General features: G+C 47.5%; 34 protein-coding genes, 1 tRNA gene and 2 pseudogenes. 12 read left to right on the forward strand and 25 right to left on the reverse strand.

Features of this window, described 5'->3' with window-relative positions:
- Nucleotides 1–72 precede the first annotated feature (72 nt).
- Nucleotides 73–442 (forward strand): annotated as a pseudogene (locus QT994_RS18375) (IS1 family transposase); the annotation flags it as partial.
- On the opposite strand, the gene QT994_RS18380 reads toward QT994_RS18375, so the two are convergent.
- The 4 genes and pseudogenes from QT994_RS18380 to QT994_RS18395 form a co-directional block, all read right to left on the reverse strand.
- On the reverse strand, nt 377–754 hold the full coding sequence (locus QT994_RS18380; protein ID WP_333176897.1) for a hypothetical protein: 378 nt from the start codon (nt 752–754) through the stop codon (nt 377–379). The pseudogene QT994_RS18375 and the gene QT994_RS18380 sit on opposite strands and share 66 nt — an antisense overlap.
- Before the next feature lie 534 nt (nt 755–1,288).
- Nucleotides 1,289–2,071, reverse strand: a complete 783-nt coding sequence (locus tag QT994_RS18385; RefSeq protein ID WP_333176821.1) for an RNA methyltransferase — start codon at nt 2,069–2,071, stop codon at nt 1,289–1,291.
- Between the two features lie 73 nt (nt 2,072–2,144).
- A tRNA-Leu gene (locus QT994_RS18390) sits at nt 2,145–2,226 on the reverse strand.
- A gap of 293 nt (nt 2,227–2,519) precedes the next feature.
- A pseudogene (locus tag QT994_RS18395) lies at nt 2,520–3,478 on the reverse strand (IS630 family transposase).
- A gap of 391 nt (nt 3,479–3,869) precedes the next feature.
- On the opposite strand from QT994_RS18395, the gene QT994_RS18400 reads away from it, so the two are divergent.
- On the forward strand, nt 3,870–5,003 hold the full coding sequence (locus QT994_RS18400; RefSeq protein ID WP_333176823.1) for a DNA cytosine methyltransferase: 1,134 nt from the start codon (nt 3,870–3,872) through the stop codon (nt 5,001–5,003).
- 80 nt (nt 5,004–5,083) lie between these two features.
- Nucleotides 5,084–5,731: a hypothetical protein gene (locus QT994_RS18405; RefSeq protein ID WP_333176827.1), complete on the forward strand. Its 648-nt coding sequence runs from the start codon at nt 5,084–5,086 to the stop codon at nt 5,729–5,731.
- 26 nt (nt 5,732–5,757) lie between these two features.
- On the opposite strand, the gene QT994_RS18410 is transcribed toward QT994_RS18405, so the two are convergent.
- On the reverse strand, nt 5,758–6,972 hold the full coding sequence (locus QT994_RS18410) for a class I SAM-dependent methyltransferase (RefSeq protein WP_333176830.1): 1,215 nt from the start codon (nt 6,970–6,972) through the stop codon (nt 5,758–5,760).
- A gap of 218 nt (nt 6,973–7,190) precedes the next feature.
- A complete protein-coding gene (locus tag QT994_RS18415) occupies nt 7,191–8,375 on the reverse strand; it encodes an NAD(P)H-quinone oxidoreductase subunit H (protein WP_333176833.1) in 1,185 nt (394 codons plus the stop codon).
- A gap of 57 nt (nt 8,376–8,432) precedes the next feature.
- Between QT994_RS18415 and rsmH the strand changes: the two genes are divergently transcribed.
- From rsmH to QT994_RS18430, 3 genes are all read left to right on the forward strand, one after another.
- The gene (rsmH, locus tag QT994_RS18420) at nt 8,433–9,335 is read left to right on the forward strand and encodes a 16S rRNA (cytosine(1402)-N(4))-methyltransferase RsmH (RefSeq protein WP_333176836.1); all 903 of its coding nucleotides are present in this window, start codon (nt 8,433–8,435) and stop codon (nt 9,333–9,335) included.
- 565 nt (nt 9,336–9,900) lie between these two features.
- Nucleotides 9,901–11,571 carry a SpoIIE family protein phosphatase gene (locus QT994_RS18425; protein WP_333176839.1) on the forward strand — a complete coding sequence of 557 codons (1,671 nt, stop codon included), beginning with the start codon at nt 9,901–9,903 and terminating at the stop codon, nt 11,569–11,571.
- Between the two features lie 500 nt (nt 11,572–12,071).
- Nucleotides 12,072–12,494 (forward strand): ATP-binding protein, encoded by a 423-nt coding sequence (locus QT994_RS18430; protein WP_006633914.1) that lies wholly within the window; start codon nt 12,072–12,074, stop codon nt 12,492–12,494.
- 346 nt (nt 12,495–12,840) lie between these two features.
- Here QT994_RS18430 and QT994_RS18435 read toward each other — a convergent pair whose 3' ends face one another.
- Entirely contained in the window at nt 12,841–13,275 is a 435-nt protein-coding gene (locus tag QT994_RS18435; RefSeq protein WP_333049584.1) for a nuclear transport factor 2 family protein, read from the reverse strand.
- Nucleotides 13,276–13,622: 347 nt separating this feature from the next.
- Complete coding sequence (locus QT994_RS18440) at nt 13,623–14,585, reverse strand: orange carotenoid protein N-terminal domain-containing protein (protein WP_333049582.1); 963 nt, start codon at nt 14,583–14,585, stop codon at nt 13,623–13,625.
- A gap of 209 nt (nt 14,586–14,794) precedes the next feature.
- Here QT994_RS18440 and queG point away from each other — a divergent pair, with 209 nt between their 5' ends.
- Together queG and QT994_RS18450 are read left to right on the forward strand one after the other, a co-directional pair.
- Nucleotides 14,795–15,730, forward strand: coding sequence for a tRNA epoxyqueuosine(34) reductase QueG (gene queG / locus QT994_RS18445; protein WP_333176841.1), 936 nt, complete (start codon nt 14,795–14,797; stop codon nt 15,728–15,730).
- A 179-nt stretch (nt 15,731–15,909) separates the two neighbouring features.
- Nucleotides 15,910–16,542, forward strand: a complete 633-nt coding sequence (locus QT994_RS18450) for an HAD-IA family hydrolase (protein WP_333176844.1) — start codon at nt 15,910–15,912, stop codon at nt 16,540–16,542.
- Between the two features lie 166 nt (nt 16,543–16,708).
- Here the strand turns inward: QT994_RS18450 and QT994_RS18455 are convergent, their stop codons facing one another.
- A complete protein-coding gene (locus QT994_RS18455; protein WP_333176847.1) occupies nt 16,709–17,536 on the reverse strand; it encodes an SWIM zinc finger family protein in 828 nt (275 codons plus the stop codon).
- Nucleotides 17,537–17,749: 213 nt separating this feature from the next.
- Nucleotides 17,750–22,495: an SNF2-related protein gene (locus QT994_RS18460; protein WP_333176849.1), complete on the reverse strand. Its 4,746-nt coding sequence runs from the start codon at nt 22,493–22,495 to the stop codon at nt 17,750–17,752.
- A 449-nt stretch (nt 22,496–22,944) separates the two neighbouring features.
- On the opposite strand from QT994_RS18460, the gene QT994_RS18465 reads away from it, so the two are divergent.
- Nucleotides 22,945–25,098 (forward strand): polyribonucleotide nucleotidyltransferase, encoded by a 2,154-nt coding sequence (locus QT994_RS18465; RefSeq protein ID WP_333176852.1) that lies wholly within the window; start codon nt 22,945–22,947, stop codon nt 25,096–25,098.
- 358 nt (nt 25,099–25,456) lie between these two features.
- On the opposite strand, the gene QT994_RS18470 is transcribed toward QT994_RS18465, so the two are convergent.
- From QT994_RS18470 to QT994_RS18500, 7 genes are all read right to left on the reverse strand, one after another.
- Nucleotides 25,457–26,767, reverse strand: a complete 1,311-nt coding sequence (locus tag QT994_RS18470; protein WP_333176854.1) for a Rid family detoxifying hydrolase — start codon at nt 26,765–26,767, stop codon at nt 25,457–25,459.
- Nucleotides 26,768–27,021: 254 nt separating this feature from the next.
- Complete coding sequence (locus QT994_RS18475) at nt 27,022–32,334, reverse strand: response regulator (RefSeq protein ID WP_445243922.1); 5,313 nt, start codon at nt 32,332–32,334, stop codon at nt 27,022–27,024.
- Between the two features lie 51 nt (nt 32,335–32,385).
- Complete coding sequence (locus QT994_RS18480; protein WP_333176860.1) at nt 32,386–33,204, reverse strand: HNH endonuclease; 819 nt, start codon at nt 33,202–33,204, stop codon at nt 32,386–32,388.
- Nucleotides 33,205–33,346: 142 nt separating this feature from the next.
- Nucleotides 33,347–36,442: a methyl-accepting chemotaxis protein gene (locus QT994_RS18485; protein ID WP_333176862.1), complete on the reverse strand. Its 3,096-nt coding sequence runs from the start codon at nt 36,440–36,442 to the stop codon at nt 33,347–33,349.
- A gap of 147 nt (nt 36,443–36,589) precedes the next feature.
- Entirely contained in the window at nt 36,590–37,123 is a 534-nt protein-coding gene (locus tag QT994_RS18490) for a chemotaxis protein CheW (RefSeq protein WP_190661936.1), read from the reverse strand.
- Between the two features lie 682 nt (nt 37,124–37,805).
- Nucleotides 37,806–39,044 (reverse strand): response regulator, encoded by a 1,239-nt coding sequence (locus QT994_RS18495; RefSeq protein ID WP_333176865.1) that lies wholly within the window; start codon nt 39,042–39,044, stop codon nt 37,806–37,808.
- 225 nt (nt 39,045–39,269) lie between these two features.
- A complete protein-coding gene (locus QT994_RS18500; RefSeq protein WP_333176867.1) occupies nt 39,270–39,689 on the reverse strand; it encodes a hypothetical protein in 420 nt (139 codons plus the stop codon).
- A 597-nt stretch (nt 39,690–40,286) separates the two neighbouring features.
- Between QT994_RS18500 and hmpF the strand changes: the two genes are divergently transcribed.
- On the forward strand, nt 40,287–42,032 hold the full coding sequence (gene hmpF / locus QT994_RS18505; protein WP_333176870.1) for a pilus motility taxis protein HmpF: 1,746 nt from the start codon (nt 40,287–40,289) through the stop codon (nt 42,030–42,032).
- Here the strand turns inward: hmpF and tilS are convergent.
- The 6 genes from tilS to QT994_RS18535 form a co-directional block, all read right to left on the reverse strand.
- The gene (gene tilS, locus QT994_RS18510) at nt 42,029–43,174 is read right to left on the reverse strand and encodes a tRNA lysidine(34) synthetase TilS (RefSeq protein WP_333176873.1); all 1,146 of its coding nucleotides are present in this window, start codon (nt 43,172–43,174) and stop codon (nt 42,029–42,031) included. The genes hmpF and tilS overlap by 4 nt on opposite strands.
- Nucleotides 43,175–43,301: 127 nt before the next feature.
- Complete coding sequence (locus QT994_RS18515; RefSeq protein ID WP_333049381.1) at nt 43,302–43,727, reverse strand: KGK domain-containing protein; 426 nt, start codon at nt 43,725–43,727, stop codon at nt 43,302–43,304.
- Nucleotides 43,728–43,936: 209 nt separating this feature from the next.
- Nucleotides 43,937–45,007 (reverse strand): c-type cytochrome biogenesis protein CcsB, encoded by a 1,071-nt coding sequence (gene ccsB / locus QT994_RS18520; RefSeq protein ID WP_333176876.1) that lies wholly within the window; start codon nt 45,005–45,007, stop codon nt 43,937–43,939.
- Nucleotides 45,008–45,151: 144 nt separating this feature from the next.
- On the reverse strand, nt 45,152–49,369 hold the full coding sequence (locus tag QT994_RS18525; protein WP_333176879.1) for a CHAT domain-containing protein: 4,218 nt from the start codon (nt 49,367–49,369) through the stop codon (nt 45,152–45,154).
- 839 nt (nt 49,370–50,208) lie between these two features.
- Complete coding sequence (locus tag QT994_RS18530; protein ID WP_333176882.1) at nt 50,209–51,978, reverse strand: DUF3352 domain-containing protein; 1,770 nt, start codon at nt 51,976–51,978, stop codon at nt 50,209–50,211.
- A gap of 292 nt (nt 51,979–52,270) precedes the next feature.
- Complete coding sequence (locus QT994_RS18535) at nt 52,271–53,362, reverse strand: hypothetical protein (protein WP_333176884.1); 1,092 nt, start codon at nt 53,360–53,362, stop codon at nt 52,271–52,273.
- Nucleotides 53,363–53,625: 263 nt separating this feature from the next.
- Between QT994_RS18535 and QT994_RS18540 the strand changes: the two genes are divergently transcribed.
- Together QT994_RS18540 and QT994_RS18545 are read left to right on the forward strand one after the other, a co-directional pair.
- Nucleotides 53,626–54,864 carry an LL-diaminopimelate aminotransferase gene (locus QT994_RS18540; protein WP_333176887.1) on the forward strand — a complete coding sequence of 413 codons (1,239 nt, stop codon included), beginning with the start codon at nt 53,626–53,628 and terminating at the stop codon, nt 54,862–54,864.
- Between the two features lie 304 nt (nt 54,865–55,168).
- The gene (locus tag QT994_RS18545) at nt 55,169–55,510 is read left to right on the forward strand and encodes a hypothetical protein (protein ID WP_333176888.1); all 342 of its coding nucleotides are present in this window, start codon (nt 55,169–55,171) and stop codon (nt 55,508–55,510) included.
- A 36-nt stretch (nt 55,511–55,546) separates the two neighbouring features.
- Here the strand turns inward: QT994_RS18545 and QT994_RS18550 are convergent, their stop codons facing one another.
- Together QT994_RS18550 and QT994_RS18555 are read right to left on the reverse strand one after the other, a co-directional pair.
- A complete protein-coding gene (locus QT994_RS18550; RefSeq protein ID WP_333176891.1) occupies nt 55,547–55,969 on the reverse strand; it encodes a transposase in 423 nt (140 codons plus the stop codon).
- Nucleotides 55,953–56,297, reverse strand: a complete 345-nt coding sequence (locus tag QT994_RS18555) for a hypothetical protein (RefSeq protein ID WP_333176894.1) — start codon at nt 56,295–56,297, stop codon at nt 55,953–55,955. The genes QT994_RS18550 and QT994_RS18555 overlap by 17 nt, the downstream gene beginning before the upstream one ends.
- Between the last annotated feature and the right edge of the window lie 73 nt (nt 56,298–56,370).

Consider the following 56,370-nt stretch of genomic DNA (forward strand, 5'->3'; position numbering starts at 1 on the left):
AATAGCATCTATAACTGGATGGGATTACATTTTGTCAGCCCTAGCTACTGTTGCATGATTTTTGAAAATTGGTATAAACAATGGGTATGGTTGTTAGCAATGGATAGAGAGACCCGAGAGATTATTGGTGTTTATATTGGCGCTCTTCGCGCATTCCTGAGCAAGACAATTATGGAATTCTCTACCTCCTGTATATCGACAATGCGCTGTTTGCTATACAGATTTTTGGCAGGCTTATGCTTGTATTTTTCCCAGCAAACGCCATAAGCCAGTTGGCAAAGATAGTGGAAAAAATAATCATAGTGAAAGATTTAATAATACTTGGCGCCAACGTGTTTCTCGTCTCGTAAGAAAGACTCTCTCATTTTATAAAAAGTTAGAAAACCCTATTGGTGCTATTTGGTATTGTGTCCATCATTACCACTATACTGTGAGGCAATAAATATTCAATCACTACATATTTACTACTACCCAAAAAATAAGCTGCTCGATTCCGCAATATTGACCACAAAGCCTTACTATAGCCCCAAGTTGTGACAAAGGGCGCAACTGTTTCTTCTTTATTCACAACTACAGCACTGCAAATGGTCATAAACGGAATCCCCAGGAAATCTGCCACCGTCTCTGCGCCTAGTGAAACTTGGTCTATCAGCAAGGGTTCTATGCCAGTGGCTTTGAATGCTTGTGGAAGTTCTCGCAGAAAAAAATCCCCTGTTTTTCCTATACAGTTAATGGTATATCGTAATGCTGTCATTCCACTCAGTTTCTCTAGTTGGGTAAGCAATTGCACTATTTTGCCAGCGGGATATTCAGATTAACCAATTGCGTGAAATTCCAATCCTGCGACTAGTGTGTTGGCTTGAGCATCGAGTATCCCGAATAGGGTGACGCGATGACCGCGCCGTTGCAGTTCTTTCCCCAAGGGCAATATAGTGTTAAGATGACCAGTTGAGGCGGGACAAATCAGACCAAAATGAGTCATAAAGAAAAGCCAGATGCGAGAAAATCCGTGGCTTTAGCGCTGAGAGGAAAGCAAATGAGCGGTTTTAACCCGAGTGAGTATTGATTTACTACAGGGGGGTTACTTGGTTGAGTGCGCTTTTATCATAGACTTTCAAGGGGACAATTACTGCGTTAAACATTTCGCCCTGTACGTATCGTATTTTTTGGGGCTTGCGCCCCTCCTTTTCGGGGGAGTAATGTTAGCTTCGCGAATGTTTTTTGAGCTGGCGCCAGTCAGCAGCACTTGGTTAGTTCAATGTCCCAGATTCCTGACGGCGAGTAAATCTCAAATAGACTGAGTTCTTTGCCGTTGAGCTTCGTACACAATGAGGGCTGTGGCGATCGACACATTTAAAGATTCTACGCCACGACTCAGGGGAATTTGGATTTGTCGATCGGCCAAACTCCTCAATTCTTCCGACAAACCAGAGCCTTCGTTGCCCAAAACTATCAGAGTCGGCACTCGCAAATCTACTTCCCAATAACTTAAACTGGCCCCGGCGACAGTTGCTAAAATTTGCATTCCTCGATTTTTATAGGCGGAGACTTCGGCGGTTAAATCTGGACTGACTGCCATTGGTAGCTTAAACCAAGCTCCTGCTGAGGCGCGCAGCACTTTTGGATGGTCTAAATCGGCGCTGTCTGCGCTCAGCAGCAAACCGTCGGCATTAGCAGCTGCAGCCGTGCGAACAATCGCCCCCAAGTTGCCGGGATCTTGGATTGTTTCTAAGGCTATTCCTAAAGTTGACAATTTTGCGGGCTCTGTTGCGGTGCGGGGTGCGGTGGCGACAATGCCGTCGGGTTGGACTGTAGTGGCGATCGACTCTAACACTTTTGCACTTACTAATTCTGTGCGATCGGCTAAACTACCAACTTGCTCCCAAAGTTCCCCGTGCTCCTCCAGCCATTCGGGAGTGCAGCAAACGGTTGCTAGCGGGTATTTAGCCGCGCAAGCTTCCTCCAGCAAGTGCGTCCCTTCGAGTAAAAATAATTGTTGTTCCCTGCGTCCCTTCGGGCTGTGCAGCTTGCGAATTTCTTTAACTAGGGGGTTTTGAATACTTGTCAGCATTGTTTAATTCAGCAGAGCGAATGGGGTTATTGCCTGTATCGGGTTAACCCCAAACTTCCTTCTGCCTTGGGAATGCGGAACCCGGGACTTGAACCCGGAAGGCTTGCACCACATGAACCTGAATCATGCGCGTCTACCAATTCCGCCAGTTCCGCATCGGTCACGAATTACTACTATGCCATATGTTTACCGATATGTCAAGTGTTTTGGGGAATTTATTTTTTTGTGGGCTGCGAGTAATAGGGAGAACTTTGAGATCCCCCCTATCCACCCTGCTTAAATAAGGGGGGCTAGGGGAATCTCCAAATTAATATTACACCTTTTTTGCCGCCCTTGTCTTCCACCACAAACCCATTCCAGCAGCCACACACGTACCAACAGCAGTCATGGGTTCCTGTACAGGTTCCTACTCATAAATTGCACTAACTGTAGTGTTATATAGCCTTTCTCAAAAAGATGAGGTACAATAACAGCAGTGTGTAAACCAGTTAAAAATATTTGACGATGTAACGCAGACCCAAACGCAAAGTCTATGGCTTTTCCTAACTCTTGATAATTAGTAGTATTGATAGAACGGAGAATAATTTTAAGTTTTGACCACAGATTTTCAATGGGTGAAAAATCTGGTGAATAAGGTGATAAGTATATTAATTTTGCCCCTTTTTTTTCGAGCGCTTTTTTCACTTTTTCTCCCAGGTGAATGGGACAATTATCCATCACTACACAAACACCTTTCCATAGTTATGGCACGATTTTTCTGGCAATAAAAGGTTCAAATGTAATTGCATCAGTTCCCCCTATTAGATTAACCGATGTCAAAATTTCCTTGACTGACATTGCTCCAATTATTGAAACATTTTTGCCACGCTTAGTTGGTTTTGGCCCCTTGGGTCTTTCACCTTTTTGCATACCTAGCATATAACCTAACCATTGCCAAATTAACTCCCGATTCGTCAATAAATATTAAGTCTTTCAAACTAATCTCTTTAATTGTTTTCCAGAACTCACATCGCAGGATTTGAACTCGCTCCGTGCCTTTGCCTGAAGGAAAGAGACTTTTTTTTTGACAGTAATGTTTAAGAGTTTTATCATTCTTCCTATTGTCGCTCTACTCACGGAAAATCCAATTTTCCCATAAAGTAAATAACGGAGTTCTTCAATAGTTGCATCATCCGAACCTTCAATCAATTCCGCCAAGATGAGTAGTTGCTCCGCATTTAGTTTGCCTTTGACTCCACATCGGTCTGTTCTCCGAGTAATATTTTTTGTTTCACGATATTGTTTAAGCAATTTTTGTACAAAGCTCAAGGCTACAGAAAAACGCTTAGCTATTGCTTTTTGTGAAATGGGTTCAGCATGATAAGTATCAAGGATTTTTTGCCTAAAATCAATCGAATAAGCTTTCATTTTTATTTAACAATGTGTGAAGTTTGGTACAAGTAAACCTGTTGTGAGTTAAGCATCGTGTGCTGTCAAAAAAATGCTATTATGTGTGGTATCGCTTTCGCGTGGCTTTACTGAACCATGTAATTATAGTTCATTTGATCATATCTTCTCTGTTTGACCCTCACGAGTGAGTGTCAGTAACATGATACCTCATCTTTCTGAGAAAGGCTATAGAGCCGATCGCGAAAGACTCCGCGCTGAAAGATTGGCAGAAAAACTGCGTCAAGCGGGGATCGAGTTAGACGAACAAGAATAAAATATCAATTGATTCGTCGCATACGATCGTGTTTTGGTATGATGACATTCTTGTGGTACGGTCATCCAGCCCGTCCTTGGCTAACTTGGCACTCATATGTTAATCGAACGTCTCCAGCCGATCGCCTGGACAAAAAAACCGCGACTCATATCCTTATTTTCTGGTTGCGGCGGCATGGACTTGCCATTCCACCAAGTCGGCTTTGAGGTAGTTTGGGCGATCGACTCCAATCAATACGCCTGCAAAACTTTCAGCAGAAACATTGCTGATGTCATCATCAACGACAGCATAGAAAATATAGACCTTGCACAAGTTCCCGAAGCGGAAATATGTATAGGAGGATTCCCCTGTCAAGATTTCTCCCTGATTTGGAAGCGGCCCGGACTTGAAGGAACCAGAGGCAACTTATATACATACTTCCTCGATTTTGTCAATAAAAAAAAGCCAAAAGCTTTTGTAGCAGAAAATGTCAAAGGCTTATTAAGTGCAAATAATTATCAAGCAATAAAACAAATAATTTCTGACTTTGAAAGTATAGCACCAGGCTACTTAGTTAAACCTAAACTCTACAACTTTGCTGATTACGGAGTTCCGCAATTTCGCCAAAGAGTGTTATTAGTTGGCATTCGGATGGATACAGGATTTAACTTTGTGCATCCTCAGCCAGAATACGGTCAAAATCGCAAAAAACCTTATCGAACTGCGGGCGAAGCACTCAAAAATGTGGAAGCAGTTCTGGACAATAACAAACATCATAAAATTCAGACCCGCACCGTTGAAATTTTAAATCGAATTCAACCGGGAGGGAATTTTTCGGATATTCCCAAGGATAGTCCATACTATGTCAAAGGCATGATCAGTCACGTTTATCGGCGAATTCATCCAGATAAACCCTCATCAACAATTATTGCGGGTGGAGGTGGCGGGACTTGGGGTTATCATTATTTAGAACCGCGTTCTTTGACAAATCGTGAAAGGGCAAGATTGCAAACATTCCCCGATGATTTTATTTTTGAAGGTTCTACGACTGAAGTGCGGCGGCAGATTGGCAATGCAGTGCCGCCGCAGGGAATCGCTGCTGTTGTTGAGGCTTTAATTCCGCTATTTAAGGGGGATTATCCCCAAGTTGATTTATATGAAATGAGTAAAAAGTTGCAGAGGATGTCAATTCAACAACGATTAAAATGGGCTGAATCCGAGGGATTCGAGCCGAGTTTGCAGTTAATTTGAAATGGGGCGGTAGATAGGAATCTTAAAATTAGCTTGATCTTGGTTGACGATCCAGGAAAATACATAAGGAGGGAAAGTCAATGATAAAGTTTGATCGAGGTCACTACACCGATTTTAAATTGCCCAGCAACTCAACTATTCCAGAGCAATTACAGCACACACTTCAGACGGTTTGGGACAGAAAATATGACGATTTATACGAACGAGGTGGAAAGTGCAATGTAGAAGAAGCTTTTGTAGAAGTAATGACAGCCTTTGGAATGCCTAATGATGCAATATCCCATCAGCGATACGTCTATATGGCTTATGGAATAGCATTAGCAGCCAAACCGACCATTAAACATTACTTTCCTGAAGAACACAAGGCTGATATCGTTCAAGGAATTGTATCTTGTTGGCTGAAGGATAGCTGTGAAATCCCAGAAACTTGGGCTGATACCTTGTTTCCTAACATCAACAAAATCGGAAAATATCAAGCTACTGACGAAGCTTACAATATCTTTTACGGCTTGCTGCAAACACTCAATACGAAAACAGCTTATAATGCGATCTTAGATATTCTGTATGATGCGATTACTGGTGATCCCATTTCTGGTTTTACTGAAGCCAGACGAGATATGTTTAATTGGTGGCTGATCGAAGTAATTCCTGCTGCTTATTGTTTAAAGCTGCCATCTACTTTATATTCGGGAAAATGGGAATTTCCGCCGTTGAGTAAGCTTGCGTAATCGATATAAGCAAATCCATCGAATAACTAATCCGGCACTCTCAAACCCTTCAAGATTCTCCCCTTTTCCTCCTCCCTCAACCCCTTCGACTGCACCAACACCCCAAAACCGCCCAAACCCATCGGATCGATCAACTGATGCAAAGCCTCCCGTCGGCGCAAAAACGTTGCCAAATCCAATGCTTCCGCATCATTTGTAGACAGAGAAGCAATACGATCGCCCAAACCCAACGCCATCAAAAACAAAGCCTGCTGAGTAAACCCTACCACATCCAAACCGCACAATTCACCCTGCCTTTCCAGCGCCGTAAAATTAACATGAGCCGTTAAATCCTGCCGCCCCACATTAATATAAGGATTATTGTGATATCGGTGCAGATAATAACACTGTAGCGTCCCCTCCCTGCGCCTCGGATTGTAATAGCGGTGCGCCGGATAACCGTAATCAATAGTTAACAAATATCCCCGCTGCAACTTTTGAGCAACTGTACTCATCCAGTCCAAAGCCGCCAAATTCACCTCACTCCGATAACCATCCCCGTAAACACTTGCCGACAAATCGATGCTTACCAAATCCAAATATTCGGCAATTTTTGGCGTGGAAACTTCGCCAATTACTTCAACAAATTTTATCTCTTCTTGTTCATTTCTTGGGGTTTCTGCGGCAACGTAAATCTCCCTAACTTTCCCTGATTCCAGAATGAATTGATGCACTGGCAAAGCATCCACTAACTCGTTAGAAAAAAAACAACCGACAATTGAATTATTAACTATCTCATCCCAATTGCACCACTTAACGCACTTGATATCACTTAATATTTGGCGTTGTTCCGCTTGAAGTCTTGGCGAATTTTCAACAATTATGTATGTTAAAGTTTTAAATAAGTCGGGATGTTGCCGTTGCAGATATTGCAGCACATTAGCTGCAAAAGTTCCCCGCCCAGCGCCCATTTCTACGATCGCGAAATTGAAAGGACGATCGAGCAATTCCCACATTTCCACAAACTGCTCTGCCAAAACCTCCGCAAAATCAGCACCCCAATGAGACGACGTGATAAAATCGCCTTGTTTGCCGATCGACGGGCGATCGCTATTGTAATAACCGTGCTGCGGATGATATAATGCCAAATTCATATATTCAGCAAAAGTAATACGCCCCTGCGGACTGGCGGCAATTCTTTCGCAGATTAAAGCGCAGAGTTCCGGGTTACTATCATTAATATCTGATTGCTGAACTTTCATAATTTATCGAATCAAAGTTGATGTTATTTCCTTTGTGAAGGAGAGATTTTTTTTTATTAACCGCAGAGGGCGCAGAGGGCACAGAGGAAGAGAGAAGAGAGAAATAAGGTACATTTTAGCGACGTTCCGCGTTTATCCGCGTTCATCTGCAGTTGAAAAAAATTAACCCGGTTCCACAAAAAAACCGGGTTAAATTATCAGATAAAAACCGACCAAACCTACCTATCAACCGAGCCCATAATAATGTCGATGCTCCCCAAAATCGCCACCAAATCAGCAATTTTCACGCCGCGAACAATGTGAGGCAAAATCTGCAAATTATTAAAATCCCCAGTCCGAATCTTCCAGCGCCAAGGAAACACATTATCATCCCCGATAATATAAATCCCCAACTCACCCTTGCCACTTTCAACGCGGACATAATGTTCGCCCTTGGGAATCTTAAAAGTCGGCGCAACTTTTTTGCCAATAAACTGATAGTCAAAACCATTCCATTCAGATTTGGGTCCGCTTTCGAGTCGCTTGGCTTCCAAATTCTCGTAAGAGCCACCGGGGAGTCCTTTCAAGGCTTGATAGAGAATCTTAACCGACTCGCGCATCTCCCGAACCCGCACCAAATACCGGGCCAAACAATCGCCAGCAGCTTCGGTACAAACTTCCCAGTCGAAGTCGTCGTAACATTCGTAATGGTCAACTTTCCGCAAATCCCACTTAACGCCGGAAGCGCGCAACATGGGACCGGAAAGTCCCCAGTTAATCGCTTCTTCGCGAGAAATAGTACCCAGGCCTTCTATCCGGCGGCGGAAGATTGGATTGTTGGTAATTAAACGTTCGTACTCGTCTATTTTGGGAACGAAATAATCGCAGAAATCTTGGCACTTATCTACCCAACCGTAAGGCAAATCTGCGGCGACTCCGCCAATGCGGAAATAGTTATTATTCACCATGCGATAACCTGTAGCGGCTTCCCACAAGTCGAGAATTGGTTCGCGATCGCGCATAGTATAGAAAAAAGGAGTTTGCGCCCCCACGTCTGCCAAAAACGGCCCCAACCACAACAAATGGTTAGCAATCCGGTTCAACTCCAGCATGATTACCCGAATGTAACTCGCCCGTTTGGGGACAGCAATATTCGCCAACTTTTCCGGCGCATTGACTGTCACCGCTTCGTTGAACATCCCCTCCGCATAGTCCCAGCGGCTCACGTAGGGCACGTACATCACGTTGGTGCGATTTTCGGCAATTTTTTCCATCCCGCGGTGGAGATAGCCCAAAACCGGCTCGCAGTCAACTACGTCTTCCCCGTCTAGGGTGACGATTAACCGGAGTACCCCGTGCATGGATGGGTGGTGCGGCCCCATGTTGAGCACCATCGGTTCGGTTCTAGTCTCAATTCTTGACATAATTAAATGAATTAATGATTACTAGCTATTGTTGATTTTTGTTTGGCTTTTATGATTATGAAGGATATCGAGCTCTCTGAGAAGGAGACCCTTGGATCAGATGTCAGTATTGACACCTATCACGTTCCAGTTTTGGGTCAAGAGTTAATTGCGGGTTTGGCTGTGCGTCCCGGCGGCCGCTATTTGGACGCGACGCTTGGGGGCGGCGGACACACGAGTTTGATTTTAGCGGCGGCGGCCGATGTTAGAGTGGTGGCGATCGACCGCGACGAACAAGCCATCCGTTTTTGCCAATCCCGATTTGCCAACTCGCCCGTCGAGTTTTGGCACGGCAATTTTGCGGAATATCAGTCCCCAGAGGCCGAATTTGATGGTATCGTAGCAGACTTGGGCGTCAGCTCTGCTCAGTTCGATACACCGGAACGAGGATTTAGTTTTCGCCACCCAGCTCAACTAGATATGCGTATGAACCAGCAGCAATCTTTGACGGCAGAAGAGATTATCAACCACTGGGAAGAAGTTAAACTAGCAGATATTATTTACAAATACGGCGAGGAGCGACTGTCGCGACGCATCGCGAGGCGGATTGTGCAAAGCCGTCCTTTTCAAACTACAACAGAACTTGCTGGGGCCATCGCCAGCAGCTTCCCCCCCAAGCAGCGCAACGGCAGAATCCATCCGGCCACCCGCACTTTCCAAGCTTTAAGGATAGCTGTCAACTCCGAACTAGCTTCTTTAGAAACTTTCCTAAACCTTGCCCCAAGGTGGTTAAAACCCGGTGGGAGAATCGGAATCATTACATTTCACAGCCTGGAAGACCGACCCGTCAAGCACCAACTCAGAGGAACACCCAGTTTACAGGTACTGACAAAAAAGCCGATCGTGCCACAATCCGAAGAAGTAGCTAGAAATCCCCGCTCTCGTTCTGCTAAGCTCAGACTGGCAGAAAGAATAACTTGATTCGGCAGTAGTAATATGCTTGCTGCAAAAAGTTCAGAGATTAGGGGGACTTGAATGCAGCAATCAAGTACGATGCGCCAAAGATGTAGGGAATAGCGCCAACCACCCACCACTAACCCTCCGGGTACAGTGGGGCTTGAAATACAGCCGGTGTTGACCAGACTTAGGTAGCAATACCTGCGTTAGTAGTAAGTGTTAAAATTCACACCGAGGACAGTGCCCAGCTAGTTAAGAGCTCTGCAAGCAGAGCATTAAGTAGCCGTTTTGAATGCTGGTGTGTTTAGAAAAGTACCGACTGCTAACAAGGTGATTGCTCGTATCACAGCGTGAAAGCTGACTCGGGAATTTTCCCTATTGAAGCGGCCTACCGAGGCGGGTTACAGTATCGAAAGCCTCTCATCTGTTGTGCGAACAGATGGTGCGAAAGGAATGCTCACCTTAAGGTAAAACGGGTTTCTTTAACTCAACTTGACGTAACTGATATGTTGCATATATCCAGCCCCCCTTTTCCTCCCGCCACCTTGCTGAATACAGCTATGGTGGGGGTTTTCAAGGGGGAAGAAAGATGAGTAGGGGAGATGGAAGCAAGCTGAAACTGATGGTAGTCGATGACGAACCCGATAACTTGGATTTATTGTACCGGACGTTTCGACGCGACTTTCAGGTTTACAAAGCAGATAGCGCCCTCAGCGCCCTGGAAGTTCTAGACGAACAGGGCGAGATGGCGGTGATTATATCTGACCAGCGGATGCCAGAAATGAATGGCACCGAGTTTTTGGGCAAAACAGTCGAGCGATTTCCAGATACGATTCGGATTCTGCTAACGGGATACACCGATGTTGAAGATTTGGTTGAGGCCATCAACTCAGGTCAAGTTTTCAAATACATCACCAAACCCTGGAATCCAGAAGAACTCAAATTGGTGATCAATCAAGCCTCAGACACTTACAAATACTACAAGCAGCGCAGCGTTGCATTGCGCCGCGCTTTACGCAAGGAATCTCTGTTCAATGAGGTAATGAGCGTGATTCGTGGGTCGCTAGATTACTCTAGTATGGTACAAACTATTGTTCAAACCGTAGGTCAAACTTTTGAGGCCAACTATTGTATGCTGCGGCCGGTAGAAGCCGATCGACTATTGCCGAGTACCTTCCCCTACCAAGCCCAAACCGACGAGGCCATTCACTTTTCTTTTGATGAAAATTTGCTGGTTCAAGCCGTAGCCAGCCGCCAAACTCAAGTGAACCCAAACAGCGGGGAGGACGGTAAATCGGTTGAGATTGCCGTGCCCCTGACTTACCAGCAAGAATTGCTGGCGGTACTGGCTTTGTCCCAGATTGGCGGCACTAACCCTTGGTCAGCAGAAGATATAGAGTTAATAGAAGGTGTAGCAGCTCAAGCTGCTCTCGCCCTGTCTCAAGCTAAGCTCTACCAGCGCACTCTGGATTTAGCCAAGCAGATGCAAAACGAGTTGGAAGTGGCTCGCCAAATCCAAACAAACTTGTTGCGCCAAAGTTGGCCGGATTTTGAAACTGTCAGGGTGCAAGCTTGCTGCTATCCCGCGCGGGAAGTTGGTGGCGACTTTTTTGAAGTCTACGTCCACTCCCAAGGGGATATTTGGATAGCGGTGGGAGATGTTTCGGGTAAGGGAGTTCCGGCTGCTCTATTTATGGCGAGCGCGATTTCGGTGATGCGACGGGAACTTTCCCAAGAAGTTTCTCCAGAGCCCGATCGAGTGATGCAGAATATGAACAGCAGTATGGCTGACGACCTGATCGGCAACAACCATTTTATTACAATGGTTGTAGCTCGTTACACTCCGTCAACGGGACACCTCGCGTTTGCTAATGCCGGTCACATTTACCCGATTGTTTGGTCTCACTCGGAGGTGAAAGCTCAAGCCGCTAGCGGTAAAACGCCAGTCGAGCCGAATTTCCTGAAAGCTCGTGGCATTCCCTTGGGGATACTACCAGTTTGGAGAGGCAAAGCAGGTGCGATCGAATTAAAGTCAGGAGATGTATTTCTGCTGACGAGTGACGGAATTACTGAAGCTAGCGTGACCACTGAAGTCGCTGGGGGTGTACCAACCCGTTCTATGCTACAACAAGAAGGGCTTTGGCAACTCTTGATTCAGGAACCTGGTTCTTTCAACTTGGACAATTTGTTGGCTTACATCCGAGCAGACAATCCCGTTCAAGAAGACGACCAAACCATACTCTCTCTGGAGGTTCTTTGAATTTGTTAGCGACTCCCGACGCATAGTCGGGGGTGAGGTGAAAGTCGAAAAAACTTAAGCCCTGCTTGTTGACGACCCATAGAGTAGTCCTGCAAAGGACGGCGTTATCGTCAACAGTAAAAAACCTAGCCGGCGATGGCGCAGCTAGTTTTCTGAATCGCTTTCCTGGGGGATTAACGCCTGTAAAAGGTTAACGTAGAAGGCATTCGTGAGAAAAAACCAACGCTTAAAAGCTAGAGATTGAAACAAAGATTTTTTATACCTCCCTGCTTGCAGTCTCGGTATAATTATCCATGTTAATGGGCTTTAGACCCATAACTAAAGTTTTCAACTATACTCGTTAACTTCTGCCTTCTACCCAATGACGAATGCCTGATTTTTAAACAAAAAAGGCTAGTATCCCCCGATTAGCGACAAGTATTGAGGCCGAATCCATTCGGCGCATCGTGTTTCATACCTGGTGTGAAGACACAGGGTTTTCAAACTTACGGGATTTTTTTATGAATACTGAGCTTCATGTGCCAAGCGACTTGCGGTTTTTAACAATTGTTGAAAATTGGTTGCTGAGCAGTTTAGAAGTAGAGCTAGGAGAGCACGTCGATTGGCCGCGTCAGTCGAATCGTTTGCGCTTGGTGTTAGCAGAAGCCTATTCTAACGTGATCCGCCATGCTCACAAAGATCAACCCAATTTGCCCGTGTTAATTCGCTTGAATTTAAAAAATAGGGATATTGGTTTAGAAATTTGGGATTACGGTAAAGGTTACGAAATGGATACTTACAATCCCCCGAGGCCGGAAGCTAAACAGGAAAGCGGCTACGGCTGGCTGATTATGAGCAGACTTATGGATCGGGTGGACTACACTTTGCAAATAGACGGTCGCAACTGTCTAAAGTTGGAAGCGAGTTTGCCGGAAAAATCTTAATTAGTCGTTAGTCGTTAGTCATAAGTGATTAGTGATTGACAATGCACTTTTAGACTCGCTTTGGCTGTCTGTCGCACGCTGCGGTGACAGCCACTTTTTCGTGCCGTAGCGTCAGTCCAACGCGAGACTGTAAGATTGTAGGGGTAAAGTCCCGATCGCACAAATAGCCAAGAAACCGATTTTTTATACCGTTAGTGGCACTTCACCCGAAATAGGGATAAAAAATCCCGTTTCTGCCTCATTCTGGCGATAAAAAGCCGATTGACCTGTCGATCGCACGTAACAGCTAAAGTCGTGCGATCGACAGGTCAAACCAAAATAGACAATTTAAATGTGAAACAGATTATCAAACATCAAATTTCGTCTGCGACCGCAGATTTAGCAATTCTTGGGGAGAAGCTAACAGTTTGACCGTGACAGAAAGGATTTTTTGGTCAGAATTGAGCAAGAACAGCCATCCGACATTAACACCAAATGCGGAAGTTTGCACCCGACCGCTGACCTGAACTTCTACTTTGCCATCTTCTAAAATTTGGCTGACACCTTTCTGGGGTTCTAGCTGCATTCCTCGTGCTTCTTTTTTTAGATAAGTGGCGATCGCAATCCTGCCGATGATTGGCTCTTCAAACGGCGCGTGCAGAACCCCGTCATCCGCAAACAAATTAGCGGTCGCTTCAAAATCCCCCGCGTTTAAAGTTTCAAAATATTGCAGTATCCCTGGCATGGTGATGCCTGCAATCTTTATAGAGTTAGTTAAAATAGGTTGAGTTGTGGCGGTCATAAAAGAAGTGATTTCAAATGAATGAGTATACTGTAATCATTCTCTTTGTCGCAGCAAATCCCTCAAAAGATATAAGTAGGGGTAGGAAAATAATTCTCCGAAAAAAGGAGGAATCGGGAACCGGAAAGCGTCGAGCACAGCTTTCAGAGCGATCGACCAAGATCCATCCTACTTTCAAAAAATACAAGTGTAGCCAAGCTGTAAACCCTGATACCATCAGTCATTTTCCATCCTTCAATTATTGAATCTAAAATTTAAAATCTAAAACCTAAAATGATAGAAACCCAGACACCTGAAGGCATCTGGGTTTCTGGCCAAGTCTGTTTGACTGACCGAACCAGAATATTCTATTTACGCATCAAATTGAGCAATTCTTTAGGAGAGGCCAACAAGTCGATCGCCACAAAGAAAATTTGACCTTGAGGATCGAGCATAAACCGCCAGGCGATGTTCATACCCACATTCGCCCCAAACCAAGGAGTTTCGACAGTGCCGGTGACTTTAACTTGGCGGTAGCCGTCTTCTGCGGGTTCCGATACGCCTTGCTTAGGCATCATTTTCAGTCCGATGCACTCTTCGCGCATATAGTTGAGGATAGCTTCGCGACCGACGATCGGCTTTTGGAAAGGCGGTTGCAGGGCACCTTCTTCGGCAAATAAACCGACGGCTGGGGTGAAGTCGAAAGCGTTCATGTAGTCGATGTAGTTGAGGACAGTCTGCTCGCTAATACCCTCAATTTTGGTTTTCACCCGCTCTTCTGGAGCGGTGGGAGTGCTGCGGGGGGCAGAGCGTTTGCCGTACTCTTGGCTGAAATCGGGGTCGTAGCCCATGTGAACTACGGTATTCCGAAGTACGGTAATTTGCTGGCCCGGATCTAGTTTTTTGATGGTTTCAAGGACTTGGGTGGCTTCGGGAGACATTTGATAGCCAGCGGGAACCGGAGCGACAAGGCCCTGTTTCATCAACTGTCCCAACTCGTACCAGAAACCAAGTTTGGTGTTGACGCGCAAGGAAGTGTAAATCCGCCCGATCGTAGTGTCGGCGTTGCTGGCTAGGTCAAACATGGTTTTGCTTTGAGCAGCAGGCGACATTTGCTTGATTTCGCTCAGGATGCCTTCAACAAGCGCCATGCTGGCTACTCCCGGAGCTGCTGCGGTGATGGAAACGCCCATTTCGGTGTAGGCATACCAGAGCAGTGCTAGTTGGTCTTCAACGCTGAGTTTATAGAATGCTTCCGTGGTAGCGGGAACAACGCTCGCAATCTCGGTGTTTGAGAAAATAGATTGAGCTGATTGAATGCTAACTGCCATATGTATGCTGTGGGATTCGCTGTCGGTTTTACTTGCGTACTTGAATTAGCGAATCGAATTCTCCCTAAATTAAATTATGTAACATTTTTGACATTTTGGAGTTCAAATTTATAAATATAAAGATTGTGAAATTATTATCAATTCTGTCCCACACTTAATCTTAAGATTAGTAGACTTATGGCACAATTTGTGCTGTGGTTCCTTACCAGATGAAAAAATCAATTAATAGCGATCGCATTAAGCAAAAAGCCCTTGAGTTGGGATTTCACAAAGTCGGGATAGCCTCAGCAGACGCGGATTTGGATCGAGAAAAACAACGATTGCAGGCTTGGCTGGACAAGGGTTATCAGGCGGATATGGCATGGATGGCAAACCCGAAACGGCAGGATATTCAATTAGTAATGCCAGAGGTGCAGTCATTGATATGTGTTGCCATCAACTACTACACGCCTCACCAACGCCCGGGCGGTTCCGAATATGCCCAAATCTCTCGCTACGGCTGGGGGCGGGATTACCACAGAATTTTGCACAAAAAACTGAAGGTTTTGGCAAATTGGGTGCGATCGCAAGGCGAGGGAATTGAAGCGCGGTATTATGCTGATACCGGGCCAATTCAGGATAAAATGTGGGCGCAGCGTGCCGGGATTGGTTGGATTGCTAAAAATGGTAATGTAATTTCGCGCGAATACGGTTCTTGGGTATTTTTGGGCGAAATCTTGACTAATTTGGAGTTAGCGTCGGATGATTCTCATACAGAACATTGCGGTACTTGTACTCGCTGTATCGAGGCGTGTCCGACAGGAGCAATTACTGAGCCTTTTGTGGTGAATGCCGATCAATGTATAGCCTATCACACGATCGAGAATCGAGCCGAAAAATTGCCCGACGAAATTGCATCTAATTTACAAGGTTGGGTAGCAGGTTGCGACATTTGTCAGGATGTTTGTCCTTGGAATCAGCGATTTGCTAAACCAACTGATGTTGCAGAGTTTGAGCCTTATCCTGAAAATATAGCGCCGACACTTGCAGAATTAGCCGACATTTCCGACGAGGAATGGAACCGCAGATTTACAGCTTCGGCACTGCGGCGCATTAAACCAGAAATGCTGCGGCGAAATGCGAAAGCAAATCAAATTAACCCTTAAAAGTTGAGATGTTCCCGCTCAGGGTGCTTATGCGGCACCTTACCCTATAGATAATAACCCTAGGGTATGTACGGTTCGCCAAGAGCCAATACATTATGCAGTAAGTCATTCCCCATCTAAAATCTACAATCTAAAATCTAAAATTGTATGATTCCCCGTTCCTTATTTGCTATTGTCCAATGACCAAAGTAATTATTTTTGATTTTGACGGTACTTTAGCAGATACAATCGATATTCTTCTGAGCATCACCAACCGTTTGTCAGCAGAATTCGGCTTTAAGTCTGCGACAAAAGAGGAACTCGCTCAACTGAGCAACTTAACTTCTTGGGAACTTCTTAAGTATTCGGGGATTTCTATCTTCAAATTCCCCCTTTTGATTAGAAAGTTGAAAGCAGAGTTGCGGAGTGAAATTCCCACAATTGAATTATTTCCGGGAATTAAAGAAGTTTTGCTAGAGTTAAAAAAACTGGGATTTCAACTGGGCATTATCACATCCAATTCTCGAGAAAACGTCTTGGCATCGCTGGAAAATAAGGGTTTGCAAGACACTTTCACGTTTATTTACTCGGGTTCAACTTTTGGGAAACATAAAGTTATTAATAAATGGCTAAAAAAAGAACATATAAATGCTGAAGAAGTCGTTTATGTGGGAGATGAGATCCGAGATATAGACGCAGCTAGAAAAACTGGAATTAAGGTAGTTGCTGTAGGTTGGGGCTTTAATTCTCAGGAGGCTTTGGCTGCACACAGTCCCGATTTTTTGATTACACGCCCGCAGGAACTGATAGAGGTTATGAGTAATTTGGGGTAACTGTAAACTGGGGTAAACTAAAATTGCCCAAATAAGACTCGGCGCTTGACACCAATCGTAAACAAACTATCCTCTCAGCAGAGAGGGACTAAAGAATACAAGGGGTATTAAAGGCTGATTTGGTATCAGCCATACTCCCTAGTATCATCTCTGCAAGTAAATTATGTTACTCTCCTTCGCTGCGTTTCAGTGCTGCTAAAACTGCTTGCTGGCTAACTGCTTGGTAGATTTTGCTAAAATGCTGCTTGAGGGCGTCTGATGCAGGGGAGGATTTGCTAGCGGTTCCTTTTCCGTCGGTTGCGAGGGGAATTGGGCCTAAGATATCTAATACTGTTTCGCTGCTGGGCGGCGGTACAATGACTACTAGAGATGATTCTAGCTGCTGGTTGTATTCCCAAAAGCGATCGACCTTTGGCAATTTAGCATTCGCAGTGGGGAAATTTTCGCCGGAGTTGAGTTGGGAATTTTCCTCTCCTTGCGTACCTCGTCTTTGACGAAGTGCTGTCAAGATTTGCTCTTTGGTTCGGCCCCGCAATTGAAAGAGTACGAAGGGGTCTTCACTGAAGCGATCGCCCAATAAGTAGTATACTGCACTGATGTGTTTGCAAGGGTTTTTGGGGTCAGGACAGCTACAGCGCGATCGAATATCAGATAAACTTAACGGAAATAGCGTTTTGCCGGCGGCCGCAAATACATCCTCAATATTGTGTGGCATTTCTCCTGCTAGTAATTTAGCTGAAAAAACGGCTCTTTGCGACATATTTTCAATCACATAATCCCAATCTTCATCGCTCAATGTGTCGAGTCCTAAAGAAACTTGATAGGGTTTTGGATCGGTTCCTTGAACTATGGCGATTACTTCTTGATTGGGAAATTTAATGCTGAGAACTTTACCTTCGCGCGCGTATTGCCAGCCACGTTCTAAGCGCTTTTTGAAGCGATAGGTATTTATTAAATCTAACCACTGTTGTGTCCACCATTCTCTGTCAATCATAAGCCGAAGGAAGAAGGAAGAAGGAAGAAGGAAGAAGGAAGAAGGAAGAAAGCTTTACTTATCTAGGAGAGTCAGAAACCGAGTCTTTTACCAAAAAACTGGACTATAACCTTTAATCCTGGTAAAAAACCCGGTTTCTGTGGTCAGAGTGCGTCATTCCTCGGATTTTTTAGAACTAAAGTCCTCACGAAAAACCGAAGCAAATTAAACACATTATTCTTCTTCCGTTTCTATAATAGCATTGCGATCGAGGATTAGTAAATTCCGAAGTTGGTCTGTATCGAGTTCGGTAAGCCAGTTTTCGCCGGCGCTGACTACTTGTTCGGCTAGAGCTTTCTTACTTTCGATCATATCGTGTATTTTCTCCTCTAACGTACCAGTGCAGACAAATTTGTGAACTTGCACATTACGAGTTTGACCGATGCGAAATACGCGGTCAGTTGCTTGATTTTCAACTGCGGGATTCCACCATCTGTCATAGTGGAAAACGTGGGTTGCTCTGGTTAAGTTCAAACCTGTGCCGCCTGCTTTTAAAGATAAAATCATAATCGGCGGGCCTTGGGGGTCGTGCTGGAAGCGATCGATCATTTCTTCCCGCTGCTGCTGCTTAACTCCGCCGTACAAGAACAAAACTTCTCGCCCTAAATGCTTTTCTAGATGCGGTTTCAGGAGTTTTCCCCATTCGGCAAATTGAGTAAAAATTAAAGCCCGATCGCCCTCAGCGAGCACCTCCTCTAACATTTCCACCAACCGCTGCAATTTCCCCGATTCCTGGCTCTTAATTTCCAATTCTTTCGGCTTAGCTTCTGCTTTCACAAGAGCCGGATGGTTGCAAAGTTGCTTGAGTTTTACCAGCAAAGCCAGAATCATTCCCCGGCGCTGAATACCTTCTGCTGATTCTAATTCCGCTATTGACTCTTCGACTATTTTCTGATATAATACCGCCTGTTGAGTCGCGAGTCCACAAAATACAGTCATCTCCTGTTTTTCGGGCAAATCTTGGATGATTTCTTTGTCGGTTTTCAGGCGGCGGAGGATGAAAGGCCGAACGAGCGATCGCAAAGTCTGCAAAGATTCTCGATCGCCGTATTTCTCGATCGGAATTGCAAATCGGCGCTGAAAGAAATTGCGCGGTCCCAAATAGCCTGGATTGAGAAACTCCAAAATAGACCACAATTCTTGGAGTCTATTTTCCACCGGAGTTCCCGTCAGCGCAATTTTAAAAGATGCCTCAATTTGCCGCACCGCTTGCGACTGCTTCGCCTCGGAATTTTTAATATTTTGCGCTTCATCTAAAACCAATCCTTGCCACTTAATGCCTTGAAATTCCTTCGCATCGCGAAACACCAGGGCGTAACTGGTAATTATTAAATCCTTTCCCTTAATTTCAGCCGCAAATGCTTTGCCTTTAGCGCGTTTGTCTCCGTGGTGAACTAATACTTTCAGCGTCGGGCCAAATTTCTTGACTTCGCGCTCCCAATTGCCCAATACCGATGTCGGACAAACCAGTAATGTTGGCGCTTCTAGGGCATCTTGTTCTTGTAAATGCAGGAGAAAAGTAATTAGCTGAATAGTATTGTGGCACAAGATATTATTGGCAACAAAATTGTGATGCTTGCTCACCTCAAAATCATAAACCCACCCGCTGTACTCAAAATCCTCAATTTCCTCTATTCGGCAATAAAATACTTCGCGATCGAGTATAAGTTGCAAATTTTCTCGGACACTATCTAGCTGCGCTACATTGAGATTTGCATAAGCCTGTAGGGTTTGATTCGTCCATTTAGAAGGCTTTAGCTGGCGGTACTCCTGTTCTGCGGAACCACCAAGCACATTTTCCATACCTGCTACCACCTTTCCTAGGCTGATGCGGGAAAACTGCTGGGAACCGTTAATATAAACAGGATTGTGCATTCCGAAATGCCGTAGCGGCAGTTTGGTCATCTCCACTGCATCGGCAACAATATCCGAAACCGGAATTCCTTCGACATTTGTATTGGCAGTAACTTCGCAAATTTTCTCTAAATTTTGCTGTTTTTCGGGATAACCGAAGCCAATTTCCTGCAAAAATATGCGCGCTGAGTTACCGCCGAAAGTGCCAATATAATAGGTGCGAAAAATGCCGCTGCCATTGGTGGCGCATTTCTGTCTGGTGGCGATTCGCAGCCAAATTCCAAAGCGCCGCAGCAATGTAGAAAGTTGTTGGATGATTAAAGGCGAAGCGGTGCTAATTTCGATAGTCCGCGTGTTAAGGAAGACAGAACCTTCAGCATCAAAGTAGTTTTTGAGGAAAATCCGTATGCTGTCCAGATTGGCTTGCATGATAAATTGCGGGAAGCTTTTCTCGGCTGACAGCTTTCCCCACTCGTAGCCTTTAGCCTCAAGAAAGCTTTGGTACGATCGACTACACACAGCTAAATATGCTGCTCTTTGCTGACCGGGAGTACGAACAGCAGGATTATTTATTTCTATCCCATACTTTTTGCTTAAATGGTGAAGTGTGAAACGCAATTCTTCAAGAACTGCCACATCTTTCTGCGTTATTGTGAGTATTGCCCGATCGCGCTGCTCATATCCCTCAGCTATCTGCCAAGCCAGAAGCTTGACCAAATCGGGATCTTCCGGCTTTCCTTCCCAATACAATTTAGCAGGAACGCAAACATAATCTCCAACCTTGAGGTCATTTGTCCAGCCATCGCGTCCTAACAATTTGTGGCGGCGGGTAATTGTGATGGTGCTACCGTCTTGCAGTTTGATTGTTCGCAACTTTTCTTGCACTTGCTGGCGATAAAGTCGTCGAACAGTCGCCTGTACAATTTTGCCTGTTTCCTGATTTATGGAATTTACCAGTAATTGCTCGTTAGGTTCAGACCAAAAGCCCTCACCGTCGAATTCTGTTTTTCCGGCATATGCTTCCCATATTTTTTCAGCTTTTTGTAAAAAACCATTAACAAAAAGCAAAGAATGTGGTAAAATGCACTTTCCTAATCCCATATCGTCCGCGAGACAAGCACCCAAACCCCAGCGTTCTAAAAATGCTAACCAGCCTGCTCCTAGCGCTTGATAAGGCCGCAATTGTCCTCGGAAACTAGCCGGAGTTGCGATCGCACTTACCGCTTGATTATCGCTCAAAGTATTCAACAACTCTTGAAGTTGACCCGTGGCCTCAAAATTCACCACAGGCAATTTCTCGATCGTCTGAGAATCGCCCGACGCCAAACGCAAAGCATCCTCCAAAGAAAGAGTCATTTGCTCTTTGCGGCTGGCAAAAAAAGTTTGAGCCGCTTTCACATCCGGCGCGCGCAACTCCACCCACTCACCGTTAATTTCCACCAAAGGCGAATTCAACGCAATCAATCTGTCAAACTCTGCCTTAGAAAGGCGCTGTCCGCCGATCGTCAATTCCCACTTAAAATTTAGCAGACTTTGCAATCCCAGCCCACCTTTCGCCGGATTCACTTTCGGAGTTTCCGCTTGAATGCTCAAACCCAAACGACTCGCCCAACCATCTGTCTTTGTCAAACTCGGTGGCAAAACTACGCCCAACCCGCTATCAGCAAACCGCCAAGCTACAGACTTAATAAACTCGTAAGCTTGCAGCGGATTTAATTGACAAGATTGAGGCCGCTGTGCTTGCAAACTCGGTTCAATTAACGGATAAAGTTTCGAGGCTAAACCCAAGCCGCTGAGCAAAGTTTCTTGAGGCAATTCTATTGTCCGCCCCGCATAAGCCAAACGCTCAACTGAGTTGTTCCAAACAGTTGTCGCATCTACCAAAAATTCGTTTTCATCTGCTGCTTGCAAGCAATAATTTAAATTCCAGTTGGCTTTACCGGGCGCTGGTGGTATCAGTTGAAAACAAGTGCGAAATTGACTTTGTTGAGATAGTTGGTTTTGCAGCGGTGCAGTCCAAGCACTCAGCTTGGTCGCCAAGTTTTCTAATGCTGCTGTTTCTACTTGAACTATCCCAGATTCCTGCTGCAAAGCTTGCAGCCACTCGCGCACCGGAGAAACTGCTTTGATGTCTAAAGTAGAGCTACCAGCCGATCGCACTTGACTATCTACAATACTACTCAAAAAGCCTAACACCAATTCCTCGGCCCCCGCCGGCAAATCCACCGCTAAAGGCAATTGACTGGATTCTTCTTCCTTTTTCCCTCTTCCTTCTTCCTTCTTCCTGACATCCGTTACATCCGTTACATCCGTTACAGAATCCGTTGCCGAACTTCCTTCTTCCTTCTTCTGATATGTTCGACAAGCAGTTGGCATTTGCTTGACAAAAGTGCCGAGGCGGAGTGTATCTGTAGAACTATCTAACAGCGGTTGCCATTTGGCAATAGCAGAACCGTCGGACTGTTTCTCCAATCCAGGCAAAAATTTGCATCTTGCCAACAAATCCAAACTCCACCTAGCAATATGAGACCAAAAACGCAAATCTGAGCCGACAAAAGAGTCTGGTTCTGTGCTGTTAAGCGGTAGTGATTGCAAGAAAACAAAAGCTGCTTGAGGGTTGAGACAAAAACCCTCGACTTGCCAGGGATAAAGGTAAATATCCTCGGTTTTAGCGGGTTCCTCAAGTGCTGCTGCTGAGTGCTGCGGCATCAGATTTGCGTTCGATTCTGAGATTTGGGTGGGAAGTGCGATCGCCCGAATTTCTCTTTGAATTGAGGAGTCTTGGGCGGTAATTTCTGCGTTTTGAGTTTTGGGAGATCGCCTAGTTTTTTTGCTTTTTTCCGGTGGACTTTCTGCGGTTTCCGGTAATTGCCAGTTGAGTTTTCCCGACTGCTGCAAGGAATTTAGGAAACTCTTAAATTCAGATTCTGTCATTGCTAAGGGATGCGGTAAATTCCTCCCAGATTCTATGGTGTCAATTGCCCCCAATTTTCGCCAAGTTTCTCCCCAAATAAATAAGCAACTTTTTTCATTCTCTAGGAGCCAACTGCCGTGTAAAATAGCCATATTTTTTTTACCCTGATATTTGTATTTAAGTGCGAGGTTGACTACAGCATTTATATGGATTTATGAAAATTTTATTTAAAACAAACCGAGGAATTTTTGAGCCAGATAGGAATTAGGTAGAACCTGGATATTTAGGTACTTATGGCACACCTTACCGCTTATTCCCTGACCTAGATAACTAAATCCCTCTTCCTTCTTCCTTTAACGTCCCAATTCCCAAACGAAAATTCATCGTACCATCTATGGAAGGCGTTTAGCGGACGATCGACCGGAGAATCGACCCCAGACAGCAAAAAATGGTTATCGAGTATAAATGCTTATAAGCCAGACGCAGACAGTCGATCGCGAGGCGATTATCCCTGTCTTTTGACCTCGGACTCTCAAACATCCTGTGGTAATGTTACGATCCCGACAGAGAAAGAATGTGGTAGATAAGGAAGCAGTGCTACATGGTAGAGATAGACAAGTCAATATCCTTCGATGGACGGGATATTAGACTGAAGATTGGTTTACTAGCGCCTCAAGCAGGCGGTGCAGTTTTGATTCAGTCCGGTGACACGGCGGTTTTAGTGACAGCGACTCGATCGCAGGGGAGAGAAGGAATTGATTTCCTGCCCCTGTTGGTCGATTACGAAGAGAGACTCTACGCTGGCGGTAAAATTCCCGGTGGATTTTTGCGAAGGGAAGGGCGTCCCCCGGAAAAAGTGACTTTGACTGGCCGTTTGATCGATCGACCGCTGCGTCCGCTATTTCCAAGCTGGCTGCGAGATGACATCCAAGTTGTAGCCACAACGGTTTCGATGGACGAACAAGTGCCACCAGACGTTTTGGCGGTGACTGGCGCTTCGGTAGCGATTCTGCTGGCGAAAATGCCGTTTTACGGGCCGATGGCGGCAGTGCGAGTCGGTTTGGTAGGGGACGATTTCATCATCAACCCAACCTACAGCGAAATCAGAGAAGGCGAGTTGGATCTCGTGGTAGCTGGTTCTCCTGACGGAGTAATCATGGTAGAAGCCGGCGCCAACCAGTTGCCCGAACAGGATATCATCGAGGCGATCGACTTCGGCTATGAAGCAGCCTGTGACTTGATTCAAGCCCAGCGCGAAATTATGGCGGAATTGGGGATCGATTTGGTGGTAGAGGAACGGCCATCGCAAGATTCGGCCCTGGAAACCTTCATTCGCGATCGCGCCCAAGAACCCATCCGCATCATTTTGTCAAGATTTGAAAAAGACAAAACAATACGGAATGCAGCTTTGGACGAAGTTAAGGCAAATGCAGTCGAATCTGCGATCGCCGAACTCCCGGAAGAGGACCCGGTAAAAGTAGCAGCCACCGCCAACAGCAAGGCGATCGGCAACGTTTTCAAAGACGTTACCAAAAAAATGATGCGGAAGCAGATCCTCGAAGATGGCATCCGCGTAGACGGCCGCAAGCTAGACGAGGTGCGACCCGTTTCTTGTCGCGTAGGCGTGCTGCCGTCGCGAGTACACGGCTGTGCGTTGTTTAATCGGGGGTTAACCCAAGTCTTGTCCGCAGCTACCCTGGGAACCCCAGGCGACGCCCAAGACTTAGGAGACGACTTGCACCCGCAGCAAGACAAACGCTACCTCCACCACTACAATTTCCCGCCGTTTTCGGTAGGAGAAACCAAGCCGATGCGATCGCCCGGACGCCGAGAAATCGGTCACGGAGCTCTCGCAGAACGCGCTTTACTGCCCGTTTTGCCATCCAAAGAAGATTTCCCCTACGTAATTCGCGTAGTTTCAGAAATCCTTTCTTCCGACGGTTCCACCTCAATGGGTTCAGTTTGCGCCTCAACGCTAGCATTAATGGATGCAGGCGTTCCCCTTTCGCAACCCGTCAGTGGCGCGGCAATGGGCTTAATTAAAGAAGGCGATGAAGTCCGAATTTTGACTGACATTCAGGCAATTGAAGACTTCTTAGGCGACATGGACTTCAAAGTAGCCGGTACCGACACCGGGATTACTGCTTTGCAGATGGACATGAAAATCAAAGGTTTGCCTTTAGATGTGATAGCCACAGCCATCCGCCAAGCCAAACCGGCCAGACTGCACATTTTAGAAAGAATGCTGGCAACCATCGACACTCCCCGCAAGGAAATGTCGCCGTTTGCACCGCGTTTGCTAACCCTGAAAATCGATCCAGAATTTATCGGTTTGGTAATTGGGCCTGGTGGCAAAACGATCAAAGCCATCACCGAAGAAACCGGTGTCAAAATTGACATCGAAGACGACGGAACCGTAACAATTGCTGGCAACGACAGCGAAAAAGCTCAGCGGGCTTACAACATTGTCCAAGGAATGACGCGCAAGTTGAATGCAGGAGATGTGTATGTCGGCAAAGTAACTCGAATTATTCCGATCGGCGCTTTTGTCGAAATTTTGCCCGGAAAAGAAGGAATGATTCACATTTCCCAGTTAGCGGACTACCGCGTTGGGAAAGTGGAAGACGAGTTAGCTGTGAACGATGAAGTGATTGTCAAAGTGCGAGAAATTGACAATAAAGGTCGAATTAATTTGACCCGCTTGAATATTCATCCCGACGAAGCGGTAGCCGCCCGCGAAGCGCTGAATAAATAGTTTACGGTTGGTAATTGGTAATTACTTATAGAGTAATTGCTAATTGCTAATTGGTAACTGGTGATTAGTAATTGCTAATTGCTAGTTGAGATTAAATCTGATTGTTTCAGATTGATTTGAGAGTAGGTGCGCGACAGCGACAGATCGACAATAGTGCGATCGGCTGTGGAAGTTAATACAGTCGCGCACTTTACCCTCGGCGGTTGCTATAAATAAACTTGGAAATTATTCATCTCTCTCCCCTCTTCCTCAGCGCCCTCAGCGCCTTCTGCGTTTAAATCGCTCATAAATATTAAAAAAAATATAATATCCAGATGCCCGACTTCTTGAAAAAGTCTGGCATCTAAAAGAAGATAAATCAAATAACCGCAATACAGTCAATTTCAACTAACACATCTTTCGGCAAACGCGAAACCTCCACACAAGCGCGCGCCGGTGCAGTTTCCGCATCAAAATATTTCGCATAAACCGCATTCACGGCGGCAAAATCATTCATATCTTTGAGGAAAACCGTAGTTTTTACCACATCCAACCAAGTAGCGCCGGCTTCTGTGAGAATGGCTTCGAGATTTGCCATAACTTGTTCGGTTTGTTTTGCCACATCGTCAGTGTAGACAATATCGTTTAGTCTAATGTCGATCGCAATTTGGCCAGCTACAAACAGCATAGTGCCCGTAGCGGCGATCGCTTGATTGTATGGGCCCACGGGTGCCGGTGCTTTGTCAGTACGAATAATTTTGCGCGTCATAGATGCCACTTTTTGGGATAATTTTTCCGAAGTTTCTTGATTGTAGATTTCTCCGTCAGAGGTTTCTGGCTGGTAGAGTTCTCCATCCGGCATTGTAGCACCAGTGAAGTCTGCATTTTCGATATTCCAGCCATAGGTTATTGCTCCTGTCAAGTCAGATCTTCTCAAATTTGCTTCATTTAGATTTGCCCTGCTCAAATTTGCCCATCTGAAATTTACTTTCTCTAGGTTTGCGCCTTGAAGACAGGCTTTGTTTAGCTTTGCACTTTGAAGACACGCTTCTTTAATATCTACGTCAGCCAAATTTATGCCTGACAAATTAACTTTATACAGATTGGCTTTCTGGAGTTTAGAGCCTTGAAACTTTGCATTTTGGAGTGTTGCGTCTGTCAGATTTGCCAGAGTCAAGTCTGCTTCAACCAAGTATGCTTCATCCATGTTAGCCTTGCTCAGATTGGCTCTATTTAGGCTTGCCCGATGTAAAGAAGCTACACTCATATCTGTGCTACTCAAATTTGCCCCACTCAAGTTTGCATTGTCTAGTCTGGTATAAATCAATTTAGCGCTAGTTAAGTTTGCTCCTGTTAAATTTGCTTTCTCTAGGTTGGCATTACTCAATATCGCATTACTAAAATTCGAGCGACTCAAATCAGAACCTTTTAAATCAGCCCAGTTGAGATTCGCTGAGGCAGCAACTGCGCCACTTAAATTAGCACCTCTCAGCGATGCTTTAGTGAGGTTTGTACTTTGAAGGTATGCACCTGTGAGAATTGCTTCACTCAAATCTGCACCTGAAAGATTTGCATTGTCTAAGTTGATGCCACTCAAATCAGCACCTTTAAGGTTTTCTTCACTTAACTGTGCACTCTTAAAGGCACGTTCGCCTTTAGCGTATCTTTCTAAAAGTTCTTCAGCTTTCATAAATAACCGATCGCCCTTCCGCTACACCCCACATTCCCAGCCTACCACCAAACCCCAACACGCGCTCTAAATCTGGGTCAATCCATTTTCATCTGCGGTTAAGAAATTCCGTTTGTTAACCGCAGATATAGGCAGATAAACACAGATTAACGCAGATAAATTAGAAATTATCTGCGTTAATCTGTGTCAATCCATTTTCATCTGCGGTTAAGAAATTTGCATTTTTCAACGGCAGATAAAAGCCGATTTACAAATTAGACACCAACCGGAGCACCAACAACCTCACCTTTCAACATCCGAGAAGCAGCATCAAGCAATTGCTCCTCCAAATAAGGCTTAGTGAAATAACCTTTCGCGCCCAAACTGTAAGCCATTTGGCGGTGTCTGTCAGCACCGCGAGAAGTCAACATCGCGATCGGCAATTCACACAAAACCGCATCCTTCTGCATCCGAGAAAGTAGTTCCAAACCGTCCATTCTCGGCATTTCAATATCGCAGAAAACGATATCGCAAGGCAAACCAGATTTCATCTTTTCCCAAGCTTCCTTACCGTCGCGAGCTTCTTCTACACGATAGCCAGACTTCTCGAAAGTAATCGACAATAGCGATCGCACCGTAATCGAGTCATCCACAATCAGCACAGTCGGCTCAGTCTTCTCGATTTCCGCCTCCTTAGTAGCCCTCTCGGTCTCATCCCAAAGCGTACCGCCAGTGTCCTTCCGCAGCCTTCCCGTAGCCAAATCGATCAGTTCCAGAACGTCTGCAATCGCCACGATCCGACCGTCCCCGAGCACTGTGGCCCCAGCAATCCCGATCGGCTTCGGCACCGGCCCCTCCAACGGCTTGATCACAATTTCCTGTTCCGTCGAAACCTGATCCACCTGCACCGCCAAGAAATTGCCCGCAGACCGCAGCACGATCACCGAAATCATGTCATCGTCAGTATTAAACCCGTAAACACTGCCTCGGCCCAAATGGCGGTTGTAAGCCAGCAAATCCCGCAGCGGCCGGAACGGCAAGCTTTGACCCCGCCACTCAATGCAAGGCAAACCGTCCGCCCCCGTCGTCACCTGATCGCGAGGGACATCGATCATATCCTCGACCCCATCCATCGGGAAAGCAATGCGAGCTCGATCGCTAATGCAAGTCAGAGCCTTAGAAATGCTCAACACCAGAGGTAAACGGATCGTAAACACAGTCCCTTTGCCGATCGTTGAATCGATCGACACAGTACCTCGAATCTCCTGCAAGGAAGTCTGCACCACATTCATACCGACCCCCCGGCCGGCATACTCCGTCGCCTGTTCCTGAGTGCTGAAACCCGGCATAAACAGCAAATCGTAAACTTCCGAGCGAGACATCCTCTGAGCCTGAGCCGCCGTCAGCATACCCTGCTTAATCGCCTTCGCCTTCACCCTTTGCGGGTCAATTCCCGCCCCGTCGTCAGAAACCGAAACCACGGTTTGGTTCCCTTGGTGGAAAGCGCGAATCGTAATCCTGCCGACAGCAGGCTTCCCAGCCGCCAGACGCACCTCCGGCGGTTCGATCCCGTGAGTAATCGCATTGTTCACCAAATGAGTCATCGGGTCATACAGTTGATCCACAATCATCTTGTCGATCAAAATATCCTTACCCTCAACCTGCAACTGAGCCTGCTTCCCGCACTTAATCGCAATTTCCCGCACCGCCCGGAACAGCCTGTCCGTCGTCTCCGCAAACGGCTTCATCCGGGCGCGAGTCAAACCTTCTTGCAGTTGAGTCGTAACTTGCCGCAGTTGGCGAGTCACCTGATCCGCCTCATCCACCAAAAACTCAATGTCCGCCGCCGACTCCCGCACCCGCACGATCAGCTCGATAATCTCCTGAGCCAAACTGTGGAAAGGAGTAAACCTGTCCATTTCCTCTGGTCTCCAGGCACTTTCCCGGGTGTGGGCGGAATCCTCGGAGCGCCAGGCCGATCGATGTCCCTGACGGTTTGCCAGCAAAGCAATCTCCAAAAGACTCCGCTCGTAGAAATCCTGAGTCCGCTGGCTCACATCGCTCAGCAGCGCTACCTGGTGCAGCAAATTGTCCAAAAACTGTCGCATCCGTTCTTGGTCTTGCTCCAAACTGTTGCGGTTTACCACCAGTTCCCCCATCAAATTGCTGAGGTTATCCAGTTGCTTGATCGGTACCCGCATCGTTTGGTCGCCGAACCCGCCCGCGCGGGCATTGCGCCTGGGTCTGTTGATCGCCGACGGCCCGATATTGCCTTCCCCTTGGCGGCCGCTGTCTTTGGGATCTTCCAGCAGTTTTTCCAAATCGCCAAATTCGTCGTCGCTCTCCTCGGAGGCAGTGCGCGGAGCTTTACTAGCAGTTGTCGTCGGTGCAGGAATTTCCGGCATAGTTGCGCTCTCGCTGAGTAGCTCTTCGAGATCCGAGAAAACTTCTGTATTTACCGGACTCTGATTTGTACTTCCAGAAGCTGCTATGACAGCTCCAGCACCCCCTGCAATTAACAGTGCTTCTAAATCGTCAAAATTACCTTCGGCATCCTCATCGCCTGATTCGCCCTCGGCAAAAAAGTCTGCCAGCGACCCCTCTTCCAACTCCGAGGAATCGGCCTGGGCCGACTCGTCCTCAGCGTCCCAAAAGCCCGTCGTCAGTTCCGAAGTCACCAGAACCTCAGCATCGATCGAATCCAACAAATCGTCAAAACCCTCTAACTCTTCGTTGTTGAGAGTAGCCCCGGTTTCCATCGCCGAGAGCAAGTCAGCATCGCCCTCAAACATACCATCGAGAGATTCTGTCGGCAGCGCCTCTAAATCCGCACTCGAAAAATCTGTTTCTAGGGCATCAAACAAATCATCTTCGCCCTCCGACTCCCCGGCGCCATCTGTTGCGGCTCGATCGAACAAATCCGCACCCACCTCATCGAACAAACTTTCGGGAGGCTGGGCTGACAATTCTTTCTCATCATCAGCCGCGCCCTCATCTCCCGCCGCTACAGCATCGGGCTGCTGCACCATGCCTTCGGCAAACATATCCTCCAAAAAGTCGAAAACTGCGCCCTCATCAGACTCGACACTTGAAATTTCCGAATCAGGACGATCATCGGACACAGCCGCAAGTTCAACCTCTGCCGAATTTGCCCAGCCGTTGTCGGAAACAGCCTCCGCATTGTTCTCGAACAAACTCCCCAAGTCGCCCTCCTCCAATCCCACACCCGCACTCAGCAATTCTGAATCCCCATCATTGGGCCAACCCCCACGGGCTTGCCCCGAAGCTTGCCCATCATACTCAGTACCCGTAGGTACAGAACCGAACAGCTCAGTCAAATCAGCGGCTTCTCGGGAAGTAGCCACTCCTTGGCGATCCCGCACAGTCTGCTCATCCTCAGAAATCGAACCCGAAGTCATATCCCCAAACAGGGCATCTAAATCGGTATCGTCCAGCTCTAGGTTGACCGATTGCACAGACTCGTCTTCCAGGCCGAAAGCATCTTCTAGCCAGTTTCCATCCGCAGAGAGATCTAAATCAGAATTTGATGTCATGTTAAAAACGCTGCCCATTTCCTCATTTTGTGCGATGCCCGCAGCTATATCTTGATCGCCCCCGTTCTCCCCGCCTTCGTCTTCTGAAGAAAGGAAACTAGAAGTAATCCCCAACAGCTCGCTCAAATCCGAGTCCTCGCCAACCTCAGAGAACAACTCGAAATCATCCATTTCAGGGAGAGCATGCGCTTCGGCATCCCCTGAATCATTATTGCCCCCCCCTGCTGCCAGCTCCTTCGATTCTCCGTCGAAAGCCTCCGACTTCAGGGAATACTCCGAAGACAGTGCCGGCACATCCGCTGCCTCTGATAAGCCTAAATCGCCGAACAAGTTATCGAAATCACTATCGTCCGTACCACCAGCAGAAGTTTGGGCAGCCACTTCGTCCAAAAGCGTACCGAGAGCATCTTCGTCCGCTTGTCCCCTAGCTGGGGTCACCGTGCCCTCACGCCGCTCCAAGCCGCCCCTACCGTTACCCGTTTTAAGCTGTTTGCGAGTTAACCGCTGGCTCGAACCCCCATTTTTCTGACCGGCAGCTACTGCCGAGCCCTCTGCCTCCTCTCCAAACAACAAATCCTCCCCAAACAAACTCGTCAGATCATCAATCGGAGGCTTCGTGTTCGTTTCGGAACTTTCGGCATCGTATTCGTCAAACAACAAATCAGTAAAATCGCCGGAATTGTCATCATCGTCTGATCCCAGCATTCCCGCCGATATCCCAGAAGACTGTGCATAGTCGAGTTCTTCTTCTTCTTCCCAAGCACCGTCGAGATCCGGGGACTCGCCGTCAAACAAGTCAGCTAAAGTGTTGAGTTCTGCCGCGCCCACTTCCGGGCCGGTGCGGGTTGAGCCTCTAAAAGCACCCGTCTCCATATCCGATTCTGCGAAGGCGGAATCCTCGTCGAACTGGGCGGATCGAAGGCCACTGTCATCGTTGCTGTCGCCGCTGTCGAGTTGGTCGAACAGCTCGTCTATACTCATTCCAGAAATAGTCGGCAGCAACTTGTTCAATCCATCCGGGGTATCGCCCGAACCCACCAGATCCCAGGCCTCATCCTCAACAGAAACCACCTTTGTCCCGGATTTACTCGGTTGAGCGAAGGCCAGCAAATCTTCAAAATCCGTTTCTGGAACCAGAACAGCCGGCAGCAGCGCCAGAAGTTTTGCGCTTGGTGCGATCGACGATTCTAGACCAGAAATTACCAGTTCTTGCGCTTGTTTGATGTCTTTGATCACCGTTGGGGCTAAGGTACGGTAAGTATTTTCTGGGTTGGCGATCGCCTTGGATACAGCTTTGATCAATTCTATCCAGCAGGGCAGTTCAAATTCTTCCCCTGCCCTGAGCAAGTTCCGACAAATGTTCTTGAGTTGCCGCCTGCTTTCTGGCCCCTCTGGCTGTTTGAACTCTTGCAGGAGTTCCCGCATCCTCGCCGGCACGTCTGAGTCAAATACTAGCAGCAGCGCGCTGTCTTCTGTGGCTCTGGCATCAGGTGCGTAAACTGACCGCGAATCGGGAAAACTCCTTGATGAGGCAAACGCCCCGACTCCCATCCCCGCCATAACTGGTTCGGGTACTGGCATCGCGTAGCTCTCGTCTGCATGGTGTTCTCCGTATCCGACGAGTCCCCCCAAGTGCCCGTTGAGTTCTTCAAATACTGGTTCTAATTCTCGAACCATCTGTTCTCCCAATTCTTCTGTCAGTCCAAAAGGCCCCGACAGTTGCTCTAACAGCCCTTGCAATGTGTCAAATATTCGCAGAAAAAGGGACTCTAGCTGTTGGTCTACTTTAACGCTGCACTCTTTTAAAACTTTAAAACTATCTTCTAGTCGGTGAGCTGTTTGCTGAATGCTGGTCAGTCCCAGCATTGCTGCTCCTCCTTTGACAGAGTGAGCGGCCCTAAATACTTCGTTGACCAGTTCTGGGTCTTCGATCGTGGTTTGCAGATTCAGCAAGCCTTGTTCGATCGTATTGAGGTGGTCTTTTGCCTCCTCAATAAAGTAGCCCATTATCCTTTGTTGTTGCTCCGGCAGCATAGTTTTATTCCTGATTTTAAGCGTTATTGTATTGGGTCTATGTTAGTAGTTCTAGAGAAGCTCTTTGTAGATCTCGCCCCTTGCCAAGAGAATAATCTGACTGCGAGATATCGCAAATATCCTGGCTATTTTTGTTTTCGATATGCCCTCACTTAAAAGATAGCGAATCTCCCGCACTTGTTCGGGTTTGAGTTTGCGGTTAGGACATATCTTACCTGGAACGAAAGGAAAGCGGTTTTTCTCTATGGCATCGCGAGAGTTATCTGCGGGAGTTCCTTCCCACAAATGGTCAGGATTGACACAACCGCGATCGTCGCAACTGTGGCACGCAAAATAACCGGGTTTAACAGGCCTTCCCAGTTTGTGTTCCAGTACCAGTCTGTGGGGATAGAAACTTTGATTTTTCCCGTTAATCTTGATAGTTTTCACCGAGTAACCATCACTTCTTTTAGCCAAGGTACAAATCATGCAGCCGTTCGACTGTATTTGGGCCAGAATACCGGGAATTATTTCTATGCCTCGCAGTTGTTTTTGAGGTGTCGGCGCCGATGTACTTCCGACATCTTTAATACGTCCTTTTTTAAACCTATCTTGAGAATTTTCCAGCCGAGAACCTTCCCACAAATGGTTAGGGTTAATGCAGTTGCGGACATCGCAAGTGTGGCAAGCAAAGTATTCAGGTCTAATCTGCCGACCTAATGAATGTTCTAATACTAAACGGTGGACTGTTAAACTTTTCCATTCGCCGTTAATCCGAAGTCTTTTGGTGGCATAACCCCTGCTATTTTTGGCTAGGCTAGAGATAATACAGCCCGTCGGCTGAACTTCACCAAAGATGCCCGGTATTACCTCTACTATGTTATCGTCCATCTGTGCAACTCCTACTTTATTTAGGTGTTGGATTGGCAGCCCCGCAGGGGGTTTGAAGACTGCGAGGTTGCTTTTTGTCTGCCATCATTGCCCGACTAACGTGCTTGTAAATCAGCCCGCAAAAAAAGCATTAGACAATTGACTATTGTCTTTCTGCTGTTTCTACTCGGAATCTTTCCACCGATGTCAAAAGGTCGCGAGCAACGCCCACCAAGTTTTGCAAAGCACCCGAAACTCGCTGCGCTTCTTGGGAGGTTTCCTGAGCAGTTAATTCCACTGCTTGCATCACCGAGGCCACGGCGCGAGCGGTTTCGTTTTGCTCTACAGTGTCGGCAGTAATCGATCGCACTAACACGTCAATTCGGTTAGTTACTTGAATGATATCTTCAAGCGATCGCTTCGCCTGTTCTGCCAATCTTGTCCCCTCAATAACCTGCTGCGTCCCTTCTTCCATCGCCGTCATTACCGCGCCGGTTTCGCTTTGAATTTGCATCACGATCTGTTCGATTTCTTTCAAAGACTTAGCCGATCGGTCTGCCAATTGTCGCACCTCATCTGCCACGATCGCAAAACCCCTGCCCGCTTCCCCAGCTCTCGCCGCCTCAATACTGGCGTTGAGGGCCAACAAATTCGTCCGGGAGGCGATCGTCGCAATTAAAGCCACAATCTTAGAAATTTCTTGAGAAGCTTCCGCCAGCCTCTTGACTTTTCTCGTGGTTTCTGCTACTGTTTCTCGAATTTCCAAAATCCCGGCCACCGTCCGCTCCACAGCCTCGCCCCCTTTCAGAGCCGTTGCCGCCGCGCCCCGGGCCACTTCTTCCGCCTCTCTAGCGCTCTCTGCGACCCGCTGAATGGCATCGGTGAGGACTTGCACCGAATTCAGCGTTGCCGCCAGTTCCTCAGCTTGCCGCAGTGCGTCGGAAGACAAATCGCCCGCAAACTTAGCACTATCCGTAGCGCCTTTGCTGACCTCCCGAGCCGCCTGCTTCACCTGATGGACGATTTCGCGCAGATTTTGAATTGTCAAGTTAAACGAGTCAGCAACAGCACCCAAAACGTCTGCTGTCACTTCCGCAGTCACCGTCAAGTCACCCCGGGCCGCTCCTTCCACGTCGTCTAGCAAGCGAATCACTTGGCGCTGCAAGTCTTCTTTTGCCTGTTCCTGCTCGTCAGACTTGCGCCTGGTATCGCTAATCGTGGTTTGGATGACCTTCGCCATGTGGTTGAATTTAGCAGCCATTTTGCCAAATTCATCTTCCGAGTAAACCGTAGCGCGAGCGTCCAAAGCTCCTTGAGATACGGCATCGAACTGAGCTTGCAAATTGTCCGACGACTGGCGTACCTGCTTGGCGATCAACTGACCGATGCCCCAAGAGGTTAAAAAGCTGGTAATGCCTGCGGCTGCGGTCATTACCCAGCCTGTTTGGCGCAGGTAAACGATCGCCTCCGGTTTGTCTTGCCGCAGAGCTTGATAGGAAGCAATGTTGGTGACGAAAGCCACAGCTACCAAAGAAACCAGTCCTGCCCCGATTGCCGTATACAACTGTTTTGTAAACAAAGGGGCATTTTCCAAGAAAGCCAGTCCCCCCTGTTCTACCGTGACCGAAGTATCGAGCGCTTCTGTTTCGGTGGGAGAAAAATTCGGCACCGACGCATCAGCCGGGCCGTTGATGCTAAATATCTCGTCATCCCGAATTGCTGAGCCATCGCTGTTGTCAAAGTCCAGGCTACTGCCTGTTGTTCCCATCATGCCGCTGGTCGAGTTGCCGAAATTGGTGTTACCTCTAGTCAAGATCGAACTCGTGGCATCTTCTGAGATATCAAAGTCCGGCAAATTCCCCAAATCGTCAAATTCGTCAAATTCGTCTAAAAAGTCGCTGTGTACTTGAGCGTTCCCAGTTTTTGATGACCAGGCGCTGTTGTTCTTGTCGGACGCTCCGAAAGCTGTCGCTTGTTCGTTTTCGTCGAAAGAGAAAGAATCGCTAAAAGCGTCGTCTTCAAAAGCATCTAACTCGAAGTTGTCTCTAGAGCCAAATGCCGGGGGTTCTGAGTCGCTGTAACCGTTGCTGTTGGCGGAAGCTGGATCGACTGAATTAAATTGTCCCCGGCTCGACCTTTGACTTTGAGAGTTAGGAACCGCACCTCCCATCAACAGCGTTTCGTCTTCCGCCAGCGAATAGTTTGACGAGTAGTTCGACCCGTTATTCGGCTGTTTATTTTGAGGTCGAGAAGACCCGAAACCCGGCGAGGGCATCGCCTCGGCAAAGGGGTCTTCCTCTTCGACCCCAGGTGCGTTATGACCGTGATTTTGGCCAGTCTGGGGCGGGGATTGGTAGTCGTAGTCGGAGTTATCGTCGAATTCGTCTGGCAAATCGAGCGCAGCAAAAGGTTCGCCAAAATTGTCCGAGGGCCCGATGGGGGAGTCTAGTTGGTTCGAGTCGAAGGAATTCCCGGTTTCTGAAGAGGCAAAACTTTGACCGTTGAGCATCTGAGTCGGAGCTTCTGAAAACGAATCTCCTGAGTAAGGTGCGCTTTTCCCAGACACTTTGCTGCTAGACACGTCAGCCGCCTCAAACCCTCCATCATCTAAGGCAAAAGGGTCTCCAAAGTCCGAGTCGGCAAACTCGTCTATGTCGTCTAGGGAGTCGGAGGTCTCAGCATAAGCTGCCATTCCGCCGCTGTCGCCACCAAACGGGTTAGAATGTGAGGCTAAATCTGGGACTAAGCCTGGGTGATCGTCGTCTTCTGCTTCCCACCCCAAGCCACTCATCCCCAAGTCTGCCAAGTCCTCGTTTTCCATGTCGTCTGGGGATTGACTTCTATAGGAAAGGGATGGGGAATTTCCTTGAAAAAGTCCCAAATCCGGGTCTTCTAAGCCTTCATCAAGAGATAAGTCGGGGTAGAATTCTAATTCAGTTTCAGCAGACAAAGCCTCGAAATTTTCTGTTTGCAGTTCTCCAGATAAAAATTGGTCTGTGTAGGTAATTCCGTTGTGAGCGTGTTCCACCAAACTCGGGTCGTCACTCAGGCCTAGCACAACCGTGTACTGTTCCCGCGCCACCTCATACTGTTGCAGTCCGTAGCAGTAAATGTGTCCGCACAGCAGGCGAGCGCTGGGGTCTTCGGGAAAATCTTCTACTAATTGATAAACTAGGGCTGCGGCTTCTGAATAATTGCCATCCATGTAGGCCGCTTCTGCCCGTTGGTAGTCCTGCTGAAAGTTGGTACTTGTTGCCATTTGCCGCCCTCTTTGGATTTTAGATTTTAGATTTGAGATTTTTGATTTTTATCTTGAATTGAATGTTTAGATGCGCGCCTCAAGTCGTGTGACTGTTGATGGTTAGACCCCAATCGAAAATCGCAAATCGCAAATCTAAAATCGATTTCACGCTGCCCACCGCGCCGAGCGCAGAATTTTCACTTGATCTAGCAGTCGGAGCACTTTCTGAGCTTGTGCACCTAACATCCATTCTCCCCTCAGAAATGGAATCATGCCGTCTGGTGCATTGTTCTGAGAGTGCAGTTGCTCTACGTCGAGCCAGTCCATCCCCACAATTCGATCGACTGCCAGCCCCAAAATCGTGTCTTGGTCTTCCACAGCCACGATCGGGATTTCGGGTCTATCTGTGTTCAGAGGTGTTTGGTCTCCCAGAAATTGGCCGAGGTCTGCCACCCAAATCACTCGTCCTCTCATATTTAGCGTACCTAAAAGCAAAGAGGAAACGTTGGGGATCGGTGTCATGCGGTCTGGGGAAGGGGATAGTACCTCTCTAATCCCTGTCGCTGGCAGTGCGAACTCGTTCCCCGAAGGAACGTAGAACCGCAGGTGCAGCTCGCCTTCGGGAGTTTCTAGTTCTTGGAATTCCGGAGCCGGATCTACACCTAGTCCTGGTAATATAAAGTCTGGGCTACCGCTAATCATAATTCTGACACCTGCATTTCTAGCAAATTGTTGAGGTTTCCCGCCAAGAATAACCCGATCGAAACTTCGAGGGTCGAAACTTGACACAGCCAAGGGGTGAATGGCGCGACTGCCGGAGGTCCTTGGCAATAAATTTGCTCCGTCAATAATTGACTGCCATCAATAAATTCGCGCGACCTTTGCTGGCCAATTAGCTCAAATCGACTACGAACAATTAATTTGAAACCCCTAAAGCTTCACTTTGTACTCCCACCGCCGTCTCAAGTGGTAAAACTCTGGGTAATTTCTGTGATGAATGCTAAACCGATACTCGGATTAGCGAGGAGTTGTTGACATGGCTGGTGTCGCGACAATCATGAACGGAGTCACTTAAGACTGAGAATTGGACTCTCTGACTTTGTACAGAAATACCTAGGAATAAGTAGCTCTGTGCATCAGTTTTTCGGAGCGGCTGCAAGTGGAGAACAAGTATATTATATTTGCACTTTGAGCGTGTTAGACCCACTTGGGCCTAGAAATTCAACAGAGTTTTACCGACGCCCTTAGGCCAGCGCGCGGATTAATACATTCTAGTTTATGGTGCGATCGCCAATAGTACCCCCAGTTTTCTCTTTGTGGCGCCGAGACTTGATCTAACCGCAGGTACAAAAAACCTCCCATCAGGGCATGGGTGCGAAATTTATTTTTCTTCTAATTGGTCTTCTAGCGAGCGGTCTAATAATCTTTGCGAGAGATTGACCCGAGGGTAGCCCGGGCCCACATATTTTTCTACCAGCATCAATAACTCGCTTTCACCAAAAGGTTTGGTGTAAAAGTCTGTAGCTCCTGCCATGCGGGCTTTAACGCGATCAATAAAGCCGTCGATGCCCGTCAGCATAACGATCGGCGTTTGCCGGAAAGCGCTAGAACTACGCAGCATCGCGCAAATTTCGTAGCCGTCGAGTTCCGGCATGGCGATGTCACAAAGAATTAAATCGGGTTTTAGTGGAAACACCAAACTCAGGGCTTGGAGGGGATTCCCGATCGTAGTAGCTTCGTAACCGTGTTCATTTAAAATTGACTCGACTGTTTTGCGAATAATATTGTCGTCGTCAATACAGACAACTCTGGGAACCTTGGTTTCTGGGGACGACCATTCTTTTTTGTTGTTGGTCGGGGCAACAGAAGGTTCGTAAAATACTTGCACCAATCCCTGCTGCACAAATGGGTAAATCGCCTTAGCGACAGTCAGCACGTCTCGGTTGAGGTAGCGCGCCATTTGGCGGATCGAAGTGTGCCCGTCGGCCCAGCGTCTGAGAGTATTAAAGGTATTGACAGGCAGCGCGACTCGCAGCTCGGAGGGATCGGAAATCACCGGGCATTGGTTGGGCGACTGAATGTGAGGGTGAAACTGCTTCCACTGCTGCACCTGTTTGACAATCTTGGCCAGCAGCGAGCTAATTTCTAAGCTAGTTAGTTGAGGAGCCAAAGCTGGGCCCATTTCAAAAGTGAAGGAACCCTGGTGGAGACTCAGCAAGTCAAATAGGGTTTCGTGGATCATGCTGTGGATGATGTTGCGCCCTTGAGCTGGGGTGAGGATGTGGTTTTCTAGCAGGGCCCACAGGTAGCCGTATTCTGGGGCATTGGTAGATGCCATATAGGGAACTTGAATTTTGTCGAGGGCGGTATCTGCTTTGTAGCGGCGCAGGTAGTCGCGCAACCGAAACAAACTACCCGCACTCTGGGTAGCGTAAATAATCTGACCGTTGAAGCAGAAGACATACCAGGATTGTCCTGCAAGGGAGCGCGGGGTAGGTTGAGTACCTGTGCTGCTGCCGGTGGAGGTGTAGGCCTCTACGAACAGTTCTCCGGTTCGCTGACCTAACTCAATCAATTGCAGGATGCTGCGGATGTCTATTTCACTCAAATTTCCCTGCATGCAGCTAAAGTGTCCTCCTTAAAACCGTTGGCGTCTGAGCTCGGAAAGACTGTGGGCTGGCGAAAAGATTGACTTTAGTTTTCATCAATAAATTACGCGCTGATGCCGATCTCACAATTGGGAATTGACGAAAGGGCAATACTTGCTGCCGCTCCTCGGCCGCGCTACCAGTCCACAAGCTGAAACCGCGAAACTCGCGGCATTCTCTAAGTGTAGAGTTTCACCTTAGTATTCCCACTGTTGCCTAAACTCGTAGAATCCACATTGCACGATTGCACGGGTTCTTCGAGTGTGCAACGCTGGCATTCCCGACTGGTTCAAGTCTTCGATCGCCAAAGTTTTGAAGTTTTTGGCTGAGTATGCCGTCAGTTTCTCCAACACATCTTGGCGTAGGTCAACTTTAAAATACCGAGGATTCTCTGGTTTTACCGCTGCTACCAGCAGCAAGTGCCGATCGAGCCCCCATGGGAACTTGAGGCTAGTCTGTTGGGTTGGATGAGTTGCGATCGAGGTTTTTTGTGGGTTTGCCACAGCCCTAAAATCAGGTGCAGTCAAAATGAACCTTTGTTGGCAATTGTCAGGAAAACCCTCACTGCCGATCGACCTTTTTGCTCGCCCGCGGCGATCGTCATAGGCTCGCGTCATTACCCTATTCTAAGGCAGCACGGTTCAAATCCCTAGTCCGCTGGAGGATGGTACTCGCTTGGGGGCAGCGAAGGCTTTTTTGACGATCGAGCGGCCACTAAAGCCTGGTACAATCAATAGAAAGTTTTTGACGGACTGACCTTTTTCCGCTTGGGCCTATGGCAGTCCCCGCAGTTTTGCTAGTCTTTAATCAAGCGGCATTGATACTGCTCTCTCATTTGTCCAGAAGGGCGGCGGCCGTGCTTTCTGGACGCTCTCCCGTGAGGCAGTGCTATGCGTGAGGCAGTGCTATAGTTAGGAAAAAATGCTATCCCCGGATTGGGCAAAAGACACCAAAGAGTAAGACTTAATTGGCAAAAAGTTATCCTTCCTTGCCTATAATTATTTACTTTAGGTAATTGGACTTAGGTAAGTTGACTACTGATCACACCCAGTGTTCTCTTTAGTTGAGAACCTTTGGCTTAAGGGGGATAGCCTACTTATATTGGGATTAGCCGTCTACCCAACAGTGTAGGAAGTAAACACCACTTATCTTTTAGACCTTTAAGTAGCTTAAAGTAAGTTGGGATAGGTTTTACGAAGCAGAGGACTATTAGTGTGCTGTATCTAGCGGAAGTACAAAAACAGAGAAGCGGCTTTGGTCTCGGTGGCGGTAAGGCTGAACTGAAACTGCTAGCTTGTCAGCGGGGCGAACACAATTGGAGCGCCGTCCCAGGCGATGACGCGATCCCAGTTGAGGAAGCTAATAAGTTTAACGACGGCACGCTGGTGCTGGTGGAGTTGAGCGCTAGCAAGCAAGTGCAGCGGATTCAGGAGGCTGCCCGCCAGTTGGTGAGCATTCTGCAAAATTTCTCGCGCTTGCAGGACAAGTTTAAGGACAAGGAAGAGGAAATTGAACAGTGGAAGGCTTCTCTGACCTTTTCGAGTCAGGAACTCAATCGCCGGGAAATGGAAATGCAAGCCCGCGAAGAGCAGTTGGCTCAAATGGAAGAGGAGTTGGAGCGGCTGGAGGCTCAGCGCTCGGAAATTGAAAATACTCGAGATGAAGCTAACCGACTGCGAGAAGAAGTCGATCGCAGTCGCGTGGAAATTGAGACGGCTTGGGAACAGTTGCGGGGCGAGCAGCAACGGGTGGCCCAGCAGCAGTCTCAGGTTCAGCAGGGGGCGGTGGTTGATGAGCAGCAGACCCAGAGGATTCAGGAGTTGATGCAGAAGCTGGGAGGGGCAATTGCTTCGGCCCAAGGGGTGCGCGAACAACTGAATCAGTCTTTTGGTGCGCTGGGGGCCCAGCAAGCAATTCTGGATCAGCACTGGCAGCAGTTGGAGCAAAAACGGGCAAACGCTCAACAGCAGCAAGAAGAGGTCGATCGACAAAATCAGAGCCTCCAAAACCGCTGGCAGGAGTGGTATCAATCTCAAGATGCTTTGGCGCAAGCTCGGGCGGATCTTAAAGGGCAACAAAGTACCCTCAGCGCTAAGCAGGAGCAGGCTCAGTCGGTGTCTTTGCAGGTACGGGCTGTTGAGGATCTGTACCAACAACTTTCCAGGCTCGCATCTGCTTCGGGTGGTGCGGTTACTGAGCAGAGAGTAGATGTTTCAGCCCTGGAGAAGATGCCGGTTGAGGAGCTGCAGGGGCTGGTGCAACACCTGCAACAGGATTTGGAAAAGGTGTTCCGCTTTGTTAACGATCAAGAGGAGGAGTTGACTCTGCAGCGGGAGACAATTGAGGAGCTGCAAGGGAAAATTCAAGCTGCTAGCGAGTACGATCGCATGGCTTTGGAAAATGAAATGGCAGACGAACTCGAAAGTTACCAGATGTTAAACGAAACTCTGGTGGGACAGCGCCTCCGGTTGCAGGAACGGGAAGATGTTTTGAAGCAGCATCAGGCGGTGCTGTGGCGACGGCTGGGTACTGCTAATGCTCCAAAACAAGAGGGAGGAGATATTGATTTGGGCCCGATCGTCGCACAGCTCAATACTCAGCGGCAGCAGCAAAGCCAAGAATTGCAAAGACTGGAAAACGAAATTCAGCAGGTGCGGGAGGCAATATCCCAAATTGAGGCAAATGTCAACCGCCAAAATGGGGAAAGTGAGGCGAAACGCTACGAACTCAAGCAGTTAGAGCAGAATTTGTTCAACCAGAAAGGTGCAGTGGCGGAACTGTGGGGTAGGGTGAATGTTTATCAAGAAATGTTGCAGCCGGTGCAGGACAATTTGAAGGGGCTGCGCCAAAAGCTGGAAGCGGTGGGGGGGGAACTCGATCGCGTGCAGGAGACTGGAGAGGAGCAAAATCGGGTAGTTTCTGATTTGCAGCAAGTCCTTTCGGGTTTGATAACAGGTTAAAATTTAATATCTAAAATTATCGAAGGGTGTTCAACTCGGCCGATCGCTCCTCCAGGAAATGGATCGGTTTGCGATCGGTTGGGCGCTACGATTAAGCTCGTTAGTTTTTCTACGCTTTCATAGCTTGGTGCTGACGGCAATATTTGTTGCAGTAGTTGGCGCATTGCCCGTCGCTGCAATGCCAGGGGTGCTTCGCGCAAAATTGGGCGATTTAACTTCACGGGAAGTTGAAAATTCACCTGCGAATTATCTGCCATTGGAGACATTGCTCGCTGTAGCAAGTCGCTGGCTGCAAGTTCGAGATATTCTACGTCGGCGCGGAGGAGTTCGGCTGTTTGAGCTAGCGCTTGTTGGGCTTTTGGGTTGAAATGAGTTTCCAAATAAGGCAATAATTCCGATCGAATCCGGTTGCGACTGTATTGCAAGTCTTGATTTGTGGAATCTTCCCAAATTGGTAGTTTTTGCTCTTGACAAAATAGACCTGTTTGCGATCGAGTTATTTCGAGCAAGGGACGAACTAAAGAGATTTTAGATTTTAGATTTGGGATTTTCAATTGGGAATTTTCATCCTGATTTTCCAATCTAAAATCGTCAGATATTTGGGAGTTGGGATTTTCGCCGGAATTCCCCAATCTAAAATCTAAAATCGGCAATCGAAAATCGGCCAGAGGCCGTGTCCAGGTGAGGGCAGAAAGTCCGTCGGCGCCACTGCCGCGAATCAGGTTGTAGAGTAGTGTTTCGGCGCGATCGCTGGCTGTGTGGCCTGTAACAATGTAGGGGTAGTTGTGGGCGATCGCAATTTCGGTTAAAGCTTGATATCGCCACTGTCTAGCGGCTGCTTCTGTTTTGGGGATGTCGGAGGCTGTTTCCAAATAGTAGGATATTCCCCAGTTTCTAGCTAATTGTTCTACATGGTTTGCCGACGCTTGCGAGTCAGAACGCCAACGATGATCGCAGTGAACAATCGCTAGGTTCCACCCCCATTTTGGCTGCAAATCTAGCAGTAATTTAATTAAACACAGAGAATCTTGTCCGCCGGATACTGCTACTAGCAAGCGCTGATTTGATGGCAATATTTGTCGGTACAACAGCGTCCTGTGAACTTGAGCGTGCAGGTGCGTCCAATTGGAAGATTCAGCCATGAGAGCAGTTTTTCATTAAGCAAAAATAAGGAAGCTAGAAAACGAGCAGTGTCCGGGATTTAACCGATGGATTTTGAGCAAAGAAGGGGAATCATCCCCCTCTCCCAATCTCTCAGTCTTTGCCTTCCTAGCTCCACATTCCTATACTTTGGGGGTCGCGGTCTGGATACCTAGAGATAGGAAAATGATTATTTATTTCTGTTGAGTCACGTTGATTTAATGGCTCATCTATAGCGGTTTGATTTGAGCTATCTACAGCGTAGTTTTGCACGGTGTCTGATATTTCGGCAGCGGCAGGAAGGGCTTTTTGTTCTTTGATTTCAGGTTCGAGCGGAATAAACTCCAGACGCATCCTAAGTTTTCCCTTTCTCCAGTCTTTGCCAGCACTTAATAGATCGCAATCGAGACCGTCTGAGAATAATTTTTCGTCTACCAATTTTGACTGCATAATGGCCATAAATTCGCTGACTTTGAATGTACATTGATACATCAAAGCGCTAGTAGGGGCAGACAAAACATCGTCTTCTTGGGGAATTATTGGCGATTCGTCCATATCAATTGTCCTTATTTTAATTAAGCTCGACAACGAGTAGTGTACGGGATTTAACGGATGGATGTTCAGGTTCGAGGTTCGAGAGGATAAAAGTTTACAGCCTCCCTGGTTGAGTAAGGTGGGAATTGCCCACCCTACAACCGGAGATGATATTAATCCCTATTCTTTGACTTATGCTCTTCTTCTGTCGCCCATTGGTGGATCAGGAATTAGAAAAACCAACCGTAGGAATGTAAACCTTTGCCTAACAGATTAACGCCTAGATAGCAAATCCAAACTACCACAAAACCTGTGGCTGCTAAAATTGCTGGGCGTCTTCCCTGCCAGCCACGAGTAATGCGGGCGTGCAGGTAGGCAGCAAACACCAACCAAGTAATTAGTGCCCAAGTTTCTTTCGGGTCCCAACTCCAGTAAGATCCCCAAGCTTCGTTAGCCCAAACCGCACCGGCAATAATGCCAACTGTCAGTAAGGGGAATCCTAAACCGATGATGCGATAGCTAATGTTATCCAGAGTTTCTGCTAGATTCAATCGCTGGGGCGAGAGAAGTTCTGCGGTCTGAGTTGGGGCGGTTGATGGGGTTTGAACTGTGGCTAATTCGAGGAGTGCGGTGGTGCCCAAACCATTATTGTTGGAGTTGAAAGAGGGTTCGCTGAAAACTAATGGGCTGTCGGCGCTGGTTTCTGCAATTTGAGGTTCGGGGTTTTGAGGGCGTTGGAGGCGGTATTTGCTGTTGCGGTTGCTGTTGGTGCCGAAGGAACTACCGGTGAGTTCGATTTTTTGGCCGCGGGTGACGATTAAAAAGGCGATCGCCAGTAACGCTCCTACCATTAAAGTTGAGTAACTGAGCATCATGACGCTAACGTGCATCATCAGCCAGTTTGATTTGAGAGCGGGTACTAGGGGCTCTGCAGATTGCATGGTTGCGGGCAGAGTCAGGGCTGCAAAGGCGGATATTGCCATTGCTACGGGGGATGTGGCTACACCTACTAAGCGGGAACGGCTCATGTTTTCCGCGACTAGGTGGATGGCGGTGATTCCCCAAACGAGGAAAAATAGGGATTCGTAGAGATTGCTTAAGGGGAAGTAGCCGGCTTCTATCCATCGAGAACCGAGTAAAGCGGCGATGGATAGGTTGGCGACTGCCATTCCTGCGGTTCCTAGGGCCGACAGGTAGGGAATGCCGGGGAAAGCTGCGCCAACCCAGTAAATGAGCATTGTGGAGAACAAAACGGCAAAGGAGATGTTGTCCAGCCAGTTCTGAAGTACGACCAGATTCATAAAAATTACTCCGGTAATGTTTTTACTTATTTTTGCTAACTAGATCGATCGTACTGGGGTTGGGCAGTTTTGGGTTTGGGATTTTGAATTTTTGTGGCAATTATGAGTGGTTGGCGGTTGTTGAGGTGCGAGTGGGCGATCGACTCACCAAGGATTGCCAATCATTCTAAAAGCAGACCAATAATAAGGATGAGAGAAATTCTGACTCGTCATGTTTGCCAATTCCGGGGGTAACGGCAGATTGCCGACAGAAGTGTGCAGCATTCCCCCTTCAATTCGCACCTCTTGGCGCAACATCGCTAATTGCGCTTGCCGCAGTGCTTCTGCTTTAATCGGAGCAGTTTTTAACTGCCCGTAAAACTCCGCCATCAATCCCAAACTGCCCTCGTCGCTGACATACCAGAGAGTGGCCATAGCCGATTTAACCCCGGCTTGCACGGCTAACCCGCCAAAGCCTAACTCGGCTTCTCGATCGCCCACAGCAGTCCTGCAAGCGCTCAGAACTAACATTTCAACTTGCGGGTTGTGCCATCCCATTTGCCGCAACTGATCCAAACGCAGTTTAGTATCCCACAACTGAATAAAGGATTCGCTAGGAGCTCCCGATCGAAATTCCGCGTGAGTAGCCAAGTGAATCATCCCAAAAGGCTGCTGCTGGCGCTGCGATTTCAAATTAGCCAGGGTGAAAGCTTCATTCAAGAAAGACTTACCCGGCCACTGCTGCGGCGTGATTGTCGATACTTCTATTTCCACCGCAGGTAAAGGACTCATATCGGTAAATTGCGACGCCCCCATGGCCAGAACTTGGGTATTTTTGAAATTGGCGGGGCTGGTATCTGTCAAACTCAGACTCGGCATCGAGCCAACACTGTAACGCTCTACCAGAAAGCCTTTGCCGTCGTGCAGGGCGCCCATTGGTATCGATCGCAACCCCATATCTGAGATAAAAGATAAATTCTCAATGCCTTTGGCTTGCAGTTCTGCTTCCAGCGGCGCTACCATCCACTGGTAGAGTTGCTGAGCTAAGGGCAAATAACTTTTAGTGTTGCGCTTTACCGGATTAGTCAGTTCATCGCGAAATTTCCGAACAGCTTCCATTACCTGGGCGCGAGAGGTTCCAGGGATGCGCTGGCGAACGGGCGCACCTTCCGGGGTGATCACCATCATTTCCAGTTCGTCAGAGGCTTGAATTTGCTGTTCTACGCGCAAGATGGACGAACTGCTGTAAGGTTGATCGACTGTAGAACCCCTGGGTACAAAGCTGATATAAATGAGAGCTGGTTTGATGCCTGTGGCTTGTTGGACACCGCGAAGGGTATTTTGGGCATCTTCTAGGGTGGCGATCGCATTTGTTGATGGCAAATTTAGGTAATCGGCAAACTCCCTGGTGAATCTCTCCTCTACGGGAAAAATAACGGCGCCGAGGTTGGTGGGCAACTTGGAAGCCTCAAGATTCGGAGACGCGGGAGGTGAATTGCGCTGTTGCAAGGAATTAGATATCTGGTTTTGCTGTTGCAAGCTGGGGGAAAATAAACGATTTGTGCTGGGTGGCTGGTTGGCTGAGAGCTCCGGTGTCGGTATCGGTGCGAGATTTATCGCAGCAGCAGCAGGCGCAACCGCTAGATTTGGAGTAATTGTCGGTGAGATCGGCTGCAAATTTGATACCGGTGCTGGATTTGGAGTAATTGTCGGTGAGATCGGCTGCAAATTTGATACCGGTGCTGGATTTGGAGTAATTGTCGGTGAGATCGGCTGCAAATTGGATATCGGCGCTGGATTTGGAGTAATTGTCGGTGAGATCGGCTGCAAATTAGATACCGGTGCTGGATTTGGAGTAATTGTCGGTGCGATCGGCTGCAAATTAGATACCGGTGCTGGATTTGGAGTAATTGTTGGTGCGATCGGCTGCAAATTGGATATCGGCGCTGGATTTGGAGTAATTGTCGGTGCGATCGGCAAATTGGCTACAGGCGCTGGCGTCGGCGCTGGTGCGGGCGCTGCCACTGCCACTGGTGCGGGCGCTGGTGCTGGTGCTGGTGTCGGCGCTGGTGCGGGCGCTGCCACTGCCGCTGGTGCTAGTGCGGGCGCTGCCACTGCCACTGGTGCTGGTGCTGGGGCTGGTGCTGGTGCCGGCGCTGGTGCGGGCGCTGGTTCCGGCGTTAGTGTTTGTAAAGGTGCTGGTGCGGGTGCTGGTGCTGGTTCCGGTGTCGGTGTCGGAGCGGGTGCTGGTGCTGGTTCCGGCGTCGGCGGGGGTACAGGTGCAAATATAGGTACAGGTGCAGGTGCAGGTGCAGGTGCAGGCGCCGGTGCGGGTGCTGGTGTTGGTACTGGTGTTGGTGCTGGTGTTGGTGCTGGTACTGGTGCGGGTGTTTGAGTTGGTTCGGGCGTCGGCGCGGGTACAGGTGCAAATATAGGTGATGGTGCAGGCGCTGCTGCGGGTGCGGGTGCGGGTGTCGGCGCTGGTGTCGGCGCTGGTGCGGGTGCGGGTGCGGGTGTCGGCGCTGGTGCGGGTGCGGGTGCGGGTGTCGGCGCTGGTGCGGGTGCGGGCGCTGGTGTCGGTGCTGGTGCGGGTGCGGGCGCGGGTGTCGGTGCTGGTGTCGGCGCGGGTGTCGGTGCTGGTGTCGGTGCTGGTGTCGGTGCTGGTGTCGGCGCGGGTGTCGGCGCGGGAGTTGGTGTCGGAGTTGGCGATACTGAAGAAGCCGTAATGTTAATTTGCGTCGGCTGTACTATCTGAGGGTTGGGGCTGAAATAACTTCCCTGTGTAATCACATTTTCCTTCTTTGGACCCCCAGTGGCAATGCTGCCAGCAGTACCGTTGAGTTTGTTATAGTCGGGCCCGACGGCAAAAGGAGTGTTCGAGGCTTCGCCACCGTGGCGAATGGTGATATCTCCACCATTCGCGCTACCAGTGGTGGATGCGGAAATGCTGCAAGCTTGCGACAAGCAGTGGTTATCGTTTGTGAAAGTGCCTGTAGCTCGGAAATAACGGCCGGCTGTAATGTCAATATTTCCTCCGCCTGTTCGGCCTTCGGTGTTGATACGGGTTACTTCGATGTCGTTGCGGCCGTTAAGGGTAACTTGGCCGCCTTTTTTTTCTTCGGAGTTGGCGTCTATGAACCCTGTTTGAATGCTGCTTGAGGGTGCTGCAATACTAACGTCTCCGGCGTTGCTGTTTTTGTCGATCGACCTTGCGTTGATATTGCCTGTTTCTACTTTTCCTGTACGGCTGGTGACGGTGATGTTGCCGCCTGCGGTGGTGTCCGAGTGGGAGTCGATATCGACAGTGCTAATGTCGCCCTTAGCTTCTAGGGCGATCGCGCCGCCTTGAGAACTTGTCAGGTTTCCGCTGACTGCAATGCTGTTGGCTGCTTGAATGGCGATCGCCTGAGCGTTTGCATCTTTTAGCGCAACGTCCCCCGCAGCTACTACTCGGTTAGAGGCCGTGAGTACCACTTGACCGCTGGCATTGACGCTGAGGCCTGTAGCGTTTTTTTCACCAATGCCTGTAAGCAGTTCGGGCAAGGCGATCGGCAATGCCGAAGCTGTTACCGTTGTTCCAGTGCTAGTCGTCGCTGAGGGCGGCTCGATTTCCAAACTCAGCAAATTGCCTCGCTGACGGATCTGCACTAAATTTGTCCCGGAGACTGATGCTACGGTAATTTGACCGCCTGGGGCCGAAACGCTGCCGGTGCTGACAACGGTGCCGCCGAGCAAGGTTAAGTTCTGCCCTGACTTAACTGCTAAGTCTGCCGTGCTGATAATTGCCCCGGCTTGATCTGCCCCAAAAGTAAAGGAATTGGGTGCGCCTGTGAGAGATGTGTAAGTGCTACTACCGACAGCGTTAAACGAGTTTGAACCAAATCCAATAGCGGTGGCGGTGGTTGCTGTGAAAGAAGCAGGCACGTTTAAGCTGGCACTGTTACCAAATATGATGCCGGATGGATTCATCAGAAACAAGTTAGAATTGCCGCCGGTTACTTGAATTAAGCCGTTAATAATCGATGGTTTACCGCCGCCTATGCCCGCTAAAATGTTGCGAATGTTGGGGTTTGATATAAAGTTTGCAATCTGATTTTCCGACAATCCGAATTCTTTAAAGCTGTGGAATAGATTTTGTTTATCGCTCGATAATTGTCCGCCTTGAATATCGAAGCGAGTTGGCTGCCCAGGAGTTCCGTTTTGCGCTGCGGGAGTGACTGTTGTGTTCGTTCCCTCTGCCGCTGGAACAATGGTTTGACCTTCGGCTTTTGCTTGCAAAAAGTAAAGATTTATTAAGATAATTGGCAGAGAAAGTGCCAGTTTGCTTATTCTTTTTTTGGACAGCAATTTAGCCTTTATTTGAATATTTTTGGCGGTTTTCATAGATTTTTAATGGGTAAAATATATACAGAAAAATTAGGTAAACAAACCTAGTTTGTCTGACAATGGGGAGTTAAAGACTGTATATTTATGAAGCTACCGGGTTTCGGACTGCAAGTGCGTTCCAGACTCACTTTCCCGACTCAATGAGGAAAATTTCCCTGTAAAATTTTCCTCTGCATTTGCAATTCCCCGAGCGTATCTTCTGCACAATGTAAGTATAACTCGCAATGCCTAGAATCTGTATCTTCCGGATGACATATAAAAAAACTGGCTTTCCTAGACGCACTCCGACCCCTAGAAACCGTTTTTTTTACATTAGTGAGAGTTTGAAGGAAGTATGGCCGTTTAAAAAATCGGCTTTTGCGCCCATAACTGACCGGGAAAAATCCACGTAAAAAAAATTTCTTTTCCTTTTATAAAGAAGAAAAAAAGCCGGATCTACAATTGCCGGCCCTTAAAATTCTGACAAAAATAAGAAGTCCTGGACGCAACGGGTACATAAAGTGTAGGGTGCGTCAGAAACGGTCGATTGCCTCTTCATTCCTGGACGCAGAAACCCAGTTTTTTTACGAAAACACTTAGTTGCAGTCCAAGGCTTAAAAAACTAGGTTTCTTTGGTAGTCATGGACGCAAGGCTGCATAGAAACCGGGCTTGTTAACGAAAATAATTGGTTGCAGCCTGCAGAAACGATAAAAAACCCCGGTTTCTTTAGTGTGTATCTGTAAGTCCTGTCCTTGCTTCTTGCTTGTTCCTTCTGGTGGCTACCTTTCGGTTTTAATCGATCGCCCTGTTGGTACTTAAGGGGGTGTGCAGGCGGATTTGTGGAAGGATTTAAGAGTTAATTGGGTGAAGTTTGGACAGTGGGCGAGGGACTGGGTGAAACAGGGCGCGGTGAAGCAGGACTCGGTGAAGCAAGACTGCGTGAAGGATTTGCAGAAGGAGTGGATTGGGTGGATTTTTTGAGACCGACAAAAGCGTCGTAACGGGTGGTACGATCGCCAATGACGGCCGCTGTAACGCCGATCGACCGCGTGGCGTCTATCCACATTTTTTGGTTGGGAGGAAACTCCGGCAAAGCTAGGTTTTTCGGGTTAAACGCACTCTCGGTGTCGATGAAGAAATTGCCGTTGTGGGGTTTAAGTTCCGATCGTACTGTTTTCTGGAACAGTTCGCTGCTTAAAAGCGGACTTTTCGGTGCCGGAACGATCGCATCAACCACTGGAGCTCCTACTGTCATAAACGCTACATCGTTCATCCAACCGCGAGTTACCGTAATCCCTCCAAACGGCGATGTCCATTTTATTGCAGGTTTGCCACCGACTTGAATTTCCTCAACTCTAAACCCTTTAGTTTTCATCGTTTCATCAAGCTGTTTCAGGGCTTTGTTGGCTGCGCCCCGGTTGTTTGTTTCCACCATAAAAACAAATCCGGCAGCAAATTTGTCTTTGGGATTCTGCGTGGCGGCTGGTATTAATGATAGAGAAAATTCTCCCGCCATCCAGTCCATCAAGTCTTTATCTAAATCCAGGCCGGTAGTGGATTTTAAACCTGTGCGTAAAACTTGGGGATTAATCGGGGAAATCGGGTTGGCTTCGGCGCCCAATACGTAGTCTTGCCACACACGCTGCAAGTTGCCACCAGATACCATCATTATTGTATTGCTTGGCAGGCGGTTAACCATTTTTAGAGCATTGTTTTCTACTGCTATCCTTCTGGTAGAATCTGGTTTTAACCAAGAGATTGATTTGAATCCAATTCCTTCTGCTTCCAGCGTCGCTGTGGTGGCAAATCCCTGATTTTGTTGCAATTTTTCGAGGTTTTCTGGGGAAATTTCACGGGCTGAGTTGGCGGCGGCATAGGCGGCGGCAACGGGCATATTGACGTAGATTTGACCGAAGGCGCCCGGACTTTTTATTTTGTCTATGGCGTCTGCATAGCCAGGGGTTTTGGCTAGGGAAGGTTCGCCTTTGTAGGTGTCGATTATTCTGTCTGTAGCGCTAGGATCTGTGGTGACTGCTAGATAGTTGGTGCCGAGTACCGCGACTGAGAAATTGCGATCGGGTACGCCTTGAGTTTCTGTGACTTGCACGCCTTTATAATTACGCTCAACTATTTTTCCTTGGCTGAGGGGCCTGGGTTTTGTTAATAATTCTTTGGCTTTGATCGGGTTGGCAATTGGCAGGATAATTGCCACTGACTGTTGAATTGGCGGAGATGGTGGCGCGTTGGGTGCGGGCGGGGGGGCTGGTATAGCTATTTTGTTGCGGAGAAAGGCTACCATTGCTGTGTTACCCACCCACGGTTGAATGTCTTGCTGGTAGACGTAGCCGTTGCTGGTGAGGAGGCGATCGCGCATTTCGCTTAAAAACCTCTCAAACGAAGCTTTTGACTCCGGCGTGCCAAACTCTCGCAGTCTATTCCACTGCGATTCATCGGTACTGATGGATAGCGCCATCATCGTATCTTGCGGGACAACGGTTGCCCCCGCCGGCAAATCTTTGGCGGGCCGACGGGAAAGGACGAGGTAGTAGGTGACAAAGCCTAAACCGATCAGAAGTGTGGCGGCTCCGATCGTAAACAGCAGGGAAGATTTATCTTTCTTAAACATTATTCGTAAGGTTCTGGTGCTCGCAACATGATAGATTATTTTCTTGGCTCATGTAACAGATACATTAGCAGATACACTTAACCGGGCAAATCTAGGAAAGTTGACTGTTGACTGTTGACTGTTGACTGTTGACTGTTGACTGTGAGCCGAAAAACAGAAAATTGTGCTTATATGTGGTGGCAGATTGCAGGACACTTTACCAGAACGATGCTACCGGATTTGATATAAGTCTGTGGAAGGAAACCCCACACAAAAAATGTGGCAAGACTTTTGTGAAATGGTATTAACTGAATCAGTTTCTGGCCTTAAAGTCTTTAAAGATAGTTTGAAACGAGTACATCAGGCGGTGGACATCGTTTGTGGCTCTAGGAAAAATGTTGAGTTCCCATTTTTTGCGAGCAGTAGTTAGCAGTTTCGCTATGGGTTGGGAGTAACTGTTAGAAATGAAATAGCTGCCGCCTTCGTAGCGAATGTCTGACGCTAATCCGATAAAAGCACCAGCCATTTCTAGTTTTAGTTCCGAGGTGCTGTGTTCAGATTTTACTGCTAAAATTACCTGCGAGTGGCGGGGTTCGCGGTTGAGCAAGCGGCAGATAGTCGCTTCTTTTTGGTACAAAATTAAAACGTTGCAGTTGTGGAGAACTCCGGCTCTACCTTGGACTTTTACTCCTAGGTGAACTTCCAGGGCTGGTTTGTCGGGAAATTCCACAACAGCATGAGTGTATGGATGTGCAGTTCCGTGGATTTTTCCCGCCGTTTTTCTAAATGTTAAATATTTCGGTGTTTCGTCGTCTAAAACATTGTTGTAATAAATAGTACCGCCTTCATTAGCAACTGCTTTTAGCAGAATAGTGAAGAGGTAAGTGTCAAAAATTCTGGATTGTTCTGCCGCTGTGTTAAACTCGGGATCGATCGAGCTTTTTAATTTGCTTTTAATTTCGGAATTGATGGCGTAGTTGCTCGGCCCGGAGGGCAGTTTTTCGAGCAAGTGCTTGAGGGCGATCGCCTGTTTGTGACGAGGGGCTGTGACGCTGGAAGTAAACTCGATTGTTTTGGCAGATTCTGCACCTGAATTGGCAAATGTAATTTTTGTGCCGAGGGGAGAGGTTTCTGATTCTACTTTCAAGAAATAAGCAATTTCGTCTTCCATTTCGGAAGTGTTCACAGTCGCTTGCTCGACAGCATCAATTAATAGCAAAAGTTGTTCTTTTGCGGTATAATCTTCTATCTTGAGCAGAGGTGTTTTTCTTTTGAGCGATCGCTCTTCAATTACTTTGCCTATCTCTACAGTATCCGCTACTTGTTGAACTACCCAACCTAAATTAAACTCATCCAGAATTGCCGCCAGTTCTTGATAGAGTTTGGCGTACTCGATCTCGTCCATAATTGTTTCTGCACTGCACACTATTTTGATTATACAAGCAGATTTGATTTTTTGGTCAATGGCTGTTGAGCAACTACGCAGATTGCCTGTAATGGCGGATTGGCGGAGTGTTTAAGTGTTCGAGTGGGGAAAATCTTTCTTTTGGCTGAACACCCATCCGTTACATCCGTTAAATACCGTACACTGCTGGTTGCCGAACTTGCTGCTGCTTGAGAGAGACAATTGGGAGTAAGCTATTCTACGACATTTGTAGCGATCGAACTATGGCAACTATCAACGACAACTACCTCAAACTCAAAGCTGGCTACCTGTTTCCCGAGATTGGGCGCAGGGTGAAAGCCTTTGCAGAGGCGAATCCCGAAGCGCCCATCATTCGGCTGGGGATTGGCGACGTGACTGAACCGCTACCGGAAGCTTGTCGCCAAGCGATGGTGAAGGCGGTGGAAGACATGGGCTCGCGGGATACCTTTAAAGGATACGGCCCGGAACAAGGTTATGAGTGGCTGCGGGAGAAAATTGCCGAGCACGATTTTAAGTCGCGGGGATGCGATATTGATGCTTCGGAAATCTTTATTTCTGATGGTTCTAAGTGCGATTGTGGCAATATTCTCGATATCTTTGGCAACAATAACACGATCGCAGTTACGGATCCAGTTTATCCGGTGTATGTAGACACTAACGTGATGGCTGGACACACGGGAGATGCGAACGAAAATGGCGAATACGGCGGCTTAGTTTACCTACCAATTACAGCGGAAAACAATTTTACTGCCCAAATTCCCACCGACAAAAAAGTCGATTTAATTTACTTGTGTTTTCCGAATAACCCGACGGGGGCAACTGCAACTAAGGAACACTTGCAAGCTTGGGTAAATTATGCTAAAGCTAACGGTTCGATTATTTTCTTCGATGCGGCTTACGAAGCGTATATTACGGATCCGAGTTTACCGCATTCTATCTACGAAATTGAAGGGGCGCGGGATTGTGCGATCGAATTTCGTTCTTTTTCCAAAAATGCTGGTTTTACGGGTACTCGCTGCGCGCTGACAGTTGTACCGAAGACTTTGACTGGAAAAGCAGCAGATGGTTCCGATGTCGAAATTTGGAAGCTGTGGAACCGCCGCCAATCTACTAAGTTTAACGGAGTTTCTTACATCGTGCAGCGCGGGGCTGAGGCGGTTTATTCTGAGGCTGGCAGGGCACAGATTCAGGCTTTAGTCAATTTTTACATGGAAAATGCTGCGATTATTGGCGAGAAATTGACAGCGGCGGGAATCGAGGTTTTTGGTGGCGAAAATGCACCTTATGTGTGGGTGAAAACGCCTCACGGTTTGTCGAGTTGGGATTTCTTTCAGAAGTTGCTGGAAACTTGCAATGTGGTGGGAACTCCGGGTTCTGGTTTTGGTGCGGCGGGTGAGGGTTATTTCCGCATTTCGGCGTTTAATAGTCGGGAGAATGTGGAAGAAGCGATGAGACGGATTGTGGAGAAGTTTAAGGTTTAATCTCATCTCCTGCTTAAACGGAAAGGCCCCCAGCCCGCCAGGGAATGAATTCCCTAGCTAATAGCTAAAGTCTTCTGAAGAGGACTAATGAGTTCTTCAGTCCTCTTCAGAGGACTTTAGCTTTGAGACAGAGGTTTCAACCCCTGGCGGACTGCCGGATTCAGCGAAAAAGCATTAATTTAATATGTTGTGGAACAGGCCGGAAAGCCTGTTCATGAAAATAGTAAAAGATGTGAGTTATAATCTAAAATGATTGTAGCTCAGGGTTTAAATAAAAAATGAAAACCAACACCAGGAGTTTATTATGCACTTGCTACGAGTTCAAGTTCCTGATTTTCGCGGTTTAAAGGACATTGACATCACTTTTGAAAAAGATTTTTTTCCTAATATTTTTCCGCTGGGTAGTCAAAAAGGTGGCGGTAAAAGTACCCTCTTGCAGTTAATATTTGTACTACTGTACTGTTCCGGTGATGACAATAAAAAATCATTTTTACAAAATTTGCTTCAGGGATTTAAAGTTGCTGATGGTGAAGACAAAAGAGTCTTAGCAATTATTGATCTCTGGGATGGAGAAAAAGTTGTCGAGATGGAATTTTTTTCTTATAAGGATTCTTTGTTTAAAAAGAAATTAGCATTAGATATGTAGTTTAGACCAAATAAAGATCAATACTCCGGACAGTTTTTAAGCAGCCAAAGTACCATAAGACAAGACTGAAGGAAAGTTAGGGTGATTTAAAATCAAATCCGGGTCTAAATCTAACTTGTCAATAAAGGTAAAAAGTAGATGCTTATTGAATTCCAGCCGTTTATAAGAACAGATTGAAAACACAAACGACTTGGCAGATGAATGACAACTAGAGAGTTGATGTTTAGCTAAATTTAAGGCAATTAGACTGGCATTAAAATGAAAATCAAGCCGTGGTAAATGACGAGCTTGACAATCAGACAATCCCGTAAATTGCTTGGCATAACGAAAAATAAATTCAATCTGGAAGCGAGCCTGATAATATTCAAGAATTTGCTCAGGTGGTAGGTGAATATCCGTGCTAAACAATAAAGCATTTTTGATTTTGCCGTTGGCTTGAACCTCAGAGATACAAACCAAACAAATTGGGCAATTTAAACAACAACTCGCCTTCCACCAATGTATATAATGAAACTCCGGGTTTTATTTCTTTAACAAAAATAAGACGACTCAAATCATGGCAGTCAACCTTGCCATCATATTTACGTGGAGCCCCCAGTTTCTTTTGTTCACCTGTATAGAGATAGCGTAGGTTAGCATCACTTCTTAACTTGCCAATAAAGTCTAAATTTAAGTCCCGCACAGCATCCCAGAATTTAGAGCGATAGTAATAGCCATCAGCCACCAAATAACGTACAGAAGTTGGGAAGTAACAACGAGTGTTCTTGAGATGTTGTGCATAGGTCAATGGCACTGAAAAAGTGAGCCAAAAAAAATCTGTAAGGCAAGATATACATAGATAATTGCCTTACAAACCAAAA

Origin of the sequence: Microcoleus sp. S13_B4 (assembly GCF_036700885.1) — a bacterium.
Taxonomy (GTDB): domain Bacteria; phylum Cyanobacteriota; class Cyanobacteriia; order Cyanobacteriales; family Microcoleaceae; genus Microcoleus.

Coding starts and splice junctions, on each gene's coding strand:
- QT994_RS18500 (WP_333176867.1), bottom strand. CDS start 39,689: ATGACGCGAGCCTATGACGATCGCCGCGGGCGAGCAAAAAGGTCGATC.
- QT994_RS18440 (WP_333049582.1), bottom strand. CDS start 14,585: ATGGCAGTTAGCATTCAATCAGCTCAATCTATTTTCTCAAACACCGAG.
- QT994_RS18465 (WP_333176852.1), top strand. CDS start 22,945: ATGGTAGAGATAGACAAGTCAATATCCTTCGATGGACGGGATATTAGA.
- QT994_RS18475 (WP_445243922.1), bottom strand. CDS start 32,334: ATGCTGCCGGAGCAACAACAAAGGATAATGGGCTACTTTATTGAGGAG.
- QT994_RS18380 (WP_333176897.1), bottom strand. CDS start 754: ATGACAGCATTACGATATACCATTAACTGTATAGGAAAAACAGGGGAT.
- QT994_RS18385 (WP_333176821.1), bottom strand. CDS start 2,071: ATGCTGACAAGTATTCAAAACCCCCTAGTTAAAGAAATTCGCAAGCTG.
- QT994_RS18405 (WP_333176827.1), top strand. CDS start 5,084: ATGATAAAGTTTGATCGAGGTCACTACACCGATTTTAAATTGCCCAGC.
- QT994_RS18425 (WP_333176839.1), top strand. CDS start 9,901: ATGAGTAGGGGAGATGGAAGCAAGCTGAAACTGATGGTAGTCGATGAC.
- QT994_RS18410 (WP_333176830.1), bottom strand. CDS start 6,972: ATGAAAGTTCAGCAATCAGATATTAATGATAGTAACCCGGAACTCTGC.
- tilS (WP_333176873.1), bottom strand. CDS start 43,174: ATGGCTGAATCTTCCAATTGGACGCACCTGCACGCTCAAGTTCACAGG.
- QT994_RS18515 (WP_333049381.1), bottom strand. CDS start 43,727: ATGGACGAATCGCCAATAATTCCCCAAGAAGACGATGTTTTGTCTGCC.
- rsmH (WP_333176836.1), top strand. CDS start 8,433: ATGAAGGATATCGAGCTCTCTGAGAAGGAGACCCTTGGATCAGATGTC.
- QT994_RS18400 (WP_333176823.1), top strand. CDS start 3,870: ATGTTAATCGAACGTCTCCAGCCGATCGCCTGGACAAAAAAACCGCGA.
- QT994_RS18535 (WP_333176884.1), bottom strand. CDS start 53,362: ATGGACGAGATCGAGTACGCCAAACTCTATCAAGAACTGGCGGCAATT.
- QT994_RS18455 (WP_333176847.1), bottom strand. CDS start 17,536: ATGATTGACAGAGAATGGTGGACACAACAGTGGTTAGATTTAATAAAT.
- QT994_RS18530 (WP_333176882.1), bottom strand. CDS start 51,978: ATGTTTAAGAAAGATAAATCTTCCCTGCTGTTTACGATCGGAGCCGCC.
- QT994_RS18545 (WP_333176888.1), top strand. CDS start 55,169: ATGCACTTGCTACGAGTTCAAGTTCCTGATTTTCGCGGTTTAAAGGAC.
- ccsB (WP_333176876.1), bottom strand. CDS start 45,007: ATGAATCTGGTCGTACTTCAGAACTGGCTGGACAACATCTCCTTTGCC.
- QT994_RS18430 (WP_006633914.1), top strand. CDS start 12,072: ATGAATACTGAGCTTCATGTGCCAAGCGACTTGCGGTTTTTAACAATT.
- QT994_RS18480 (WP_333176860.1), bottom strand. CDS start 33,204: ATGGACGATAACATAGTAGAGGTAATACCGGGCATCTTTGGTGAAGTT.
- QT994_RS18450 (WP_333176844.1), top strand. CDS start 15,910: ATGACCAAAGTAATTATTTTTGATTTTGACGGTACTTTAGCAGATACA.
- QT994_RS18495 (WP_333176865.1), bottom strand. CDS start 39,044: ATGCAGGGAAATTTGAGTGAAATAGACATCCGCAGCATCCTGCAATTG.
- QT994_RS18540 (WP_333176887.1), top strand. CDS start 53,626: ATGGCAACTATCAACGACAACTACCTCAAACTCAAAGCTGGCTACCTG.
- QT994_RS18470 (WP_333176854.1), bottom strand. CDS start 26,767: ATGAAAGCTGAAGAACTTTTAGAAAGATACGCTAAAGGCGAACGTGCC.
- QT994_RS18485 (WP_333176862.1), bottom strand. CDS start 36,442: ATGGCAACAAGTACCAACTTTCAGCAGGACTACCAACGGGCAGAAGCG.
- QT994_RS18460 (WP_333176849.1), bottom strand. CDS start 22,495: ATGGCTATTTTACACGGCAGTTGGCTCCTAGAGAATGAAAAAAGTTGC.
- QT994_RS18525 (WP_333176879.1), bottom strand. CDS start 49,369: ATGAAAACCGCCAAAAATATTCAAATAAAGGCTAAATTGCTGTCCAAA.
- QT994_RS18435 (WP_333049584.1), bottom strand. CDS start 13,275: ATGACCGCCACAACTCAACCTATTTTAACTAACTCTATAAAGATTGCA.
- queG (WP_333176841.1), top strand. CDS start 14,795: ATGAAAAAATCAATTAATAGCGATCGCATTAAGCAAAAAGCCCTTGAG.
- QT994_RS18415 (WP_333176833.1), bottom strand. CDS start 8,375: ATGTCAAGAATTGAGACTAGAACCGAACCGATGGTGCTCAACATGGGG.